Source organism: Ruegeria sp. B32 (assembly GCF_025141855.1).
Classification (GTDB): Bacteria; Pseudomonadota; Alphaproteobacteria; order Rhodobacterales; family Rhodobacteraceae; genus Ruegeria; species Ruegeria arenilitoris.
The window spans coordinates 345,037-389,159 of record NZ_CP081107.1 but is presented as its reverse complement, the minus strand read 5'-3'; the positions used below and the strand labels follow the sequence as shown (position 1 = coordinate 389,159).

At 59.7% G+C, this 44,123-nt stretch carries 34 protein-coding genes, 1 tRNA gene and 2 pseudogenes (1 of these 37 running past the window's edge); 17 read left to right on the top strand and 20 right to left on the bottom strand.

Annotated elements, in window-relative coordinates:
• Positions 1–69 precede the first annotated feature (69 nt).
• The 6 genes and pseudogenes from K3752_RS19580 to K3752_RS19205 form a co-directional block, all read right to left on the bottom strand.
• Positions 70–872: pseudogene (locus tag K3752_RS19580) on the bottom strand (glycosyltransferase); the annotation flags it as partial.
• Between the two features lie 402 nt (positions 873–1,274).
• Positions 1,275–1,499, bottom strand: a complete 225-nt coding sequence (locus tag K3752_RS19220; RefSeq protein ID WP_260066583.1) for a polysaccharide biosynthesis protein — start codon at positions 1,497–1,499, stop codon at positions 1,275–1,277.
• Between the two features lie 88 nt (positions 1,500–1,587).
• Entirely contained in the window at positions 1,588–1,941 is a 354-nt protein-coding gene (locus K3752_RS19575) for a polysaccharide biosynthesis protein (RefSeq protein WP_409233632.1), read from the bottom strand.
• Positions 1,934–2,578 (bottom strand): annotated as a pseudogene (locus K3752_RS19570) (polysaccharide biosynthesis protein); the annotation flags it as partial. The gene K3752_RS19575 and the pseudogene K3752_RS19570, both read right to left, overlap by 8 nt.
• Before the next feature lie 974 nt (positions 2,579–3,552).
• Positions 3,553–4,989, bottom strand: a complete 1,437-nt coding sequence (locus K3752_RS19210) for a polysaccharide lyase family 1 protein (RefSeq protein ID WP_260066581.1) — start codon at positions 4,987–4,989, stop codon at positions 3,553–3,555.
• Positions 4,986–7,022, bottom strand: coding sequence for an AAA family ATPase (locus K3752_RS19205; protein ID WP_170442410.1), 2,037 nt, complete (start codon positions 7,020–7,022; stop codon positions 4,986–4,988). The genes K3752_RS19210 and K3752_RS19205 overlap by 4 nt, the downstream gene beginning before the upstream one ends.
• Positions 7,023–7,711: 689 nt before the next feature.
• Here K3752_RS19205 and K3752_RS19200 point away from each other — a divergent pair.
• From K3752_RS19200 to K3752_RS19190, 3 genes are all read left to right on the top strand, one after another.
• A complete protein-coding gene (locus tag K3752_RS19200; RefSeq protein ID WP_170440005.1) occupies positions 7,712–8,887 on the top strand; it encodes a DegT/DnrJ/EryC1/StrS aminotransferase family protein in 1,176 nt (391 codons plus the stop codon).
• Positions 8,888–9,325: 438 nt separating this feature from the next.
• A complete protein-coding gene (locus tag K3752_RS19195) occupies positions 9,326–10,177 on the top strand; it encodes a sulfotransferase (RefSeq protein ID WP_170422123.1) in 852 nt (283 codons plus the stop codon).
• A 313-nt stretch (positions 10,178–10,490) separates the two neighbouring features.
• Positions 10,491–11,696: a polysaccharide pyruvyl transferase family protein gene (locus tag K3752_RS19190; RefSeq protein ID WP_170530480.1), complete on the top strand. Its 1,206-nt coding sequence runs from the start codon at positions 10,491–10,493 to the stop codon at positions 11,694–11,696.
• 802 nt (positions 11,697–12,498) lie between these two features.
• On the opposite strand, the gene K3752_RS19185 is transcribed toward K3752_RS19190, so the two are convergent.
• From K3752_RS19185 to K3752_RS19130, 12 genes are all read right to left on the bottom strand, one after another.
• Positions 12,499–13,608, bottom strand: a complete 1,110-nt coding sequence (locus K3752_RS19185; RefSeq protein WP_170341645.1) for a transporter substrate-binding domain-containing protein — start codon at positions 13,606–13,608, stop codon at positions 12,499–12,501.
• 44 nt (positions 13,609–13,652) lie between these two features.
• Positions 13,653–14,903, bottom strand: a complete 1,251-nt coding sequence (locus tag K3752_RS19180) for a transporter substrate-binding domain-containing protein (RefSeq protein WP_170441278.1) — start codon at positions 14,901–14,903, stop codon at positions 13,653–13,655.
• Between the two features lie 22 nt (positions 14,904–14,925).
• Entirely contained in the window at positions 14,926–15,711 is a 786-nt protein-coding gene (locus tag K3752_RS19175) for a PP2C family serine/threonine-protein phosphatase (protein ID WP_260066580.1), read from the bottom strand.
• A gap of 3 nt (positions 15,712–15,714) precedes the next feature.
• On the bottom strand, positions 15,715–16,737 hold the full coding sequence (locus K3752_RS19170) for an FHA domain-containing protein (RefSeq protein WP_260066579.1): 1,023 nt from the start codon (positions 16,735–16,737) through the stop codon (positions 15,715–15,717).
• A 207-nt stretch (positions 16,738–16,944) separates the two neighbouring features.
• On the bottom strand, positions 16,945–19,086 hold the full coding sequence (locus K3752_RS19165; protein WP_260066578.1) for a serine/threonine protein kinase: 2,142 nt from the start codon (positions 19,084–19,086) through the stop codon (positions 16,945–16,947).
• A 340-nt stretch (positions 19,087–19,426) separates the two neighbouring features.
• On the bottom strand, positions 19,427–20,710 hold the full coding sequence (locus K3752_RS19160) for a dynamin family protein (RefSeq protein ID WP_260066577.1): 1,284 nt from the start codon (positions 20,708–20,710) through the stop codon (positions 19,427–19,429).
• Positions 20,707–22,749 (bottom strand): dynamin family protein, encoded by a 2,043-nt coding sequence (locus K3752_RS19155; protein WP_170439740.1) that lies wholly within the window; start codon positions 22,747–22,749, stop codon positions 20,707–20,709. The genes K3752_RS19160 and K3752_RS19155 overlap by 4 nt, the downstream gene beginning before the upstream one ends.
• Before the next feature lie 71 nt (positions 22,750–22,820).
• Positions 22,821–23,675, bottom strand: coding sequence for a hypothetical protein (locus tag K3752_RS19150; RefSeq protein WP_260066576.1), 855 nt, complete (start codon positions 23,673–23,675; stop codon positions 22,821–22,823).
• Positions 23,676–23,701: 26 nt separating this feature from the next.
• The gene (locus K3752_RS19145) at positions 23,702–24,103 is read right to left on the bottom strand and encodes a hypothetical protein (RefSeq protein ID WP_260066575.1); all 402 of its coding nucleotides are present in this window, start codon (positions 24,101–24,103) and stop codon (positions 23,702–23,704) included.
• Between the two features lie 126 nt (positions 24,104–24,229).
• A complete protein-coding gene (locus K3752_RS19140; protein WP_170367239.1) occupies positions 24,230–25,948 on the bottom strand; it encodes a dynamin family protein in 1,719 nt (572 codons plus the stop codon).
• 7 nt (positions 25,949–25,955) lie between these two features.
• On the bottom strand, positions 25,956–27,968 hold the full coding sequence (locus K3752_RS19135; RefSeq protein ID WP_170365740.1) for a dynamin family protein: 2,013 nt from the start codon (positions 27,966–27,968) through the stop codon (positions 25,956–25,958).
• Between the two features lie 2 nt (positions 27,969–27,970).
• Positions 27,971–28,399 (bottom strand): hypothetical protein, encoded by a 429-nt coding sequence (locus tag K3752_RS19130; RefSeq protein WP_093963272.1) that lies wholly within the window; start codon positions 28,397–28,399, stop codon positions 27,971–27,973.
• 738 nt (positions 28,400–29,137) lie between these two features.
• Between K3752_RS19130 and K3752_RS19125 the strand changes: the two genes are divergently transcribed.
• Positions 29,138–29,222: transfer RNA gene (locus K3752_RS19125), tRNA-Leu, on the top strand.
• Between the two features lie 44 nt (positions 29,223–29,266).
• Here K3752_RS19125 and K3752_RS19120 read toward each other — a convergent pair.
• Entirely contained in the window at positions 29,267–29,788 is a 522-nt protein-coding gene (locus K3752_RS19120; protein ID WP_260066574.1) for a winged helix DNA-binding protein, read from the bottom strand.
• 182 nt (positions 29,789–29,970) lie between these two features.
• On the opposite strand from K3752_RS19120, the gene K3752_RS19115 reads away from it, so the two are divergent.
• From K3752_RS19115 to K3752_RS19090, 6 genes are all read left to right on the top strand, one after another.
• A complete protein-coding gene (locus tag K3752_RS19115) occupies positions 29,971–30,942 on the top strand; it encodes a TRAP transporter substrate-binding protein (protein WP_260066572.1) in 972 nt (323 codons plus the stop codon).
• 67 nt (positions 30,943–31,009) lie between these two features.
• Positions 31,010–31,558: a TRAP transporter small permease gene (locus K3752_RS19110; protein WP_170391669.1), complete on the top strand. Its 549-nt coding sequence runs from the start codon at positions 31,010–31,012 to the stop codon at positions 31,556–31,558.
• Between the two features lie 9 nt (positions 31,559–31,567).
• A complete protein-coding gene (locus K3752_RS19105; protein WP_170391549.1) occupies positions 31,568–32,863 on the top strand; it encodes a TRAP transporter large permease in 1,296 nt (431 codons plus the stop codon).
• A gap of 8 nt (positions 32,864–32,871) precedes the next feature.
• Positions 32,872–33,600, top strand: a complete 729-nt coding sequence (locus K3752_RS19100; RefSeq protein WP_170359563.1) for an allophanate hydrolase subunit 1 — start codon at positions 32,872–32,874, stop codon at positions 33,598–33,600.
• Positions 33,597–34,613 carry a biotin-dependent carboxyltransferase family protein gene (locus K3752_RS19095; RefSeq protein ID WP_260066570.1) on the top strand — a complete coding sequence of 339 codons (1,017 nt, stop codon included), beginning with the start codon at positions 33,597–33,599 and terminating at the stop codon, positions 34,611–34,613. Before K3752_RS19100 ends, K3752_RS19095 begins: the two co-directional genes overlap by 4 nt.
• Before the next feature lie 17 nt (positions 34,614–34,630).
• Positions 34,631–35,404 carry a LamB/YcsF family protein gene (locus tag K3752_RS19090; RefSeq protein ID WP_260066569.1) on the top strand — a complete coding sequence of 258 codons (774 nt, stop codon included), beginning with the start codon at positions 34,631–34,633 and terminating at the stop codon, positions 35,402–35,404.
• Between the two features lie 22 nt (positions 35,405–35,426).
• Here the strand turns inward: K3752_RS19090 and K3752_RS19085 are convergent, their stop codons facing one another.
• Positions 35,427–36,440: a LacI family DNA-binding transcriptional regulator gene (locus tag K3752_RS19085; RefSeq protein ID WP_170359559.1), complete on the bottom strand. Its 1,014-nt coding sequence runs from the start codon at positions 36,438–36,440 to the stop codon at positions 35,427–35,429.
• A gap of 219 nt (positions 36,441–36,659) precedes the next feature.
• Here K3752_RS19085 and K3752_RS19080 point away from each other — a divergent pair, with 219 nt between their 5' ends.
• From K3752_RS19080 to K3752_RS19050, 7 genes are all read left to right on the top strand, one after another.
• Positions 36,660–37,967 (top strand): extracellular solute-binding protein, encoded by a 1,308-nt coding sequence (locus tag K3752_RS19080; RefSeq protein WP_409233626.1) that lies wholly within the window; start codon positions 36,660–36,662, stop codon positions 37,965–37,967.
• A gap of 63 nt (positions 37,968–38,030) precedes the next feature.
• Complete coding sequence (locus tag K3752_RS19075) at positions 38,031–38,912, top strand: ABC transporter permease subunit (protein WP_093963282.1); 882 nt, start codon at positions 38,031–38,033, stop codon at positions 38,910–38,912.
• A gap of 36 nt (positions 38,913–38,948) precedes the next feature.
• On the top strand, positions 38,949–39,833 hold the full coding sequence (locus K3752_RS19070) for an ABC transporter permease subunit (protein WP_170341801.1): 885 nt from the start codon (positions 38,949–38,951) through the stop codon (positions 39,831–39,833).
• 10 nt (positions 39,834–39,843) lie between these two features.
• Positions 39,844–40,884 carry an ABC transporter ATP-binding protein gene (locus K3752_RS19065; RefSeq protein ID WP_170441245.1) on the top strand — a complete coding sequence of 347 codons (1,041 nt, stop codon included), beginning with the start codon at positions 39,844–39,846 and terminating at the stop codon, positions 40,882–40,884.
• A complete protein-coding gene (locus tag K3752_RS19060) occupies positions 40,881–41,894 on the top strand; it encodes an endonuclease/exonuclease/phosphatase family protein (protein WP_409233625.1) in 1,014 nt (337 codons plus the stop codon). The genes K3752_RS19065 and K3752_RS19060 overlap by 4 nt, the downstream gene beginning before the upstream one ends.
• Before the next feature lie 143 nt (positions 41,895–42,037).
• Complete coding sequence (gene nadA / locus K3752_RS19055) at positions 42,038–43,090, top strand: quinolinate synthase NadA (RefSeq protein WP_260066567.1); 1,053 nt, start codon at positions 42,038–42,040, stop codon at positions 43,088–43,090.
• A gap of 8 nt (positions 43,091–43,098) precedes the next feature.
• On the top strand, positions 43,099–44,123 hold the 5' portion of the coding sequence (locus K3752_RS19050; RefSeq protein WP_260066565.1) for an L-aspartate oxidase. Its footprint extends 568 nt past the window's final position; the window shows 1,025 of its 1,593 coding nt (coding positions 1–1,025); its start codon is at positions 43,099–43,101; the stop codon falls past the right edge of the window.

The window sequence follows — 44,123 nt, the reverse complement described above, 5'->3', positions numbered from 1 at the left end:
ACCGGTATCACCCACATCCGTGACGACGGATGGCACACCACAAGCCATGGCTTCGCACACCGCAAGTGGAAAAGCCTCACCCCATGCGGATGGCAGAAGAAAAATATCAAACCCCTGACAAGCTTTGCAATGTCGCTCCGTTCACTCAGCGTGCTGATGCGATCCGAGATTCCGAGCTCGTGAGAGGCGCGACGCGCGCTGCCCACGTCTTGTCCAGTCCCGATCAGAACACCCTGAACGTCATAACCCAGCTCAAGCAATCGAGCGATGGCAGCGACCATCCGGGCCTGGTCTTTCATTGGGTGGTCGCGACCCACATTGCCGATGATGATCCGGCCGTCAGGAATACCTGCAATGGCCCCCAACCGCGCCCGCGCCTCCGCATCGGGGCGGAATTCGTCGGTGTCGATCGCATTTGGGATGACAATCGATCGATCGGAAGCAAAGCCTATCGCCTCGTGCTGTGCTGCTGAGACTTGCGCACAATACGATATTCCGGAAACGCCACCGGATAGCGCCGCACCGCTACGTATGAAGAAACGGCTTGAACGGCGTTCATTGTGGATATCCTGCAGCGAGTGGTGGACAGCCCAAAGTACAGGTGGCGCGGCCGTGGACGCGATGGTTGCCAGACGTGCCGCAAGATTTCCGTGATACATCCACCCATGAATCAGGTCCGGTCGGGTGTGCCGGACATGCTGCCTGAGAGTCTTCAACGCCCTTACGGAATACCTGCCCTGTTGCAGCCCCAAGTCATGCACCGGTACACCAAGGGACGCGATTTCCTGGCCAATTGCGCCCTGGGGCATCAGCGACAAAACAGAGTGGTCATATGCGCGCTGCCCAAGGGCGCGGAGATACCTCAGAAGCATGATCTGGGCGCCCCCAAAACCGGTGCTCGTGATGCAATGGAGAACCTTCATGTCGCTTCCTTTGGACTGCTTGTATCGTTGGAACCCCATCCGCTGGTTTTAAGTGCTTCCAAAGTCCGGGACCAATCTGTGCGTCACTGTTTTTTCCAGGGCGCTTGGGAATGCCAGCAATCTGCCACTCTGTGGCTTCAGCATGCTGGTGAGATTGACGCGCGCGCCTCTCGGTCGGTTCTCCGGGTGTATTGACTGCGCCTGGCTCTGCTTCTCCTGCCCCGAACACCACCGATGCAGCAATCCGCTCAGCGTCTTTACCCTCATTGGCGCGGTAACGGGGAACAATCTGGCGGAGTGTATCAATGATCATTGACGAGTCACCCAGACGCGCAAAGGCCTCTAGCCGGCTCATCCACACCTTGGCGTCGGCCAGCGAAACTCTGCCGAGGTTGCAACCATCACACCCTCCAGACCACTTGGTGCGCGGGTTTCGAGCTTGTCAAAGAGTTCTTCGAACAACTTCTCGCCTGGTCGCATACCAATGATCTTGATCCCGATATCCTTGCCTGGCTCCAAGCCCGACAGGCGGATCATCCGCTCTGCTATGTCGATGATCCGGACCGGCTCACCCATATCGAGAACAAAGATCGCACCACGCGATGTTTTTTGCTCGATCCCATGAGCGGACGCCATAAGAGTAGCTCCACCGCTTCGCGGATCGTCATGAAGAACCGCTCCATTCTGGGTCGGTTACGGTGAGAGGTCCGCCGCTGGCGATCTGCTCTTTCAGAAGGGGTATAAGCGATCCTGAGGAACCGAGCACATTGCCAAAGCGCACAGTCATAAATCGTGTGCCTTTTCCCTCGCGCTCCGCCTCCCGATCCAACGCGCCACAATAGAACTCTGCAACCCTCTGGTTGCTCCCATAACCGGACGTTGCATTGACTGCCTTGTCGGTCGAGATCTGCACCATTGCGGCAGCTCCTGCGTGGCGGGCTGCATCCGCGACATTGCGCGTTCCGATCGCATTGGTCAGCACCACCTTCGCCGGGATTGGCCTCGACAATGGGCACATGCTTGAGCGCCGCAGCGTGGAAGACGATATCCGGACGATAGGTCATGAACAGATTCTCAACCCGCGTACGGTCGCGTACGTCGCAAATTTCACAGTTCTTGACCACCGACGAGAAATGACGGTCTAGATCCTGGCCAATCGAATATAGATTGAACTCGCAGTTATCGATGAGCAACAAGCTCTCGGGATGGTTGGCTGCAATCTGACGCACAAGTTCTCCGCCGATACTGCCGCCGGCGCCGGTCACGACGATCCGGCGGCCAGTGACCAGCCGGGCCAGGCGCTTGCGATCAACGACGTGGGCCGGGCGCTGAAGCAGATCGTTCGGCTGGACTTCTTCAATACTCAGCGGGCGAGATTCGTTGAGCCCGTGCAAGTCGCAGATCCCCGGCAAGCGACGTACACCGATGCCCTGGCTTTCGGCCCATGACACAAGCTTCCTCACTTCGTCCTCGTTGAACTGTGCGGGGGCTTCTGTCAGCACGATGTGGCGGGGCAGCGCGCGCGTCGCGAACCAGTCTTTGACCGCTTCGACGTCCAGAACCGAACCAACGATCGGGACATCGTGAAAAACCAAACCTCTTGTGTTCTCGACACCGTCAACGATGCCGATCGGCTGGTAAGGCGGATTGGGCATATTACGTACGGCCCGCAAAAACAGATCGCAGGCGGTCCCGGTCCCAACAAGCAATACAGGCTCCGCTGTTGCCGCCTGCAAATGATTGCCTCCGCCAAGAAGCGTTCCCAACAGGTTTTGGTTGATCCTCCGGACCAAGCGCGTCCCGCACAGAAACGGAAGCGCCACAAATAGAGCAATGACCATAACTTCGGGCGGGACGTTCACTGCTGCCAACCCAAGCGACCGGAGGATGCCTATTGCCAACAGCACCAATGTCGTTGCCGTTGTCACGATCACTGCGTCACGGATAGACGTTGTCTCCGGATGGCGCCGATACATTCCCAAAAGGGGAAAAATGACGGCTGCCGTCAGAACACCTGTCAGCACGAGACCCGTGATGCTTTCGCTGTGGGTCGCATCAAGTGGGAGCCCGCTACGCAGAATGTAGGACGCGGAAAGCGCAGCGGCGACCAGAAAAATATCGCTGAAAAACAGACGCTTGTGAGACTTCAACTCACCGGCGACACTCAAAAGGAATTCCCGGACCCCTGAACCAAAAGTGCGGAATTGAGAGGCAGGTGTATTTCTATGCCCAATAATGAACTTCACAACAAATTACCCCCAAAACAACAAACAACAGAACGCCAAAATGGAGCCAGTTTTGGCGCATACTAAAAAACTTGTAGGTAGCTTAACGTTAAGTAGATTTTTCTCAAATCGATTTCATGCGCGTGAGCACACCAAATCCCTTAACCTTCCAAAAGCACAACTTAAGGCCGCATGTTATGTGGCGCTTCTACTTTTCCGGTACCCAGTTTTCACTTCGCCCCCACACTTGCTTAAAAATTAGGCAAATGCGGACAGCAGCCATAGCCGAACTGTTGAGCCACCGTGGAGAATCCATGAAAAAACGACGGATTGGGGACGGTATGCCGGACGCCCGATTCGGCCACAAAACTACGGCGAAATTATGATCGAGCCATTTGCTGCAGCTAGGCGTCGCCAGCGAGCTTGGCGAGGTAGTGTTCGAGATTGGATGTTTCGGCTCCCGGAAGCTTTGCCCAGGCATCTTGAGGATCATAAAGATCAAACGAAGGGCGGAGCCCGTCCCGCGCATCAGCCAGGCCACTGCCATCGCTGCCTGCAGGCTCCCGGTCGGCTGAAATCTCCGGCCATCCGCCCAAGTCGGCCAATGGATCGTCTACAATTCGCCCGTCACAATTGCGCACATGATTGAGCACCCGCGCGTCGAGATCATCGGCTTCGCGCGTGCCGGGTATCTGATCTCCTGCTCTGTCCAGAACATAGGTCATGGTTTCACTTACGGAGAAGACAGGTGAAGCGATTGGGTCGGCTGGTGTGGCAACCTGATGATCCTTGGCAACTGGATCTAGAACCTCAAACGGTATCGCGGTTTTGCAATCCATTGCGATATTGTCCTTGGCAAAGATCTCAATCAGGTTTTGGGGGTCCATCAGGAACGCCTCAACAGCAAAGCGTCGATCCTTGCGCGTACTCGGGCCTGCCAGAACAACGTTGCCGACATAGTTCACGCGTGTAGTTCCGAGGTTGTTGTAAAACTCGCCGAACTGGCTCCCAGCATTGTAGAAGACGTTGTTGATAACCTCGATCGGACCAATATCCGTCGCCTTGAGATCAGGATTTCGATCCCGATTGTGGGCAAATAGGTTCCGCGTCAACGTAATCCGCCCACAGGCATTATCCGAACCTTCGTGTGAGCAGATCAATGCGCCTTTCGAGTGCGCCCCCTTGGGATGGGTCGCTTTTTCCAGCCCATAAGCGAAGATGCTGTTTGCAATGGTGATGTCAGCCGCAGTGCTGCTGCTCACATGAACATTAATGTTCTCATCCGTCGCAAACATTACCGAGACATGATCAATGTAGATCCGCTCTGCGTTCTCGATGGTGATCCCATCAACCGCCGGGCTATCCTCAATGCTCGGACCCGGGCGCACTTTGAGAAAACGGATGACTACGTCATGCGCGCCCTTGATCACGAGCGGTGATCGGATGCTGTCGCGCAACTTCAGCTGAATTCCATCCCCGGGCGCTGTCTGCCCGGCAACATAAACATTCGACCCCACCCTAAGTTCACTGTCGAGCTCGATTGTGCCACTGACTTGAAAGACACAAACGCGAGGTACATCAAGCTCTACGCACGCACGTAAACTGCCCTCTCCTCTATCCTCAAGCGTGGTAACGGCAATAATTTCACCCCCACGCCAACCGATTGCCCCGGCACCAAAGCCAATGGCACCGGGGAAGGCAATCGGTTCGGAAGAGGCAATTCCGGCAAACCCGACTGCCAAGAGGCAGGTTAGGAGTCTTAGGTACATCGCGACGCTCACCCTTATACTGTTTGCGACTGTGACGTGGGTGCCGAGCCGCGGCGTGATCCCATCGCTCATCGCTTGCCTACGGCGTTGAGTGCGACACCAACCAGCGGAATCATTTTACTGCGCATGGCATGAGTTGCTGCACGCAGTGCCCGCTCTCTTGTTTGCCCCGCACGAGCAACAACAACGGCAACATCGGCAAACTCTGCAAATCGATTGGCGTTCTCTGTAGCCAGATACGACGGTGTGTCGATCACTATGAGATCATAGGTTTTGCGCAGGTAGTTCTCAATTCGGGTTTCCTCGCTTCGATCAGCCCGCAACTTGAGACCGAAATGCGAGGTTGGTCCAAAGTTGATCACGTCAAGCTGAGGGTATTGACTGCAGGTGCTTATGCCTCTCCTGAACGTTTCGAAACTGTCGAAAGCATCCTGCAGGGCAAGATCGGAATTCGGCACACCAAGCAGTGCGCTGGCGCTCTGTTGCTGGACATCCAGATCAATCAGAATTACCCGCAGACCGTCGTGGGCAGCACAGGCGCTAAGGGCAACGGAAACGGTGGACTTGCCCTCGTTGGGCAGGGCGCTGAGAACCATCAGGGCAGCGCCTTTATCCGTATCCGTCCTGGCCAGTGCTGACGTAGCAAGTGACCGCGCTGCCTGCCCGAACGCCGAGTAGGGAGCCGCAGAAAGGTGCTCGATCAAGTGACCACGCGCGCCAGCCCCCGAACGCGGCAACCGGGGTATCTGCGCCAAGACGGGCAAACCACTTGCCTCCTCGGCGCTGCCCACCGTCCAGATTTGCGCGTTCATCTGTTCGCGGAACAGAACATAAATAAAGGCAAAGAAGCTTAAGACCACAAACGCGACGGCCAGTGTTGCGACACGTTGCGGCTCGGAGGGCTTTCGAGGAGGCTGCGCCACGGTGATCTGGCGTGCCGTGGGCGTGAGCGAGTCTCGTTGCGCCTCATAATCGTTCAAGCGCTCGAAGATCGATTGATAGCGCTGCTGATCGATCTGCAATGCGAGTTCTAATTGCGCGCGCTCCAATTCAGCCCGGGTGCGTTGGCGAAGCGCATCAGTCCGCTGCTGTATCTGCCGCGCAAGATCCGAACCCTCGCCCTGTTCTTCTAGATCGGCGATTGCGCGCAGGCTTTCGAGTTCAGCCAGCATCGCTTCGGTGCGGTTGCTGTCATCGAGCGCATTCAACCGAATCAAAGCCGCAAGTTCAGCTTGCCGTGTTGTAAGGTTTTCGATGGCAGTCACAGACCGCTTGCGCAGAAAGTTGATAGCGCTGTCGATACCCAACCGCTGTCGGCGGAGCCCTTCCTCGATATAAGTCCTTGCGACAACATTGCTGACCCGCGCAGCAAATACAGGGTCTTCGTATGTGGACTCTATTCGAATCGCCAAGCCATGGCCTGGGTAATTGATCGAATAGATACCAAGGAGCTTGTCGATAACGGCTTCGCGCTGCAGGGCTTCGTACTGCGCAATGCGGTCTGCCTCACTCAGGGCTTCCAGATCACTTTCGTCGAGCGGTTCTGCCGGGTCGCTTGCCTCGGTCGTTACCACCGCCTCACCAGAGGTTGCGGCATTGATGGTGCTGCCGCTTCCCCCGGGTTGAAGAAAGCGAAACAGTCGCGACAAAAAGAAATCATTATCCCCCAAGCTGGGTGCAAAGTCAGGATCGTCAAAAAGCTCCATGCGTTCCGCAATTGATTCGGCGAACTGGCGCGACCGCAGCACCTCGACCTCGGTTTGGGCCACACTTGGATCGATGACGCGCAGGCGGGAGCTGACCGTGTCAAAGGCGGTATTGCCTGTCTCCAACACGATGACCGAGGTCGCCACGTAACGCTCACTGATGGAAAAAACGACGGCTGCAGTGAGCGCCATGCCTACCGCAACAAAGCAAAAGATCAGGACAAAATTGTGTTTAAAAAGATGCCACAGATCCTGCAGACCCACACGCGAAGTGGGTTCCGACTTCGATATGTCGCTCTGGGGGGATACGTTCAAAAAACACCTCTTCGAAATCTGGATACCCTGATCGCGTGGATACTCGTGTATGTAAGAGCGGATGATGAAGTGTTTTCCGGCCAAGAAATAGATCTCAGCAAAAAATGACCGCCCACCTTGACTGCAGAAACATCTGCAGGACATCTAGCATACCGCCGTGCATTTCAGAAAGAGTGAGTTGGCAGACCGCCGCCCGACGGGCCACTCGTTCACGAAGAGAGGCTTCAGGTTGTGTGCGGCGCCCAAACCTGGACCACTGGAAGTTGGTTTTTTGCTACCCTGTCCCGGTGAGAAGCTGGTGACGCCATCAGGACAATGCACAGCAATCGACATGGTGTTTCCGATTGCGCCACGGCGTCGCTTCTCGTTGCCGGGCCAACGTCAATCCTCCAGCTTTTCATGGACCTCTGCACGGCTCATGAACGCATGGGCGTTCGACACCCCGCCTTTTGCCGGTTGTCGAAGGCGAAAATGTGAGTGGCTGGCCAAAACCTCGCAGCCTTTTCCAATCCGCAAAGGCGACAAACCCTTCGCCGGCCCGCGCCCGTTGATAAAATCCATCGCGCGGCACGGATGAATCGACACACAGCGCTTGCTTCATCGAAAATCCGCCGCATAATCAAGCCAACCGGACGCGCCAGACCCTCTTTTAGTTCACGCAGCATTCAGTCCATAATCCCTGACGCACGGGTGACGGGTATGGGGCGCCGCAGTTCGCAAAACCGCCCGTGAGGCTTTCGCTCTCATCGCCACGCCATTTGACGGAGTGCACATTGTCTACCCCATCCTCACAAAGCTGGCCGCATTTCGATGAAATTCAAATTGAAGCCGTCGCAGAACTGCTCCGATCCGGAAAGGTCAATGCATGGACCGGGGCAGATGTAAGATCTTTCGAAGATGAATACGCCGAAGCTTTGAATGTGAAGCACGCCGTAGCATTCGCGAATGGCAGCGTCTCAATCAACACGGCTCTTGCCGCGCTCAAACTGGCCCCTGGCGATGAGGTCATCGTAACGCCACGCAGCTTTGTAGCTTCGGCGTCCTGCGTTCTGCTGTTTGGCGCGATACCCGTCTTTGCTGATATCGACCCTGACAGCGGAAACCTCACCCCCGAAACAATTCGGGCCTGCATAACCCCGAGGACAAAAGGCATCATTCCCGTCCATTTGGGCGGATGGCCATGCGACATGCCTGGAATCATGGAACTGGCTGCAGAGCACAAGTTGTGGGTCATCGAAGATTGCGCCCAAGCCCACGGCGCTTTGATCAACGGCCACCCCGTAGGCACATACGGCGATTTTGGCTCCTTCTCGTTTTGCCAGGACAAGATCCTTACCACGGGTGGAGAGGGCGGTCTCCTCGTAACCAACAATACCGAGCTTTGGAAATACGCCTGGAGCTACAAGGACCATGGAAAAGACTATGACAGAGTCTTCGCCACGGATCATCCACCGGGGTTCCGCTGGCTGCACACGCATCTCGGCACCAACCTGCGGATGACCGGAATATCTGCCGCGCTTGGCCGGATTCAGCTTCGTCGTCTGCCTGAGTGGCAGTCGGTCCGGGCACGCAACGCGCATATTCTCGCGCAAGCATTCTCAGACTGCCCGGTCCTTCGTACGCCGATGCCAGCCCCAAATCTAACCCATGCCTGGTACCGCTTCTATACCTACGTTCGACCAGAAAAACTGGCTGAAGGCTGGAGCCGCGATCGGATCATGACTGAGATCCAGGCGGCAGGTTTCCCGGTTTTTTCTGGAAGCTGCCCGGAGATCTACCTTGAGGCCGTGTTTCCCGAGTCGATCAGACCGAAAGCTCGGCTGCCTGTCGCCCGCGATCTCGGCGAAACGAGCCTGGCCTTCCTGGTCGACCCGACCTGGTCTGAAAATGAGATCAGAGCGCTCGTTCAAGCCGCCCTCCCAATTCTCGAGGCCTCTGGAAAGCACTGAATTTGGTTCAATCAAGCGGGAGGGTCCTGGGCCGGTGATGGATGCAATGCAAATGGAATTCACCATTGAAGCGCGCAATCGTCGACGTGACCGCCAATTCCATCGAGGAACACTCCAAGCCATCCGCAAGGACAATCATTTTCTGTATCGTGACCGAGGCCTTTCTTGCTCTGGGGCGTGCCGCGCGAGAACACGGTCCCGCAGTACGTCCAAAAGACCACGTTTCCACATCACGAACAGTGCGCTGGAGGCTTCGACACTGTTTGCCCAGCGGCTTAAGTTTGCCTCAATTCCGGCGCTATACTTGACTCATGAATATAGCCGCCATGATTGCGGATTAGCAGTTCTTACAACTCGCAAATCCGTATCCCAATTATGCGCTACAATCGGCGTTTACTGTCCATTTTCAAGCGCATCAACCGGAGACGCCCTTAGCCAATGCATTTCAAAGACATAAATTTCATCATCATAGGTGCAGGGAAGTCGGCGAGCACCTGGCTTCAAAAACAGCTGCAATCTGATCCGGAAGTCTACATGCCAGACCCGGAACTTCACTACTTCTCTCGGAATTACAGCCGAGGTGACGAATGGTACCTTTCTCAGTTCAAAGATGCGGGGGTGGGCCAGACCGTTGGCGAAAAGTCCAATTCCTACCTGTATGCGCCCGATGCAGCAGCCCATATTCACGACCGCATGCCTCATGTGAAGCTGATTGCGCAATTGCGCAACCCCGTCGAGCGGGCCTACTCCAACTACTGTATGTTGTTCCAGCGCGGTGAGGTCGGACCAGACATCGAGTCCTATCTCGACCCTTCGCAGGGCGGCGGCAACAAATTGCTGATCTCCGGTCATTTTGCGTCACATCTGCAAACCTACATCGACCTGTTCGGACGCGAGAAGCTTCTCATCCTGTTCTTCGAAGGCGTGTTGGACGATCCAGAGGGGCAGATGTCGCAGGTTCGCACCCATCTTGATTTGCCACCGCACCCCTTGGCGCCGGAAGGATGGAGCAAGACAAAGGACAAATCCGCTCCCAATGTGCCAGCGCATTGGAAAAAGCGCCTTGGGTGGATGAAGCCGATAGTCCGCCCCCTAAGAGGGACCGCAACCTTTGAAACGGCACGCGGGTGGATTGCAAGCGAAACCCAGTACCCGCCGCTCACGGACGATCTAAGAAAACGGCTTAACGACTATTACGGCCCGTCTATCGAGGCCTTGGAGCAGATTAGCGGTCAGTCACTCAGCCATTGGTATGGGTCGATGGACGAGCCGGGGGGAATGACAGCCTGATGTCGCTCGGAGACTGAAGCGGAACGCGTACCCACATAAAGCACACATTGACTGAGAGGAGACCAAACCAGCGCGCGGGAACATCATGATCGATTGAGGAGCTTTTCCGTTTCCGCGGCACCTGAACCGCGGCAGTGGCCTGAATGGTTCAAACAATCATCGCTTTCGCTCAAATGGGTGCAGATTTTCGAAACATACCAACCGGGATCGGGAAAAATCGGCATTTTTTGCCAAATAAAAAGAAAGGAGAAAGGCGGATACATGCTGTCATCCGCTGATTGATATGAAGAAGTTTGTAATAACTGGTATTCAGATGAGAAACAAAGGCTCTCAGGCGATGTTTCTCACGCTTTATTATGGGTTGAAGTCGATTTACAAGGATTGCGAGGTGGTCGGCTTTTCCAACAAATACGACCCCTCCGAAGAATACACTTTCAAGTTGCTACCCTACGACGACTACACTCGGCTGGTTTTCAAATACCGGCTGAACAAGGTTCCGCTGCTGGAACCGCTTTTGACCTCTTTCGTCGGCATGATGAAGAAAACCGACAAGTGGAAGGGCAAGATCCCGGAAATGGAAAAAGCGCTGCGGGAAGCGGATGCTGTGTTCGATGCGAGCGGGTATACCCTTGGCTCAGGCTGGTCAAAGAAAGGCGGCGGGTTGCTGCTGGACACGATAAGATACGCCAAACGGTACAACACGAAAATCGTCCTGATGCCTCAGAGTTTCGGCCCCTTTGATTGGGACGATGACGACAACGGGGCCTTCCTCAAAGAGATGAAAGACGAACTGACCTATGCCACGAAAATATATGCCCGCGAGAAAGAGGGGTTTGGCTGCCTGAAATCCCTGGGTCTGGACAACGTTGAATTATCAACGGACATGGTTGTTCGAGAAAAATTCTTTCCAAAAGCAAGCGATATCTACCCATCCTACCAGGAGGACGAGACGAACTACCCAACCAAAGGCTCTGTCGGGTTCATAATAAATGAGAACATCTTCAGAATTGGTGACCCCGAAGCAGTCTTCAATCTGTACGCAAAGCTGCTCGACAAACTGGTGGACAATGGAGAAAAAGTCTACATTCTAACCACCTCCACTGCCGATACGCACCTTGTTGAAACAGTTCTTGGAAAGACCAGAAACAAAGACAACGTGGGCGTGATTGCCGGTGAGTATTCGAGCCCGGAACTCATAAACATCATCAGCAGGTTCAAATACGTTGTGGCGTCACGCTACCATTCGGTCGTGTTCGCATACAGAAGCGGCGTGCCCGCAATCATTCTCGGGTGGGCCAATAAATACATAGACCTGGCCGAGCACTTCCAACAGCAAGACTACGTGTTTGACATAAGAAACCCAGGCGTCGATCGCATCATCGAACAAATCGACAAAATGGCGGCGAACCACGAAAACGAGTCACGCACCATAAAAGACCGCTTGAAAAACCTGCAAGCCTCTTCCGTTGTCGCCGAAGCTGCAAACGAAATCGCCCCGCAAAACACAACAGCCACCTAGCAGAAGGACACCCGGTAAATAGCCGGCACTCACACAAAAACGACACACAGCCAGCGGCGACCTAGAATTCCGGATATCACCGAGTGCGTGGCGAGTGCCAAGCACTGCGCTCGCGTCCAAACCGACGCCGGTAACCATCAAGAAATCTCACAGGCTTTCGTGGTTGTTGAGAGCTTAGTACGGTCAGGTCACCTCAATAGTGATAGGCTCAGGTTGTCACGCGCATTCCAACGCAGAGTTCCCTGCTAGTTGTTCTCTCAGATAGCCGGCTAGAATTTTTTCAAGAAACGCCGGGAAGCGGGATAATTTTTCTAGGGTAAAATGGGATCTATCAATGCTCAAATTAGGCATACCCTGTTCTGCTGATGATCGATCCAAAAAACAAAATGACCAGCACCCCATATGCTGGTCATTTGTCGAGTGAGCGTGTCGGCCAATGGCCTCACCGGTCGAATGTAGTGTTGAGATTACCGTACCTGAATTGAGCAAATGGGACTATAAGGGTTTTCCCGTAATTCTGCCCGCAACTGAAGCGCTTTCGGTTGAATCCGCGTCTGACGTAACTCACGAGCGTCGCTTAAATAGTAATAGCAGCGTGTGAGTGCCTTAGTGATTCGGGGGCTTGCAGTGGCGGTCATCTGCCAGGCAACCTCGACCGGAGGTCGTCCGTCGACCGACGTATGTTTGACAAAAAACAGTCTTGGCCCCCCGGCGGCCTTGCGGGTCGGTGGGATCAGTTGATCGGAGAATAAAAAAGGGGCCGGTCAGTCGACCAGCCCCAGTCATTCGCGGAACCGAGGGATCAGTTCGACGCGGCCATCAGTTTGTCGTTGTGCTCGCGCAGCGAGTCCGAAACGATCGCGTACCATTCGCCGGATTCACGCATTTCGTTCAGGCCCTTGTTCAGCATGGCCAGGTACTGCTTGCCGAACGGGTTCGAACGGTGCGCGATGAAACGCAGCGACGACAGCGAGGTCACGAAGGGGTTCTCGATCAGGTCGTTCTGGTTCAGACCCATTTCAACCATGGTGTCCGAGAACAGCTGAACCTCGAAGGTTGCAACATCTGCAGTGCCGGTCAGCACGGCATCCAAACATTCCCGCGCGGTGATTGGCTGCATCAAGGTGATGGTGTCGCCATTGATCAGACCTTGCTGTTCCAGATCGTGAATGAACCAACCGTCCATACGGCAGATGGTCGACCCTTTCAGCTCGTCAAAGGTGGTCGCGTTGGCAAACTGGCTTTCGGGCAGGGTGTAAAAACCAACCACGATGTCATAGACTGGGACCGACGAGTCGAACTGCGTGCAGCGCACCTCGGTTTCCCAGGACCATTCGTAGCTGCGGTTGGTGCAGTCCGGCATGTTCCATGCCATCGACACGTCGAACGCGCCCAGCGGCAGCAGGGTTTCCAGGTGCGAATTCCAGTCGTCAACAAAGCTAACCGAATAGTCGCGGGCGTTGCCGCCCCGTTGCAACGAGGTGGTTGCCAGACGCGGGATGATGCCACCGCCATTCAGCGATTCATCTGCGAAGGGCGCCCAGCCGTTACCGGTGACCAGTTTGATCGGCGGCTCATAGACGCTCGAGCGTTTCACGCTTGCAGCGCGCTGTTCTTCCGCGGCGATGATTTCCTGCGCGCTGCGGCCATTCGGCAGGCTGCCGTCTTCACAGGGCAGGGCCAGAACGATGCCCGGCTCAAGCGAGTTCGGGTTGGTGATGACGTTGCGGTTTGCGTTGAAGATCGGCTGGTAGTTCGATGTGCCGTAGGCCGCGATGGCGATGGTTGCCATCGTGTCACCGTCCTGAACCGTATAGTTGGTACAGGCCTCCTGAGCGGCGGCGGCGCCGGCGCTGAGGGCGGTTACTGCGGTGGCTGCCGCCACCAGTTTCTTCAGATTGATTTCAAACATGTCCACTTCCTCCAGACTTTTGTTTTGTCAGACCTTGCCGGCCCTTATCCGTTTTCCATTTGGTACCGCAGGGCGGTCGAGACGATGTCGCGCCATTCGCCCGATTGCTGCATGATCGCCAGACCCTGATTGAGCGTCTCGAGGATCGCTTCCCCATCCGGATTGTCCTTGTGGGTCATGACGTTGAGCGACTTGATCGCCGCCAGGTTGGGGTTTTCGATGATCTTGTGTTCGTAGCCCAGCCGACCGATGGCCTCGACGGCCAGATGCGCTTCGATGGCGACCAGGTCAGCCCGCCCGTCCATGACTGCGTGGAAACACTCGTCCGGATCGACGGGGCGCAAGATGGTGATCGCAGGCTCGTAAAGACCCACAGCGTCCATATGCGAGGTTGACCAGCCCTCGGGGCGGCAGATCGTGGTGCCGACGAATTCCGCGTAGCTGAGCGAGGTTTCGTAGCCTGAGCCATCCTTCGCGAAGAACGTATCGACCACTTCATAGAACGGGTTCGAGAAGTTGTAGGTCTCGCACCGGTTCCGGTCGCTTTCCGAAAGTGCCTCGGCTTCTTCGCAGTTTGGGCGCGACCAAGGGAACGTGGCATCGAAGGCCAGGGTGGGCATCAGCAGGTCCAGATGCGACGACCAGTCGTTCACGAACTGGATCTTGTAGGCCTGTTCCGGTGCCGCCCGCAGCATCGCGGTTTCGACTAGGTTCGTGTACAGACCGCGATTGGGCAGGGCTTCGTCGGTAAACGGCGCGTAGTTGCCCCCGGTGATCAGCAACAACTGTCGGTCGCGGATCTCGGGGCGGGTGCCGTCACCGGCGTTGCGAATCAAGGCGGCACCTTCTGCGCGGGCGGCCTCGATTTCCTTCTTCGCGGCTGCCTTGGCTTCGATGACGGCCTTGTCGCTGGCCTGCTGGGCCTCCGCAACGCGGGCTTCGGCCTCGGCGATGGCCTTGGCGGCACGTTCTTCCGCGGCCTTGACCAGTTCGGCTGCCATCTCGGCGGCCATGCGCTCGGCCTCGGTTTCCGGTTCAGGCGCGGCGCGGCCGACATCCTCGAGGCAGGGGAAGGTCAGAACGTCGCCGACGCGGATGATGTTGGGGTTGGACCCGATCGTGTCGCGGTTGGCGTCGTAGATGATGCGATAGTCTTCGGTCGCATAGACCTTGATGGCCAGTTCACGCAGGCTGTCGCCGCGCTGGATCTCGTAGGTCGAGCATGCCTCTTGCGCCGAGGCTGCCCCCGTTGCTGACGCCAGGGCAATGCTGGATATGATCAGGTGTGTTCTCATGGGTCCTGTTGCTTTGCTTTTGTTATTGTCGGGCCGTTTTGATGACGGCGATTGAAATGTTGTCCTGATCCGGATCACCCTTGGCGATCAGTGCCTTGAGGAGGCTGTCGGCGATGTCCTGGGAGAGGGCCGAAGCGTTGTCCTGAAGGATGGACTGGATGTCGTGGTTGCCCAGATATTGCAGCCCGTCACTGCCGAGGATGAGGAGGTCATCGGTCGTCAGTTCCAGCGCGTCTTCGGGGCAGTCTACCTTGGGGATCGCCGCGCCCATGATGACCGAGGTCAGCTGGTTGCGGTCGGGATGGGACTGCGCTTCGGCTTCGGACAGCTCCCCTCGGGTTACCTGTGCGTCGATGACCGGGGCCATCGAATGATCTTCGTTGATCTGAGACAGAACGCCGTCGCGGAACAGGTACAAAGGGCTGTCGCCGATCGAGATCCAGAACACTTTGTTGCCCAGCAGCAGAACTCCCAGCAGGGTCGAGCCCATGTTGAAGCCTTGTTGCTGGTCGTCGCCATATCCTGCTACGGCCGCGTTGGCCTGCATTGCGGCCATGGGCAGCGCATCCAGCAGCGTATTCTCGGTCAATTCCGGATTCTCCAGAACTGCGTCGAGCACTTCGCACCAGGACTTGACCACCAGATCCGAGGCCACTTCGCCCGCGGCGTGACCGCCCATCCCGTCTGCCACCACGACATAACCAGCGTTGGCGGCGTCAAAGACCCGCGAGGCAACCGCGTCTTCCTGCGTGTCGCGCTGACCCTGATCCAGGATCAGTGCAATGTCATATGCCGGAGTAGCCAGCATCCGTTATGCGTCCCGCCAGTCGAAGTTTTCGTCACAGAAGGCCACGAACCGCAGCGATGTTTCGCTGATGCGGATCAGGTCGCCGCTGGACAGCGGCACGGTGCTGAGGACGGGTTTGCCGTTCAGGCGCACAAGGTTTGCCTTGCCGCCATGGCCCAGATAGCATTTGCGGTCTTCGGGGTCATAAGCAATGACGGCGTGGTTCGACCGCGAAATCCCGGTGTCGCCAAAATCCAATTGGATCGCCTGGTCATCGTTGCGGCCAATCTGCATCAGCCCTTCGGTCAGCGTGATGCTGGACCCCCGCCCGGGGCCACTGGTTACTGCCAGCCAACCGACCGGGAATGTCGCGCCTGCGGTTTCGGTCTTGGCCACCGGCTCGGCTGTTTCGATCAGTTCCTGCACATGTGTGTCAGGGCGCTCGAACCCGAGGAAGGTGGTCTTGACGCGCGACCGACGATCCGAGGCCGGCGCTTCGGCGGCTTCCGGGGCGGCTTCCGGGGCGGCTTCGGGTTCTTCGGGCTCGGTGGCCACAGGTTCGGCATCTGCCGCTGCTTCGTCCGGGGCAGTTTCGATTGCAATGGGTTCCGGCAACTCGAACGGGGTCGGCGCCGAGGCCTCTTCCTCTCGGACTTCCTCCAGATCGGGTTCGGCAGTTTCGGCCATGACCGACTGGATGGTCTCTTCTTCTTCTTCGGTTGCCGCAACGTGCAGCGTCACGACCTGTTCGGCTTCTTCCGGCGCTTCAGGCGCGGCTTCGGCTGTTTCTTCGCTTTCTGTTGCCTCTTCCACCGTCTGTTCGGTCTCGGCGAAATCGGGCATCTTCTCTTCCGGAATCAGCTCGTCGGTTTCCTCGTAGCTGTCCGTGCTCAGGTTTCCACCAGCCAGAGCCTGGCGCAGTGCATTGAAGTCCGCAATCGGCTCGGCCTTGTCTGTCGTTTCGACTTCGGGTTCCGACCCTTCGGCTTCTTTGGTTTTGCCGGCACCCTCGAGAAGCCGGCTGAGTGGGCTTTTGTATTTGAACATGGTGTCGACACCTTTTGACTACTTGCACGGGCTTAGGTGACCCGTGGGGCTGCTACGAACCTCTGCGCATGGCGCAGCGGCACTTTTGAAGTTGGAAACCTGAAACACTCTTACCTTTCGCGGCGGGCCGGCCCCCACCAGGAGGGCCAAAACACGGCATCCTCCTCAGCAAACACAAACTGGCGGCTCAAATACGTACCGGTCTGATCACTCCTGCGCCAAAGGCATCACAGCGGTTGTTTCCGACCCGTTTCTAAGCACAACCAACCGTGCTTCGGGCTTGTTTTCGGAAACCAACGCGTTCAGCGCGGTATCCAGACTGTCGGCAGCAATCATCTCGGTTCCCGAGACAGTCTCGCGGACAAGAATGTCGCCGGTCTGCAGGCCACCTGCCGTTGCGGCCGGTGCTCCGGCAACAACCGTCTGCCATTCGGGCAAATCGGCGCCGCGGGCTTCGAACGAGTAACCGTTGGCCAGCCCGAACTCGCGGATTGCGGGCAGGGCCAGCAGGCCGTTCTGCGCGCGGGTCTGTCCGATGGGGCGATACCGCGCCGCGACACGGATAAAGCCGTCCGGGTCAACCTGAAGGTTGTCCAGAACCTGTGCGGCAAGCGTCGTTCCGGCGCGCACAGGGCTGCCGTTCAGGGTATAGATCGCTGCGCCTCGCTGAACCCATTCACCGATCGTGGACATGTCCTGGTCGGCATCCACACCGGTGATGGCGATGATGTTTCCGGTCGAGGCGCGCCGCTGCGAAGTCGAGAACGGGATTTTGACATCCCAATGGGCATAGCTGACTTGGGTCTCGGCCAGATTGACCGGAGCGCTCGGTGCAACCGCCGCCACTTCGACAGGTTCTTCGGGCTGAGCCGCTTCTTCCTGTGTTTCCACCGCCGGCGGTGAGACAGCCACTGCGGTCTGCTCGACAGGCTGGTCTTCTGCCACCTGCTGTTCTGTTTCGGTTGCTGCTGCGGTTTCTTCTACCTTGGTCGTTTCGGGCGCGATCACTGGTTCGGCCGTCTGCGTTTCGGCAGGTTCGGCCGTCTCGGTGGGCGTCGCGGTCTGGATCGGTGTCGGGTCCGTCTCGGTCGAGCCGCCGGACATCACGAAGAATCCACCAGCGGCCAAAATCGCGATTGCGACGACACCCGCGATCAACTTGCCGTTGCCGCCCGATCCTTTTTGGACAACCGTGTCCACTGCTGCTGCGGGCTCGTCCTTCTGGGCAAAACTTGCCGGTCCGTCGTCGTTTTTTTCGCCATGCCCAAGAGCCAGATCGGAATTGCCGGCCAGCAGGGCTGTTACAACCGCTTCGGCATTTTCGCTTTCCGCCTTGATACGGGCCTTTTCGGCCTCTTCGTCCTTGCGGTCCAAGGCGACAATTACCGAAACGGGGCGATAGGCAAAGCTGTCGAATTCGACACCGGGGCCGCGGAACATGCGCAACCAGTCCAGTGCGGATTGAAGGCGGTCGGTCGCGTGGACCTCCATGGCCTTGTCGATCGCCTCAAGGAAGCCATCCGGGTAACCCTGGAAACGGCCGGTGAGCGGTTGATAGGGATCTTTCTGTCCGTTGTTGAAGGCATTCAGGCGCGATTGGCCGTCGATCGGGCGCTCGCCGCTGATCGCGTGGTAGAGCGTTGCCGCCAACACGTACAAATCGCTGCTGGGACCTTGCTCCGAGCCGCGCACATAGAACTCGTGCGGCGAGTATCCATCCTTGATCACCCGAAGCGTCAACAGGGCTGCAGATTGGTTGGCAGCCTGCTCGCGTGCGGCGCCGAAGTCGATCAGGATCGGTTCGCCGTTTTCGTCGATCAGGATGTTGTCGGGCGAAATGTCCCGATGCAGCATCCCGCTTTGGTGGATGAACGACACCGCGGACAGCATCTTTTCGGTGACTTGGACGATAAAGTCCGGGCCGGTTTCGGTCTTGGGGTCCTCGATGTAATCCAGCAGATCGCATCCGCGGATCAGGTCCATCGCGATATATGCAGTATCGTTGTCTTCGAAGACCTGGTGCACGTCGACGATATTGGGGTGGACCAGGCGCGCATGGTTGCGGGCTTCCTGAATGAACAGGTCGATGATCGCGCGCAGGTCGTCTTTGAAGGCCGGATCGTTGGGTTCGACCAGGTCACCGTTGCGGCGGCACAGGGCACCCGGATAGCATTCCTTGATGACCACATCGCGTTCCAGGCTGTCACGCGCCAAATACGTGATGCCGAACCCGCCGTTGCTGAGGAAGCGAAGAATTTCGTACTGACCGCGCAGCAGTTTTGCGCCCGGTTGCAGACCTTGAATTTGAGGTTCGTCGTGCGATGCACCGACAGCCTGGTTGTGGTTCATTTCTTCCCGCCCATCATTCCAAAAACTTGCGGCCAAAATAACCGGGCAATCAGCCCGCGAACACACAACCAACACAACCGCAGGACACTTGAGAACGGTTAGACGTTTCAAATTTGACTTTAATGGGGCCGCCTCGTGGCTTCACTGAGAACGGTTTCGGGCAAAGATCAGTATATTGTTGCGAGGGTTGATGAAACACATATATGTAGTGCCGCCCGGCGAACAAATAGGATTCAGTCCGGGCGCCAGATGACCCATGGTCCACGGATTCGAAACAATGGAATCATGATTCCAGTGTTAACGATTCGCCGCGCCGCGGCTCAATCTTTGCGGGAATGACTCAGGTTCCGGTCTTCGGAGGGGCCGAAGCGACCGTGCTGCCGGCCCACGCCAGGTTGTCGCTGAGCTGTGCCAGTATGCTGATCGCATCCTTGAGTGGCCCTTCGCCGCTCTCGAATTGAAGCAGCAGAAGCAGGTCGGTGGCCTTTTCGAACTCGCCCGGAATCCAGTCGGCTCCGGGGTCGATCTCGGACCCATTTTCCAGCCGTTCAGCAAAATCCTCGACAATTTCCTGACAGCTTTGCAGGAAGGCGGCCGGTTCGATGTCCGAACTGTCGCGCAGGTCCTCGTAAATGCTGGCGATCGCCGCCAGCCAGTCTTCGAGGATCGGGTTGTCCAGCGGCGGCAGCGCAGATTCCAGACTGGGTTGAACCGTTCTGGTGTCCGAGGCTGCTGCTTCGCCCGCGCCGGTCAATGTCTCCAAGAACGGCAGGAAGTCAGCGGCAAGGTCCTGCCGCGCGGCCTCCAGATCCGTTCGGCGGCGATGCGACGCAATTTCAAGCACCTTCTCCGCAAGGTTTTGGCCGCCGCAGGTTTCCCACAAGGCGAAGTCCGGTTCCGGCTCTTGCGCCATGGCGCGAACGGCAACTGGTGTCCCGATCGGTACGATCGCGCGGAACATGCCCGACTTCTCCTTCTCCAACCGCGTCAGAACGCGATCGAGGGCGTCGCGGACAGGCGGCAGGTCCGTGTGAGTGACGGCCAGCAAGCTGTTGTCGCGCAGGTTTTGCGGGACTTGTGCCCACAAATGGCGCTCGGTCTCGCGCCAAGCGTTGGTTCCGTTCGTGCACCAGATGGCGCAATCGACGAATTTCAACAAATCAAGCGTTTGTTTGTAAGTGTCGTCCAGCGCACCGGAGCCGGGCAGGTCGAACAACGAGATTTCGCGCAGGGCAGGGGTGTTCAGCCCCACCGAGATAAAATCAGGATTGTCGGCCGCGGCCTTTTCCAGGGCGATGCCGGAATAAACCTTTGGCTCGCGGTCCCACCACCCAACGGTCGTTTCAGGCGTGTCCGCATAGGTGACAATCACCAGAGGCAATTTCAGATGTTGCGGACCCGTGGGCAGGATGTCAGCTCCGGCGAGCATGTTGGCAAGGCTGGACTTCCCGGCGCCGAATTCCCCTGCAAAACCGATTGAGACCGCGTTTGACAAACGCTCGGCGTGGGACTGTGCCCGCGCGCGCATGTCGTCCAACTCGGGCGTGGACGGAAGGCGTTCGGTTGCGGTCAGAAAACGGTCAAGCTGACGCACTTCCGTCTCGGTTCCGGGAAATTCAATCACTCGGCGGCCTCCGCTTGTCGTTCGTCGCTGTGTTCAGCGCCAAAGGTCGATTGCAATTCGTCCGCGATCCGGCGTGCGCGGTCGAAATCGACCTGCGCCTGGGTGCGCTCACATGTCTCGCCCGTCGCGGTGCGGTTTTCAAGATGCCCGGCGAGCAGGGCCAGGAAATGGTCCAGAGCGGTATTCAGGCGCTCCAGCAGGTTCTCACGCGCGGTATCGATCAGATCATCTCCGATCATCTCGAATTCCTGCACGATCATGCGCTCGGCGCGAGAGACGACGGATTTCCGCGAAATCAGACGCGACAACCAGTTCACCCGCAACTCGACCGTAATCCCTCGGGTCAATGCGGTGGTGTCCGGACGGAACCAGCGCACGGCACTGGTGTTCATACGGCTGTCGGTCGGCTCCTGCCAGCCCGGCAGGGACCGCAGAGACGCGTTGGCCTGCATGTCGATGGCATAGAGTTCGCTGAGCATCCGCTGGCGAATGACCTGAGTCGCACCCTGCACCAGTTCGCGCATGCGTTCGCGCAACGGTGTAAAGTTCAGTTCGGTTGCGCCACCTTTGGCAAGCAACGGGGATTGCCCGTCGGGTCCGCGCACAACCGATACGACGGCTTCGGCCACGGTGTCATCCATCACACCACGCAAGTTTGCCAGAACATCATCCATGTCGCGGGTGATTTCTGCGGTTTTGTCCGATACAAGCTTGCGCAACTCGGCGAGGGTCTTGTCATTCTCGCCAGCCGCATCGTCCGAAGGTTGGCCATCTTCTTCCAGCGCGCGGAGGCGGGCCTTGCTGCGTTCCAGCTCGCCCTGGGCAAAGCCGTTCAGATGTTGCCACGCCATACGCAGTTGTTCGTTGCGCGGGCCGTCAGTCAGCGCGGTGGTGACATGCCGGCGCAGATCGGGCAAGCCCGAGGCGATCATCGCGGCATACCGCAGAACCGCCTCGCGGCTGATGGGGCCGGGGCCGCGTTTGATCTCTTCGACGCCGGCAAGGTACTGCTTCATCTGTTCGGGATGCGCCCGCAGCCAGGCGAGGATGTGATCGTGGTTGACGCCGGTTTCGTCCCCGGTCAGTGCGTAATGCGCCCACTGAGCGCTGCCCATCAGAACGTCGATGCTGGACTTCCCCAGCGCCTTTTCCAACCCGTCCAAAACGTCGGCGCGTACTTTCGCCGCGTCTTCCGCACCGCCGCCCAATTCGTCGACCCGGTTGATGAAAACCACGATCTGACCCAGCTCAAGCGCCTGCATCAGCCGGAACAGTTTCAAATCGGCGCGCGACAGGGCCTGGTGCGCGGACAGAACCACGACGAAAAAGTCGGATTCCTTGAGGTACTGGCGCGAGATCTCTTCGCGGATCAACAGCGGATCATTGACGCCGGGCGTGTCGGTCACGGTCAGCGGGAACGGGAAGTGTCCAAGATCAAAATACACCTCGGCCTTGCGGGTGATGTCGCTGTACAAACCCCGGTCCGATCCCGGATCATGTTCGGCTTCGTCGGTCGGATCATCCCCGGCACAGACATAGCGGGCAAGGTCATCAGACGTCAGTTCTTCGAGGTCGTGATGCTGGCCCATCAGATGTTCGAAACTGTCACCCAGGCGCAGACGAGCGCGGGTTTTCATCGCCTCGACCTGCTCCTCGATCATCTCGCGCTTATAGCTGTCCTCATCGTCGGGGAACATGTTGCGCAGTTCTTCGCCTTCGGCGATCAGCGCCTGCCATTGGCGGTTGTCGAAGAAATGGAATTCGGCCCCCGATGTGCGCCCGGAGGGATGTCCGAAATGCATGTCGGTGATCACGGTTGTCCACGGGTTCACGTCCGACGGCAGAAATTCTGCCTGTCCCGTAAAGCCGTTGATCAGGCGGGACTTCCCGGCCTTGATCTGCCCGACGAATGCAATCGATGGTTTCAGGCCGCTGAGGTCGTCAACGATGCGAGAGATGAACTGACAGGTCTCGTCATTGCTCACCTCTTTCATTTCGCTGGCGATCCGGATCAATTCCCGGCGGTTGGTTTCACTCATAACACTACCCTAAAAACTGGTACCCAAGATTTGCTTCAAACTTAACTTCAACTGTCGCGAAAGCGGTGCCATCAGACCGACTCCCGCAGAGATTTCCACAGGTTGACGACGGCACCCAGCTTGCGCGCGTCATGTACGGCGGCGGCTGTATTGCGACCATCCCGAACCAGAGCGACACCCGCGCCCTTGCCGCCTGACGGCCGCATGACGATCAGTTGCGGCTGCTCGAGCAGCCCGGCATTGTCGGCATCCCATCCCGCCAGATCCTGTGCGAACCGGGTCAACAGATCATCCGAAGGATGAAGAGGCTGTCCATCGGCGCACACGCCATCGAACTGGTGGGTCGCCCCCTCCGCACTTGTCAGCAGGCGTCCCATGGCGAATCGCTCGGCGCCGTCGAAGAAAGCCGCGGCTACACTGAGTTCTGCACCTTCAGCGCTGTCCTGCTCTTTCGTGTCCTCGACGGGATCCGGGACAACCGAAACCCGTGGCTCGGACGGCAGAACGATCTCGGCACAGGCTTTCTGCATTTCGCTGAACGTGATGCCGACGTCATCCGCCTCCAGCGGCCCGTCCGGTTTCAGAGACACCACTTCGATCGGAGGGGCGGTCGCGGCCAGGTCGGACACGAGCCGCGCCAGCTTTTCGATCAGCGCTTCGCGCGGTTCGGTTTCGAAATCCGGAAGGGCGCCGGTGCTCGCCGAATAAACATCCGTGATCCGTGAGCTGTTCACTTCGATCGCCAGGATCGTTCCGTTCTGGGCGTTGAACTGCAAGCGTCTTGGAAGAACCGTTCCCCGGATCAGGTTCAGTATGCTGGCCCGCCGCGCCTCGGCCGTGTCCCCGGTCAACCGAACGGCCGGCGACAAACGGGGCGTCGCAGACCGCCCGATGTTTTCGAGCATGTCGATTATGTCTGTCGCCATCATGCCGTGACCCCCTCTGGTCCCGTCTAAACTGCGGCCGCTACCGACCCCAGGCTGAGATGTGATTTTGTAAGCGTCAGCCCGATATTCGCGCTGTCGCGGCAGATGTAGCAGACCACGTGTTCCGGATAGGCCCGGGTCCGCATGAAGATGTGCAGCCGGTCGTTCGAAAACACCGAGATTTCCCCAAATCCCGGGTTCTCCGGATCCTGTAGTCCGGCCGAAGCCAACAGCGTTTCGAATGCTTGAACGCCCCGGCCCTGAAACAGATTTGCCACCGCAACGGCGAGGGTTTCCAAGGCTGCGCCATCCTCGGTCCCGGTTGCCGACATGCCCAGAAGCATGCCCGTTTCCATGTCGACATATCCCGCTGCGATGCAGTCTGGAATGGTCTCCATGGCGGTGGTCAATGCGGCGTCAATCGTCATCTAAAGCTCTGTTATCCCTTATTAAGCCCAAAGGCGCAGCGGTTCGAAACCGTCGCGCCGCTGAGTAGCATTGCCGTTCGGGATGGGAAACGGTTTACCGTTTCCAACGTGTCCCATGAGGCCCGGTTACAACACATGCCACTCCGCCCTGTCTTTCGGATTTGGCACCGGTTGAATCCTGTCCTGTTCGTCGCGCCCGGTGTGCTCGTGAGCGATCTTGTCGAACTCCTCAAGAAAGGCCTGGAACACGGCGTGCAACCCGTCCACGTCTTGGGGGATATCTTCACTGGCCGCGATTTCCCGCCACATCGCCGCCGCGCTGAGCGGAGCTCCTGCCGGCACGCTCAAAAGGTGTTCCAGCGAGGTTTCGCCTTCGCCGACCTGCTCACAAGGCGCTTCGGGTTCCTGGTCTTCCGGGGTCTGGGCCGCAACCAGGCCGTTCGATTCCGGCTCAGGTTCATAGGTCGTGGCATCGTCACCCTGTTGCTGGGACAACAGCGAAGCAATGGACGAGACCGAGTCTTCGACACTGGGTGCCGGGGTCTCGTCCTGTTCGTCTGCTGCCGGTGCGGGGGACTCGCCAACCAAACGTTCTGACAGCGTGGCCAGCAGGTCTTCGTCCTGGGCACCCTGATCGTTGGTCTGGTCATCGGCGTCTGCGACCAGCATTTCGTCGTCCTCGAAATCGAGCGTATCGTCATCGACCTCGTCAAAGTCTTCGTCGTCCAGCTGAGTCACCGCAGTCGAAGTTGCGGCGACGCTGAGCCGATCCTCATCCTCGTCCCGGAACAAGGCCCGCAAATCGTCATCGGGCACCGGCGTCATTTCGGCGCGCAAGCGGTCGGCGTCATCCGGGTTGATCCGCTCGCGTTCGGTCGACTCGCCGCGGCGCTCCACCCGGGCCGGTCGAACCGGGAAGGTTGCGATCACATCGTCCGAGTTCCGGACCGCCTCGAATCCATCATCCTGATCCAGCGGGTTGGTCAACTTGAAAGGCGCGGGCTCTTCGGCTGCGGTCTGGCGATCGGATCGTTCGGGACGCACCGGTTGAACCGGGGGCGTGCCGGCGAGGCTCTTGTCGATCTGGTAGCGGGCAAGTTTTTCCGCACGGCTGTCCATGATCTGCTCGGTGATCTCAAGAAAGCTGTCGATCATCTTGCCGCCGCCGCTGCGCGACCACAGCTCGGCGTCGCCCGTTTTGTCACGCGCGATGATCGCGTCACGGGCGGAAAACAGGATTGTCCGATTGAACAGGTGCCCCGCTTCGCGGTTGATGCGGCGGAGCACTTTCTGGCGGTCTTTCAGATCCAGTGCGTCCGCGCGCGTGACCAACAGAAGCGAGTTGTGCTGAAGCCGTTCCGGCAACGAAACCCACGTGGCGCGTTCGGTCTCGCGCCAGGCCTGCGTCGAGTGCGTACACCATAGCACCCCGTTGGCTTGACCTACCGCACGGCGCCAGACATCGGCCTGAATTTTGGGGTCCGAAATGCCGGGCGTGTCGATCAGGTCGACGGCCTCGAGAATGTCCGCTTCAAGATAGATGCGGATGAACTGCGCGTCGTTGACGCCCACCTTGTCCAATTCGTCCAAACCAATCGGAGAAGTGGTCCCGTCATGGCGCTGGACGTAAGCCGGTTTGTTGCCCCAACTGAACCAGACCGGCGGCAGCTGGGTGGCCGTCACCTGCGTCGGTAGGGCCTGCTTGCGCAGCAGGAAGTTCATGAGCGTGGACTTTCCGGCGCTGAACTCTCCCATCAGCGCAAAAACCGGTTTGCGGCGGGACCACTGCTCGATGCGTTCCCATGCCCGAGGAGAGACGAAGCGGATTTGTGAATCTTTTGCCATGGCTTTCTTACGCTGCTTCGTTGCTGAGGTCTTTGAGGATGTCGCCGAGGATTTCGTCACGAGATTTCTTCGGTTCGAGTCCGGCCATCAGGTCCGGGGCGGTGCCCGGTGCCTTTTCGGCCGATTGCGAGATGCTCAGAAGGGTTTCCTGCTGCTCGCGCATGAAATCCGACAGGACGGCCCGAACATTTTCCAGAACGGCTGCGATCTGGGTTTCTTCGAGATCCTTGGTGATCGAATTGGCCTCCGACGCGATCAGGCGGGTGTAGTCCGCCGCATAGGCTTCAAACCCTTTCCGGCGTTGCCACCAGCGACGCCACCATGTGCTTTGAAGGTCCAGGGCGATCGTTCGGCCAATGCCCAATGGCGGCGGTACGCGCGGCACAATGGGCGCCTCGATGCTGAATTCGCCCAAGTGGTTGCCCAGCAGCTTCTGATACAGGGCCTCGACATCCGCGGCGGCTGCGGAATACAGCGCGCCAGCGTCCTTGCGCATTGCGCGGGCAAAGCTGAAATAGGCGGCCTTCTGAAGGGTGCGAAGCCCGGCCGGGTCGTATTGCCAGGTGCCCTGTTCGCCGTTCTGCTCGAGATGCGCGATCAACGAGTCCGTTGCACGTTTGACGAAGTTTGCCTCGGCCGAAGCCAGACGTTCCAACACCTTGTCGCGCAGGGACGTCGTCAGTGCAGCAGCTTTCTTGTCATATTCGGCGGCGACAGTGGCGATCGCATCTTCGGGTGACACGCCGTCCAGATCGCGAACAACGCCGTCTCCGCCCGACAGGCTCTTGGCGACCGAGGTGGCGCGAATCTGACTTGCGATGTTGCGGGCGCGGTGACGGACCCGGTCCAAAAGGCGCGTGCCTGCGCCTTGGGCGATCCGTTCGTTCATGGCCAACAGCAGGTCAGGCAGACCAGAAAGGGCCCAGATCTTGTCCAGCGATGCGGCCTGATCTCCGAAGCCGGCGGCCAGATAGAACGTGTTGAGGGCCTGGCGGGAATCGTCGGTGAGAATATCGGGGTTGCCGGTCAGCGCGGCCTCGGCCCACAACGCACTGCCGAAAACAACGCTGGTGCTTGTGTCGATTCCGTTTTGCTTGAGTGTATCCTGAATCCGGTCGCGAATTTCGGGGACTTGCTTGACCGGGTCGGTCAGCTCGTCGATCCGGTTGACGAACAGGACGATCTGCCGGTTCTCGAACTGCGCGATGATCCGCATCAGCGCCATGTCCATCGTGGTCAGTGCCTGGCTTGCCGCCAAGACCACGACGCAGACTTCCGAACCGCGCAGGCTGCGCAGAGTGATCTGTTCGCGCACCATGAACGTGTCGTTGACGCCCGGCGTGTCGCACAGTTTCAGCGCGATCGGGTACTGCGGAATGTCCATGTACAATTCCGCGGCTTTGGTCACGTCGGCGAACCGGCCCGTCTTCGGGTTGATGTCCGGATCGTCTTCGTCACCCAGGCAGACATAGCGCTGGATCAGCTCTTCGTCGAAGTAATCGTACTGGTGGCTTTGGCCCAGGATCAGGTCGAAGTGCTTGCCCAGGCGTTCCTCGGACTTGGCCTTCATCTGCGCGATCTGACGGCGGATGTCCTCCATCTCGTCGTCGGCGCCCGCGCGATTGGCCAGTTCGCCCAAACGGCCACCGCCGACCATCAGATTGTCCCATTCTTCCTGCTCGAAGAAGGTGAACTTGGATCTGTATTCACCGGGCATGCGGGTGTTGATGTTCAGGGTGGTCACAACCGAGGTCCACGGGTTCACATCCGACGGAAGCAGACCGGGCCGACCGGCCAGAATGTTGACGATCGAAGATTTGCCCGCCTTCACCTGGCCGACGAAAGTGACGCTGGCGGTGAAGTTTTCCATACGGGTCTTGAGCGTGGCCAGCCGCGCAGTCGAGCGCGCATCCGCCACCTCTGTCAGTTGGTCGATCTGTGTCGTCAGTGCGGACATGGCTTCCGACATCGGCGCCAATGCCTCGTTTCCTACGGACAAAAGGTGGTCGTTGCGGGCCATGTTCAGCCTCCGGTTCCGGTTGCAGCGATTTGGGTATGCCCGGATTCCGTCAAACTGGCAGGCGCCATGCCTGAAAAGCTGTCGATCCGGGCGATCAGTTCGAGAGCGTTGCCCAGCATCTCGGCCTCGGTTCCGGGCGAGATGGTATCGAAGGCGCGCGAATCGGCCAGCACTTCGATCGAGCTGAACCGGGTGCCATTGTCCAGGCGCGCGACCCGTCGTCCGGTCGGAAACCCATTGGATTTGGCCGATGGAAGGGGCATTCGCGCATTTGCCAACAGGTATTCGTTGCCCTCATGCGTCTTCAGGGCAATGCCGAAACCCGTGTTCGGGAATTGCTGGTTGAGGTTTTTGAGCTCGCCGACAAAGCTTTCTCTTGCAAGAAAGACGACGTCTTGCTCGGTGGCAGCGGAGTTGATCTGTTCGGTCACGACTGAGACCCTTGTACTGGAGTTGAGCAAAAAACTCGTACGGTGCCGAAAAGGCGAAAAAGACTCATTAACTCCTTGGTAGACAGAATTACCTTCATCGCGGTGTTATTTTGACGTGATTGAGATATTTTGGCGTTTGAAATGTGGCGCAATTATGGTGGCCGTTGCATGACAATGCCGCAACTTCAGGATGTATAAACCAAAACAGGCAAGACTGCCGGGCTTGGATCAGGGGTGTGTTTCGGCGTGCGATTGGGTTAGTCGTGATGAATTCGACAGATAGCTAGTGTTTAGTAAAATAGATGAAAAATAGAAAACCAGATCAGAGGTTGAGTGCACGCCACGGCAGAAGGCGGAGGGACCGAATTGCTATGGGTTCAGTGTGGGGTTGATGAGGGTGGTCGAGACGTCCCCATGCGACCCACAACGTCAGCGAGAATTTTGTATTTTTTGAAAAATTGGGAATGTGTCCAAAAACAGAACAATTATGGCGTTTTGTTTCGTTCCGAAAACGACGGGTTTCAGCCTTAAGAATTCCATTTGGCAATAAAAATATACCGGGAAGCCGGATGCCACACATTTTGGCGCCGTTGCGCGGGTCGCTCTTCCTCTCGCCTTGGTCATTTCCATTGTTTCCGAACGGGGGTCAATATTCCGCCGCAGACGGCAAGATTCCCTCTCGCGCTTGTCCAAAAGGTTTGTTATCAGCCCTTCCATTCGGCGCGTCGGCGCCGTGTTGCGGGTGTGGCGAAATTGGTAGACGCACCAGATTTAGGTTCTGGCGCCGCAAGGCGTGGGGGTTCAAGTCCCTCCACCCGCACCATTTTCTTTCTTACCGATCATGCTGCGTGGGCGGATGCTGAGGCGCTACAAAGATGCCGCCGCGCGGCTGGCTTGGTCATAGTGGCCGGACAGGGCCCGCAGGTCGCGGGCCAGGTCCCTCAGACCCGGGCCCGACAGGTCGGTGGCTGACAGCCCCTCCAGCAGGCATTGCTGGCGGACTTTCCGGTAGGCGTCGCATAGCTCTACGCCCTCGGGCGAGGTGCGGTAGAACACCTCTTTCCCGCGCTTTTCCGACGTCAGCAGCCCAGCCTTTAGCAGCTTCCGCAGGGCGTAGTTCACGGTGTGGCTGTCCTCGATGTTCAGAAGAAAGCAGATGTCGGTCAGGCGCTTGTCGCGTCCGCGGTGATTGACATTATGCAGGATCAGGATGTCGAGCGGTCCCAGATCGGCCTGCCCGGCCGCCGCCATGCAGCGGGTCATCCAGCGGGAGAACGCGTTGTAGACAATGATCAGGCCGAATTCGAGTTCGGAAAGTTCCCAGCCTTCGCCCTCGGCCAGGTGGCGAGAGGAAACGATGCGGCGTGTGTCGGGGGAAGAATCGGTCATATTGCGGCCTTTTGATCTGCAAAACGCTGAGAAATTATCAGTGTTTTGGCACGAAGCGCGTGTGTTTTCAACGTGCTGACCTTTGGAGTCTGCAGTGATTTGGTCAAAACGATAACAAAACGTTGACAAATTGCAAACGTTGAGTCAGCTTCTGCGCCAGTACTCAAGCAGGGAGAGCCAAAATGAAACTGATGAAGATTGCCGGTGGCGCGGTTGCTGCGCTGGCCGGGTTGGCCATGCAGGTGCAGGCCGAGACCTGGGACATGCCGACGCCCTATCCGGACGCCACCTTCCATACCGTGAACATCCACGACTTCGCCAAGGACGTGACCGCGGCCACAGACGGCGCCCTTGAAATCAAGGTCCATTCCGCAGGTTCGCTGTTCAAGCACCCCGAGATCAGCAAGGCAGTCCGCAGCGGCCAGGTGCCCGTCGGAGAGTTTTTTCTGTCGTTGCTGGCCAATGACAACCCGGCCTTCGGCGCAGACTCGCTGCCGTTCCTGGCCACCAACTATGACGACGCCCAAAAGCTGTGGGCGGCACAGAAAGACGTGATAAACGGTCTGCTGGACGAGCAGGGCATGATGGTGCTGTACGCCGTGCCGTGGCCGCCGCAGGGCCTGTACACCACCAAGGAAATCAACAGCGTGGATGACCTGGCGGGACTGAAGTTCCGCACCTACAACGCCACGCTGGAAGAATTCGCCAACCTGGCGGGCGCCGCGCCCACGCAGGTCGAGGTGCCGGATATTCCGCAGGCCTTCAGCACCGGCCGGGTCGAGGCGATGATCACCTCGCCCTCGACCGGGGTGAATTCGAAGGCGTGGGACTTTCTGACCCACTACACCGACATCCAGGCCTGGATTCCCAAAAACGTGGTCGTGGTGAACAAGCGCGCCTTCCGCCGTCTGGATGACGCGACCCAGGCCGCCGTTCTCGAGGCTGCCGCCGCCGCCGAAGCCCGCGGCTGGGAAATGAGCCAGGCCGAGACCGCCAAGCAGACCGCAGTTCTGCAGGAAAACGGCATCACCGTGGTACAGCCATCCGAAGAGTTGATGGCTGGCCTGCGTGAATTCGGCGCGCAGATGCTCGAAAACTGGAAGGCCAACGCCGGCGAGGACGGTGCCGCGTTGCTGCAGGCCTATCAGCAGTAAACGACCCGAACCGGCCGGGCGCCAAACGCCCGGCCGGGTTCGACAACAAGGGGAGGGGATGGCGATGCTGCGGCGCAGTCTTGATTTCATCTATCGTGCGGCCGGCGGATTGGCGGCGCTGTTCATTCTGGCCATCGTCGTGCTGGTCTTTGCGCAGGTCGGGCTGAACCTGGCCGACAAGATCTGGGCCGCGCTGACCGGGCGGGGCGTGGGTCTGACCATCCCGTCCTATGCCGATTTCACCGGATTCTTTCTGGCCGCATCCAGCTTTCTGGCGCTGGCCTATACGCTGCGCGCCGGCGGGCATATCCGGGTGACGCTGCTGATCGGGCGAATGCCCAAGGGACCGCGCCGCCTGACCGAGATCTGCGTGGTGACGGTTGCCCTTGCCATGAGCGCCTATGCCACTTGGTATCTGGGCCTGCTGGTTCTGGAGTCGCTGGAATATGGCGACCGCAGCCCGGGCATGGTCTCGGTGCCGTTGTGGATCGTGCAGATGCCGGTCCTGCTGGGACTGGCCATCCTGACTCTTGCCCTTGTCGACGAACTTGTCGGTCTGCTGGCGGGCCACGCGCCCAGCTGGGACGGCAAGGGCGAAAACCTTCTGAGCGAATAGGGCCAGCAGATGTCGATTGCCACGCTTTCCATCATTCTTCTTGTTCTGTTGTTCGCCTTTCTGGGGTCGGGCCTGTGGGTGGCGTTTTCGCTGCTGGGGGTCGGGATCGCGGCGATGGCGCTGTTCTCCGATGCGCCGCTGGGGCTGGTCATGGCGACCACCTTGTGGGGGCACAGCAATTCCTGGGCGCTGGCAGCGCTTCCGCTGTTCATCTGGATGGGCGAGATTCTGTTCCGCTCGCGCCTGTCCGAGGACATGTTCACCGGCTTGTCGCCTTGGATGAACCGGCTGCCGGGGCAGTTGCTGCATGTGAACGTCTTTGCCTGCGGGATCTTTGCGGCTGTGTCCGGGTCGTCGGCGGCCACCGCGGCCACGATCGGCAAGCTGTCGATCCCGGAACTCTCGCGCCGCGGCTATCCCGAGAAGATGATCATCGGCACGCTGGCCGGCTCGGCCACGCTGGGCCTGCTGATCCCGCCGTCGATCATCCTGATCGTCTATGGCGTGGCGACCGAGCAATCCATCGCCCGCCTGTTCGTCGCAGGGGTTCTGCCGGGCCTGCTGTTGGTGGGGCTTTTCGTGGGCTATGTCGCAATCTGGGCGCTGATCAACCGCGCGAACCTGCCCACCGAGGACATCCGCGCGAGTTTCGCGGAAAAACTGCGTCGCTCGCGCCGACTGGTGCCGGTGATCCTGCTGATCGTCGGTGTGATCGGCTCGATCTATGCCGGGATCGCCTCGCCCACCGATGCGGCCGCCGTGGGCGTGGTGCTGGCGCTGCTTCTGTCCTGGCGCGAGGGCACGTTGACCCGGGCCAGCTTCGTCGACGGGTTGATGGGGGCCACGGTGACCTCTTGCATGATCGCCTTCATTTTGGCGGGGGCCTCGTTCCTGACCGTGGCGATGGGCTTCACCGGCATTCCGCGTGTTCTGGCGGAATGGATCGGGTCCCTGGGCCTGTCCACCTTCACGCTGCTGGCGGCGCTGACCGTGTTCTTCGTGATCATGGGATGCTTTCTGGACGGGATCTCGGTCGTGGTGCTGACGGCTTCGGTCATCATGCCGATGGTGATGCAGGCGGGGATCGACCCGCTGTGGTTCGGCATCTTCCTGGTGATCGTGGTCGAGATGTCGCAGATCACCCCGCCGGTCGGCTTCAACCTGTTCGTGCTGCAATCGCTGACCGGGCGCGACATCCTGCGGGTGGCGCATGCGGCGCTGCCGTTCTTCTTCTTGATGATCGTGGCGCTGGTGATCATCGTGGCTTTTCCCGGCATCGTGACCTATCTGCCGAACCAGATGTGACGGGGGCGATGCAGGATTTTCCAATCATACGTACCGCCGGCGTGGACGGGCTGTTGATCAGCTTTGCCGCCGCACTCAGCGAACCGGCCAACCGCGCAGCGCTCGCCTTTCGCGCCGCGCTCGAGGCGGAGGGCTGGGCGGGGGTCGAGGAAACCTCGTCCTCGCTGGTCTCGGCCTTCGTCCGGTTCGATCCGCTGCGCCTGACACACGCCACGTTGCACCGGCAGGTGCAGACGCTGTTGGACCAGCGCGACTGGTACGCTGCCGACCTGCCCGGCGGGCGCAGGTTCTGGCGGGTGCCCACCGTCTTTGGCACGGATCTGGCGCCGCAGCTGGGGCAGGCGGCGCAGGCGGCGGGCCTGTCCGAGGCCGAGGCGGTCCGGTCGCTGTCCGAGGCGCGGGTACGGGTGCAGACCATCGGCTTTGCTCCCGGTCAGCCATATCTGGGTGAGTTGCCGCCCGCCTGGGACATCCCCCGGCAAAAGGAGTTGACCCCGCGCGTACCCGAAGGCGCGCTGGTGGTGGCGCTGCGGCAGCTTGTGCTGTTCTCGGTCACCACGCCGACCGGATGGCAACATGTGGGCCAGACCGCCATCCGTTTGTTCCAGCCTGATATGCCCCAACCCTTCCTGCTGCGCCCCGGGGATGAGGTGCAGTTCACCCCCACCGACCCGGAAACGCTGGCGCGGATGCGCAGCGATCCGCGCGGCGGCGCCAGTTGCGAGCCGTTGGCATGAGCGCGCATCTGACCATATTGCGCGCGGGGCCCGGCCTGACGGTGCAGGACATGGGGCGACCCGGGTATCTGGACATGGGCCTGTCGCGCGGTGGTGCGGTGGACCGGCTTGCATTGGCCGAAGGCGCGGCGTTGCTGGGACAGCCCGACACTCTTGCCGCCGTGGAAATGGCTGGCATGGGCGGCGAATTCCAGGCCGATCAGGACTTGCGCATCGCCCTGACTGGCGCGCGGATGCGGGCGCAGATTGACGGCGCGACCGCGGTCTGGAACGCCTCGCACCTGCTGCCTGCGGGCGCCCGGCTCAGCATCGGGCCGGCCGTGGCCGGCAGCTATGGGTATCTCAGCATCGGCGGCGGGGTGCAGGGCGATCCGGTTCTTGGCGCCCGTTCGGCGCATCTGACGGCGGGGATCGGTGCCGTGCTGAAGGGGGGGGACCGGCTGGCGATCGGCCTGGACGCGGGCGGTGCAACCGGCATGACCTTTGACCCCGAGGACCGGTTCTCGGGCGGGGAAATCCGCATCGTGGCCAGTTTCCAAACCGACCTGTTCGCCGGCGACGTTCTGGAGCGGCTGCAAACCACTACGTTCCGCCGGGACGCGCGCGCCAACCGCATGGGTGTGCGGCTGGAAAGCGACGGGCCGGGCTTTCATGTCTCGGGCGGGCGCAGCGTGCTGTCGGAAACCATCGTGCCGGGTGACATCCAGGTCACCGGCGACGGCACGCCCTTCGTGCTGTTGGCCGAATGCCAGACTACTGGCGGCTATCCCCGCATCGGCACCGTTCTGCCCTGCGACCTGCCCAAGGTGGCGCAGGCCCCGGCCGGGGCCGATCTGCGGTTCCGCTTCGTGTCGCTGGACGAAGCGGTGGCGGCCGAGCGCGCCGCAGCCCAGGCTCGCGCCGCGCTGCCCCGGGCGCTGCGCCCGCTGATCCGCGATCCGCGCTGCATGTCCGACCTGCTATCCTATCAACTGATCAGCGGCGCCATCGCCCGCGAAGAGGACGTTTTGTAGAAAAAGGAGCCTGTGCCATGGCACATCAAGTCGATCTGAATGCGGATATGGGCGAAAGCTATGGCCCTTGGAAAATGGGCGACGACGCGGCGCTGCTGAAGATCGTGACGTCGGCCAACGTGGCCTGCGGGTTTCATGCGGGCGACTGGGACGTGATGGCAACGACGATGGCGCAGGCGGTCGAAAACGGCGTGGGCATCGGCGCGCATCCCGGCTTTGCCGATCTGCACGGCTTTGGGCGTCAGCGGATGCACTATCCCCTGCCGTCGCTGCAGAACCTGATCCGCTATCAGGTCGGCGCGGCGCAGGCGATGGCACGGGCAACCGGCGGGCAGGTGCGTCATCTGAAACTGCACGGTGCGCTGGCTAACATGGCGTCCGAGGATCAGGCGATGGCACGTGCCTGCTACGAGGCGGCGCTGTCGGTGGCTCCGGATCTGATCATCATGGTTCTGGCCGGAACCGCCCAGCAGCGCGCCGCGCGAGACCTGGGCTGTCCGGTGGCCTGCGAGATCTTTGCCGATCGCGCCTACAACGATGACGCCACTCTGGTCGACCGCAGCCTGCCCGGCGCGGTGATCCACGACCCTGACCGTGCCGCCGCGCGCATGGTCGAGATGGTCAAGGCCGGGGCGATCATCACCGAAAGCGGCAAGCATATCCCGACCCGCATCGACACGATCTGCCTGCATGGAGACACGCCCACGGCGGTGTCGATTGCGGCCGGTGTCCGCCATGCCCTGCAGAAGAGCGGGGTTGAGCTCAAGCAGTTCGCCGGTGGCCCTGCCTAGGCTTCTCGATCGACGCGGCTGTTCAATGCGTCTCGCGTTCGATGACGCTGGGGTCCAAAAAGATACTCTCTTCGGGACGTCCGGGATCGACGAGCCTACGCTCCAGCAACGCGATGATCGCGTCAACGGCGGCGTCGATGGGGTTCCGGACTGTCGTCAGGCGGAATGTCGGCCATTTCGCCATGGCGATGTCGTCGAAACCAACAATCGCCAAATCGCCGGGTACGTTCAGAGACAGATCGCGCGCAGCCGATAGCGCCCCGATCGCCGTGGCGTCATTGGCGCAGACAAGCGCATCCAGAGAGGCGCGGGACAACAGACTGCGCGCGGCGCCGTATCCGCTGTCGACCGAGTAATCAGTCGGGTGTTCGGCCACGAGGTCAAGCCCCGCCCGATCCAGCGCCTGGAGGACCCCGGCGCGTCGCCGTGAAGACGAATAGAACTCCTCGGGTCCGCTGAGAAACCCGAACCGGCGCCGCCCCCGGCTGATCAGCAAGTCGGTGATCATGGTCATGCCATCGGCATTGCGGCAGCAGACATTGTCGACACGGGGCCCTTGAACGGGACGGCCTGACGAGATCATCGGGATGCCGAACCGCGCACATCTGTCGACGATCTCTTCGGACATGCTGCCGCCGCGCAGAATCAATGCGTCCAACGGATAGCGCAGCAGCTCTCGCAGCGCCTGATCCGTGTTGGCGCCGGTTCGGTCGATCAGAATGGGCCATTTCTTCAACCCGCTCAGGGCCTGGGCCAGTTCACCTACAAAGGCCGAGTCGTAGGGGCTGCGCATGTTGCCGACGAAGACGGCGACCAAATTTGATTGCCCGGCCTTGAGGCCAGCGGCCAGGGCATTCGGCTGATACCCGGTATCGGCTGCGATCTTGAGGATCCGTCTACGCTTCTCGGAATCGACATAGGCACCGGGCGTGAAAGCGCGCGAAACAGCTGAACGCGAGACGCCCGCAAGGTCCGCAACGGTCTGGGCCGTTGCGCGCCGGGGGCGTTTTGCGTCCTTGTTTCTCTCGCTACACATGCGGTTTGCGTTTCGCCTGTTCAGAGGGTTTCAACATTCTTGCAATGAATCGAATCTTTCATCAAACTGTCACGGTTGGAAGCTAGTGAACACGTGTGCACATTTTGCGAAAGGTGTCAGCCTTTTTCTGGATGTGAAATATGTCATCGGGGAAAATACCCCATAGTTTCCAGGGCTTTGGCCCGCCCGTAGGGGCGCAACATGAATCGGAGGAACTACATGATAAACGTCAAAACAGGTGCTGCTGCTGCCGCGTTCGCGATGATAGCGAATACGGTCTCGGCCGAAGTCGAGATTACGTGGTGGCACGCCATGGGAGGAGCCCTGGGTGACACCGTCAACCAGATTGCCGAGGATTTCAACGCGTCCCAGGACGACTACAAGATCACGCCGGTTTTCAAGGGCACATATGAAGAGACCCTGACCGCCGGCATCGCCGCATTCCGTGCGGGTGAACAGCCCAACGTCCTGCAGGTATTCGACGCCGGCGCCGCCACCGTGATTGGCGCTAAGGGCGCGACCGTTCCGGTTCAGGACCTGCTGGAGCAGAACGGCGTTGCGTTCGACATCGAGGACTATATCTCGGGCGTTCGCTACTTCTATGCCGACAGCGACGGCAAGATGATCGGGATGCCGTTCAACTCGTCCTCGCCCATCATGTATTACAACGTCGATGCGCTGGAAAAAGCGGGTGTGACGCCGCCGAAAACCTGGGAAGAGTTCCAGACCGTGACGGCGCCGGCGCTGAAAGAGGCCGGTTATATCGGCCTGTCGCAGTCGCATCTGCCCTGGATCTTCACCGAGAACTTCCATTCGCGCCACGACCTGCCGTTTGCCACCAACGACAACGGCTATGAAGGCGCTGACGGCACCAAGATTCTTGTCAACAACGACGCGATCAAGGCACACTTCAGCGCCGTCAAAGACTGGAAGGACAACGGGTTCTTCGAATGGTATGGCACCGGCTGGAGCGACAACCAGACCCCGTTCGAAGAAGGCAAGGTTGCCATCTGGCTGGGCTCGTCCGGTTCGTTCGGCGGCCTGTCCAAGAAGGACCTGCCGTTCGAGTTTTCGGCCACCTTCCTGCCCTATTGGGAAGCTGTGACCAAGGAACCCAAGCAGACCTTCATCGGTGGCGCGGCCCTGTTCGCGATGGCCGGCAAGAGCGACGAGGAAAACAAGGCCACCGCGGCATTCTTCGAGTTCCTGACCAAGCCCGAAACCCAGTACATGTGGCACCGCGAGACCGGCTATGTTCCGATCACCACCGCCGCCTATGAAATGGCAAAGGGCGATGGTCACTATGACCGTGCTCCGGCCGCCGAAGTCGGCATCAAGCAGCTGTCGCTGCCTGCTGGTGAAAACACCAAGGGCTATCGCATGGGCTTCTACGTCCAGATCCGCGACGTGATGAACCGCGAATATGGCCGGATCCTGACGGGTGAAACCTCGGTCGAGGACGCCTTCAAGGCAATCGAGGACGAAGCCAACGGTCTGCTCGAGCGTTTCGCAAAAACCCAGAGCTGATCCCACTCGCCAAGAAACGGGCGGTCGCAGAAGTGCGACCGTCCTCCCTTTTTCGGAGTTTTCATGAAACGCGCTGGTTTTTCCACTCGCTGGCTGCCGGTTCTTCTGCTGTTGCCGCAGCTGTTGATCATCGCGGTCTTTTTCTACTGGCCTGCCGCTCACGCGGTGCAGTCTTCGTTCTTCCTTCAGGATCCGTTCGGGTTTGGGTCGACCTTCGTCGGGCTGGACAACTACAGCGACCTTGCCGGGAATTCCGAGTATCTCAGCATTGCCTGGTTCACGGTGATCTTCACCGTTCTGGTCACGTTCTTTTCGCTGTCGATCGCGTTGTTGCTGGCCGTGAAGGCCGACAATGTGCTGCGCGGCGCCAAGACCTATCGCACGCTGCTGATGTGGGTCTATGCCGTGGCGCCGCCGGTGGCGGGTTTCATCGGCCTGATCCTGTTCAACCAGAGCTGGGGGCCATTGACCGAATTGGCGCGCTCGATCGGGTGGGATTTCAAACTGGGCGTGAATTTCAATGACACCGCCACGGCGATGGTTATCGTTTCGGTCTGGAAACAGGTTCCGGTGAATTTCATCTTCTTTCTGTCTGGCCTGCAATCGATCCCGCGATCGGTGCGTGAGGCGGCTTTGATCGACAACCGCTCATCCACGGGCCGGTTCTGGGACGTGACTTTCCCCCTGCTGGCGCCGACCGGGTTTTTCCTGCTGATCATCAATATCACCTACGCATTGTTTGATACTTTCGGTGTGATCGACACGATGGTGAAGGGTGAGCCGGGCAACAACCCGATGACGTTGGTCTACAAGGTCTATGTGGACGGCTTCCGCGGCAACGACCTGGGTGGCAGCTCGGCGCAGTCGGTTGTTCTGATGGTGCTGGTTTTGGCCCTGACGGTGTTCCAGTTCCGGCTCGTCGAACGCCGCATCCACTACACGTAAGGAGGGCAGACAATGACCGAAGCACATACCCCTGCGATGGCGTCCGCCACTTCACCCACCCAAACGCGAAAGCGCGGCATCCGGCTGTCCACGATCTTGGATCACACGATTCTGATCGTCGGATCGTTGTTCATGATGCTGCCGCTGCTGATGATCTTCCAGATGACGACCGTTCCGGATGTCGAGGTGATCAAAACCGGACCCAGCCTGACGATCGGGGACGAACTTGGCCCCAACTTCCAGAAGGCAATGTTCGAGGCCTCGGGCTTTTCCGGCCAGAACACGGGCATGAACATGCTCAAGAACTCGTTCATCCTGGGCATCGGTTTTGCCCTCGGCAAGATCATCATCGGCATGATGGCGGCCTATGCGATCGTCTATTTCCGGCTACGCTTCGCCACGCTGGCTTTCTGGGTGATCTTCACCACGTTGTTGCTGCCGCTCGAGGTGCGCATTCTGCCCTCGTACGAAGTGGTGCAGAAACTGGGGATGCTGAACACCTATCAGGGCCTCATCATCCCGCTGATCGCCTCGGCGACCGCCACGTTCTTCTTCCGGCAGTTCTTCCGCTCGGTTCCCGAAGAGTTGGTCGAGGCCGCGCGTATCGATGGCGCCGGCCCGGTGAAATTCTTCATCGACATCCTGGTGCCGCTGTCGCGTACGATGATTGCGGCGATGTTCATCATCATGTTCGTGTTCGGGTGGAACCAGTATCTGTGGCCCACCATGATCACCACCGAAGAGGACATGTTCACCCTGGTGCGCGGGATCAAGCAGATCACGCAGGTGCTGGAGGGCAACCGCATTCCCGAATACGGCCGGGCCAACCTGCTGGCGATCATCGCCATCATCCCCCCGGTCATGGTCGTCATCTTTTTCCAAAGCTGGTTCGTCAAGGGCCTGACGGAATCCGACAAGTAAGGCAGAATCAATGGCTCAGGTATCCCTGAAGAACATCCGAAAAATCTATCCCAACGGCGCCGAGGCGCTGACCCCGTCCAGTTTCGACATCGGTGATGGCGAATTCGTGGTTCTGGTCGGCCCGTCGGGCTGCGGCAAGTCCACTCTGCTGCGCATGGTGGCCGGCCTGGAAGAAATCACCGAAGGCGAATTGTCGATCAATGGCCGCGTCATGAATGACGTCGATCCGGCCGATCGCGACATCGCCATGGTGTTCCAGAACTATGCGCTGTACCCGCATATGACCGTGCGCAAGAACATCGCCTATGGTCTGAAAAATCGAAAGACGCCCAAGGACGAAATCGACCGCAAGGTGGCCGAAGCCGCTTCGATGCTGAACCTGAACGAGTTTCTGGATCGCAAGCCCTCGCAACTGTCGGGCGGTCAACGCCAGCGGGTTGCCATGGGGCGGGCCATCGTGCGTGATCCGGCGCTGTTCCTGTTCGACGAGCCGCTGTCGAACCTCGATGCCAAGCTGCGCAACCAGATGCGGATCGAGATCAAGGCGCTGCAGCGGCGTCTGGGCGTGACCTCGATCTATGTCACCCATGACCAGGTCGAGGCGATGACCATGGCCGACCGCATCATCGTGATGAACGCGGGCCGGATCGAACAGATCGGCACCCCGGCCGAGATCTATCACCGCCCGGCCTCGACCTTCGTGGCCAGCTTCATGGGCGCTCCGCCGATGAACCTGATCGGCGCACGTCTGGAGGGCGGCCGCGTGATGTTCAACGGCGACACGGTGCTTGCCACGGCCGAAGGGTCTGGCGCGGTGACTGTAGGTGTGCGGCCCGAAGATGTACTGATCGGGGCGGAGGGCTCGATCGCCTTTCACGTCGACATCATCGAAGAGCTTGGCGCGCACCGCCTGTTGCACGGGCGTCTGGCAGATCAGGAGTTCACGATCCACGTGGGCAAGGATGTCGAAGCCGCGCCCGGAGAAACGCGGATCTCACTCAAGCCCGACGCGATCAGCCTGTTCCACCCAGAAACCGGAAAAGCCCTGTGATCACGAACATCGTGTCGTCTTTGCCGCCGGTCTCGGATGATGTCCGAGACCGCATATTGGCAGCGCCGCGAACGGCCGAGGCGCACCGCGCCCTGATGGCGCAGACACCGGCGATGAACGCGGTGCAACTGGGCGGAAACGCAACCCGGGACGTTCTGGGTGCACGTTTCTCGGCTGCGGCTTGGAATGTGGAACGCTGCCTGTTCCCCGAAGAAAGCGCAGCCCACCTGGCGGCTGTGACCCCGGACATCGTTCTGCTGTCCGAGGTGGACCACGGTATGTCCCGTACCGGTCAACGTCACACGACGGCAGAAATGGCCGACAAGCTGGGTATGGCCTACGCCTTTGGGGTCGAGTTCCACGAACTGGATCTGGGCGGCCCGACCGAGCGCGCTTTTTGCAAGGATGATTTCAACACCCTAGGGTGGCATGGGAACGCGATTCTGTCCTCGGTTCCGTTCAAACGCGTGGCCATGATCCGTCTTGACGACCATGGCCACTGGTTTGCGGCCGAGTCCGGGGCGTCGGATCCGCAACAACCGCGGCTGGGTGGCCGAATGGCAATTGCAGCAGAAGTCGCGACCGAGAACGGGCCTGTATGCGTGGTTTCCACCCATCTGGAAAGCAATGCTGCGGCGGCGCATCGCCATACGCAGTTTCAGCTTATGCTGGATGCGCTCGATGAGTTTGCGCCCGGGATGCCGGTGCTGATCGGTGGCGATCTGAATACCGGCAACCACCTGCCACCGGATTTCGACTGGCGCCGGGAAACCCTGTTTGCTCTGGCCGAGCAGCGCGGATTTTCCTGGGAGTTCACGACCGAAGGCCACACTACCCGGCCCAGCCTGATCACGCCGCACCCGGACCGGGTGATGAAGCTGGACTGGTTCGCCGGCAAGGGGCTGATCTGCCGCGACCGGGGTCTGCTGTCGTCGCTGACCGCCGACGCCAAGCCGCTCTCGGATCATGACTGCGTCTGGTGCGCGGTTGAGGTGCCTGACGCCGGGTGACTCCGGCCTGTCCGCGATATTTGGTCACGTGGCCCAACGTCCCGTTGAGTTTCGGGGCGTTTTTTCGCGGTTCGACTGTGGAAAACGGTTTGGAAACCCCATAAGAACGAGGCCACCTATTCAACAGGCGGAAAACCAGTCCAGTGTTTGACCTCCCCGCGCAGCGCGCGCATCTTGCCGAGAAATTCGATCTGACCCCGTCGCCCGAGCTGGCCGCCAGCATGAGCGACATCTACGCCCGCATGTCGCGAGTCGTCTCTCCGGCGGACTGGGCGATCTACGCGCCCTATGTCAAGGCGATCAACGATCTGAAAGCCGAACGCAACGCGGTGATCCTGGGCCACAATTACATGACGCCCGAGATCTACCACGGCATTTCCGATTTCGTCGGCGACAGCCTGCAGCTGGCCATCAAGGCGACCGAGGTCGAGGCCGACGTGATCGTGCAATGCGGTGTGCATTTCATGGCCGAGACCTCGAAGATTCTCAGCCCCGAAAAGACGGTTCTGATGCCCGACATGGAGGCCGGCTGTTCGCTGGCCGAGTCTATCACCGCCGAAGGTATTGCCGAAATGCGCCGCCGCTATCCCGGTGCGCCGGTCGTGTCCTATGTGAACACCACGGCCGAGGTGAAGGCGGCATCCGACATCTGCTGCACCTCGTCGAACGCGGCGCAGATCGTGGCGGCGATGGACAGCAACACGGTCATAATGACTCCCGACCAGTATCTGGCGCAGAACGTGGCCCGCGACGTGCCGCAGAAGAACGTGGTCTGGTGGGAAGGATCGTGCATCGTGCACGAGCAATACACGGCGCAGGACCTGCGCGATTTCCGCGAATGGAACCCGGGCACCCGCCTGATCGCGCATCCCGAATGCCCGCCCGACGTGGTGGCCGAGGCCGATTTCTCGGGGTCGACCAGCGGCATCATCAAATACGTCACCGACGAACAGCCCGAAAAGGCGATGTTGATCACCGAGTGTTCGATGGCGTCGAACATCGCCGACGCTCTGCCGCAGGTCGATTTCGTCGGCCCCTGCAACATGTGCCCCTACATGAAGAAGATCACGCTGGAAAAGGTTCTGTATGCGCTGGACACCATGACCGGCCAGGTCGAGGTTGACCCCGACGTGGCGGAAAAAGCGCGCCTTTCGGTTCAGCGGATGATCGACCTGTCGCGCAAGCTGGGAATTTGATCGGGGCGATGCAGACGGTCTCGACCCCTCGGGTGGTCATCATCGGCGGCGGTCTGGCGGCGGTCTATACCGCGCTCAAGCTCGAACCGCACCCGGTGGTGATGATTTCGCCCGAGCCGCTGGGTTCGGGTGCCAGTTCGGCCTGGGCACAGGGCGGGGTGGCGGCCGCGATGGACCCGTCCGACAGCCCCGAAGCCCATGCCCGCGACACGATGCGCGCCGGCGCAGGATCGGTCCTGCAGGAGGTGGCCGAGTTCGTCACCCGTGCGGCGCGGGATCACATTCTGGACCTGTCCGATCTGGGCACCGGGTTCGACCGGGACGCCGAAGGCGGGTTCATCCAATCGCAGGAGGCCGCCCATTCAGTGGCCCGCGTGGTACGCGTCAAGGGCGACCAGGCCGGTGCCGAGATCATGCGCGCCCTGATCGCCGAGCTGCGGCGGCGTGCTTCGGTCCAGGTGATCGAAGGGGCGCTGGCGGTGGGGCTGGAAAGCGACGGGGCCAAGGTCTCGGGCGTATATCTGGCGCCGACCGACGCGCCGGGGACCGAACCGGTGCTGCTGCGCGGGGCGGCGCATGTACTGGCCACGGGCGGGTCGGCGGGGCTCTATGCCCGCACGACCAACCCGGCGCGCATACGCGGGCAGGGGATCGGCATGGCCGCACGGGCCGGGGCCCGGATCGCCGATGCCGAGTTCATTCAGTTTCACCCCACCGCGATCGACGTGGGCGAGGACCCGATGCCTCTGGCCACCGAGGCTTTGCGTGGCGAGGGCGCCGTGTTGATCAACCGCCACGGCGAACGGTTCATGCAAAGCATCCACCCTGATGCCGAGCTGGCCCCGCGCGATGTCGTGGCGCGCGCCGTCTATCTGGAAACCAAGGCCGGGAACCGGCCCGCGCTGGATACCCGCGCTGCGATCGGCGTGGCGATCCGCAGTCAGTTTCCGGCGGTGACCGAGGCCTGCCTGCGCAACGGTGTCGACCCCGTAACCCAACCGATTCCGGTGGCGGCGGCGGCGCATTACCACAT

Bases quoted from the DNA above. Each gene is read 5' to 3' on its own strand.
- K3752_RS19220 (WP_260066583.1), bottom strand. From the start codon at position 1,499: ATGGGTGAGCCGGTCCGGATCATCGACATAGCAGAGCGGATGATCCGC.
- K3752_RS19575 (WP_409233632.1), bottom strand. From the start codon at position 1,941: ATGTGCCCATTGTCGAGGCCAATCCCGGCGAAGGTGGTGCTGACCAAT.
- K3752_RS19210 (WP_260066581.1), bottom strand. From the start codon at position 4,989: ATGAGCGATGGGATCACGCCGCGGCTCGGCACCCACGTCACAGTCGCA.
- K3752_RS19195 (WP_170422123.1), top strand. From the start codon at position 9,326: ATGCATTTCAAAGACATAAATTTCATCATCATAGGTGCAGGGAAGTCG.
- K3752_RS19190 (WP_170530480.1), top strand. From the start codon at position 10,491: ATGAGAAACAAAGGCTCTCAGGCGATGTTTCTCACGCTTTATTATGGG.
- K3752_RS19185 (WP_170341645.1), bottom strand. From the start codon at position 13,608: ATGTTTGAAATCAATCTGAAGAAACTGGTGGCGGCAGCCACCGCAGTA.
- K3752_RS19180 (WP_170441278.1), bottom strand. From the start codon at position 14,903: ATGAGAACACACCTGATCATATCCAGCATTGCCCTGGCGTCAGCAACG.
- K3752_RS19175 (WP_260066580.1), bottom strand. From the start codon at position 15,711: ATGCTGGCTACTCCGGCATATGACATTGCACTGATCCTGGATCAGGGT.
- K3752_RS19170 (WP_260066579.1), bottom strand. From the start codon at position 16,737: ATGTTCAAATACAAAAGCCCACTCAGCCGGCTTCTCGAGGGTGCCGGC.
- K3752_RS19165 (WP_260066578.1), bottom strand. From the start codon at position 19,086: ATGAACCACAACCAGGCTGTCGGTGCATCGCACGACGAACCTCAAATT.
- K3752_RS19155 (WP_170439740.1), bottom strand. From the start codon at position 22,749: ATGAGTGAAACCAACCGCCGGGAATTGATCCGGATCGCCAGCGAAATG.
- K3752_RS19150 (WP_260066576.1), bottom strand. From the start codon at position 23,675: ATGGCGACAGACATAATCGACATGCTCGAAAACATCGGGCGGTCTGCG.
- K3752_RS19145 (WP_260066575.1), bottom strand. From the start codon at position 24,103: ATGACGATTGACGCCGCATTGACCACCGCCATGGAGACCATTCCAGAC.
- K3752_RS19140 (WP_170367239.1), bottom strand. From the start codon at position 25,948: ATGGCAAAAGATTCACAAATCCGCTTCGTCTCTCCTCGGGCATGGGAA.
- K3752_RS19135 (WP_170365740.1), bottom strand. From the start codon at position 27,968: ATGGCCCGCAACGACCACCTTTTGTCCGTAGGAAACGAGGCATTGGCG.
- K3752_RS19120 (WP_260066574.1), bottom strand. From the start codon at position 29,788: ATGACCGATTCTTCCCCCGACACACGCCGCATCGTTTCCTCTCGCCAC.
- K3752_RS19115 (WP_260066572.1), top strand. From the start codon at position 29,971: ATGAAACTGATGAAGATTGCCGGTGGCGCGGTTGCTGCGCTGGCCGGG.
- K3752_RS19105 (WP_170391549.1), top strand. From the start codon at position 31,568: ATGTCGATTGCCACGCTTTCCATCATTCTTCTTGTTCTGTTGTTCGCC.
- K3752_RS19100 (WP_170359563.1), top strand. From the start codon at position 32,872: ATGCAGGATTTTCCAATCATACGTACCGCCGGCGTGGACGGGCTGTTG.
- K3752_RS19095 (WP_260066570.1), top strand. From the start codon at position 33,597: ATGAGCGCGCATCTGACCATATTGCGCGCGGGGCCCGGCCTGACGGTG.
- K3752_RS19090 (WP_260066569.1), top strand. From the start codon at position 34,631: ATGGCACATCAAGTCGATCTGAATGCGGATATGGGCGAAAGCTATGGC.
- K3752_RS19085 (WP_170359559.1), bottom strand. From the start codon at position 36,440: ATGTGTAGCGAGAGAAACAAGGACGCAAAACGCCCCCGGCGCGCAACG.
- K3752_RS19080 (WP_409233626.1), top strand. From the start codon at position 36,660: ATGATAAACGTCAAAACAGGTGCTGCTGCTGCCGCGTTCGCGATGATA.
- K3752_RS19075 (WP_093963282.1), top strand. From the start codon at position 38,031: ATGAAACGCGCTGGTTTTTCCACTCGCTGGCTGCCGGTTCTTCTGCTG.
- K3752_RS19070 (WP_170341801.1), top strand. From the start codon at position 38,949: ATGGCGTCCGCCACTTCACCCACCCAAACGCGAAAGCGCGGCATCCGG.
- K3752_RS19065 (WP_170441245.1), top strand. From the start codon at position 39,844: ATGGCTCAGGTATCCCTGAAGAACATCCGAAAAATCTATCCCAACGGC.